Origin of the sequence: Mesorhizobium sp. M0028 (genome assembly GCF_040323855.1) — a bacterium.
Lineage (GTDB): Bacteria > Pseudomonadota > Alphaproteobacteria > Rhizobiales > Rhizobiaceae > Mesorhizobium.
This window is the reverse complement of record NZ_JAMYVG010000019.1, coordinates 55,412-110,112: the sequence shown is the minus strand read 5'-3', so window position 1 is coordinate 110,112 and position 54,701 is coordinate 55,412. Positions and strand designations below refer to the sequence as shown.

At 62.9% G+C, this 54,701-nt stretch carries 57 protein-coding genes (2 of these 57 running past the window's edge); 30 read left to right on the top strand and 27 right to left on the bottom strand.

The features are described 5' to 3' along the window. Both deoC and NKJ93_RS26405 read right to left on the bottom strand, forming a co-directional pair. Positions 1-807, bottom strand: partial view of a deoxyribose-phosphate aldolase gene (gene deoC / locus NKJ93_RS26410; protein ID WP_031194457.1) — the 5' portion only. Its footprint begins 243 nt before the window's first position; 807 of the gene's 1,050 nt are visible here — the first part of the coding sequence; it begins with the start codon at positions 805-807; its stop codon lies off the left edge, out of view. A gap of 163 nt (positions 808-970) precedes the next feature. After that, positions 971-1,798, bottom strand: coding sequence for a ferredoxin--NADP reductase (locus tag NKJ93_RS26405; RefSeq protein ID WP_352591988.1), 828 nt, complete (start codon positions 1,796-1,798; stop codon positions 971-973). 216 nt (positions 1,799-2,014) lie between these two features. Between NKJ93_RS26405 and NKJ93_RS26400 the strand changes: the two genes are divergently transcribed. Beyond that, on the top strand, positions 2,015-4,099 hold the full coding sequence (locus NKJ93_RS26400; RefSeq protein WP_352591985.1) for a hydantoinase/oxoprolinase family protein: 2,085 nt from the start codon (positions 2,015-2,017) through the stop codon (positions 4,097-4,099). A gap of 1 nt (position 4,100) precedes the next feature. Continuing rightward, complete coding sequence (locus NKJ93_RS26395) at positions 4,101-5,843, top strand: hydantoinase B/oxoprolinase family protein (protein ID WP_352495105.1); 1,743 nt, start codon at positions 4,101-4,103, stop codon at positions 5,841-5,843. 32 nt (positions 5,844-5,875) lie between these two features. Here NKJ93_RS26395 and NKJ93_RS26390 read toward each other — a convergent pair whose 3' ends face one another. The 4 genes from NKJ93_RS26390 to NKJ93_RS26375 all read right to left on the bottom strand — a co-directional run bounded on the left by NKJ93_RS26390 (position 5,876) and on the right by NKJ93_RS26375 (position 9,173). After that, positions 5,876-6,532, bottom strand: a complete 657-nt coding sequence (locus NKJ93_RS26390) for a methionine ABC transporter permease (protein WP_023720558.1) — start codon at positions 6,530-6,532, stop codon at positions 5,876-5,878. Continuing rightward, a complete protein-coding gene (locus NKJ93_RS26385; RefSeq protein WP_156948146.1) occupies positions 6,513-7,577 on the bottom strand; it encodes a methionine ABC transporter ATP-binding protein in 1,065 nt (354 codons plus the stop codon). The genes NKJ93_RS26390 and NKJ93_RS26385 overlap by 20 nt, the downstream gene beginning before the upstream one ends. A 134-nt stretch (positions 7,578-7,711) precedes the next feature. Further along, complete coding sequence (locus NKJ93_RS26380) at positions 7,712-8,560, bottom strand: MetQ/NlpA family lipoprotein (protein WP_352481419.1); 849 nt, start codon at positions 8,558-8,560, stop codon at positions 7,712-7,714. 313 nt (positions 8,561-8,873) lie between these two features. Further along, entirely contained in the window at positions 8,874-9,173 is a 300-nt protein-coding gene (locus NKJ93_RS26375; RefSeq protein ID WP_023720555.1) for a DUF1236 domain-containing protein, read from the bottom strand. A 96-nt stretch (positions 9,174-9,269) separates the two neighbouring features. Between NKJ93_RS26375 and NKJ93_RS26370 the strand changes: the two genes are divergently transcribed. Continuing rightward, a complete protein-coding gene (locus NKJ93_RS26370; protein ID WP_502896335.1) occupies positions 9,270-10,094 on the top strand; it encodes a DUF1236 domain-containing protein in 825 nt (274 codons plus the stop codon). A 95-nt stretch (positions 10,095-10,189) separates the two neighbouring features. Here the strand turns inward: NKJ93_RS26370 and NKJ93_RS26365 are convergent, their stop codons facing one another. After that, positions 10,190-10,432 (bottom strand): hypothetical protein, encoded by a 243-nt coding sequence (locus NKJ93_RS26365; protein ID WP_023720552.1) that lies wholly within the window; start codon positions 10,430-10,432, stop codon positions 10,190-10,192. Between the two features lie 237 nt (positions 10,433-10,669). Beyond that, positions 10,670-11,188 (bottom strand): DUF4142 domain-containing protein, encoded by a 519-nt coding sequence (locus tag NKJ93_RS26360; protein WP_245278645.1) that lies wholly within the window; start codon positions 11,186-11,188, stop codon positions 10,670-10,672. A gap of 281 nt (positions 11,189-11,469) precedes the next feature. Between NKJ93_RS26360 and NKJ93_RS26355 the strand changes: the two genes are divergently transcribed. Next, on the top strand, positions 11,470-11,700 hold the full coding sequence (locus tag NKJ93_RS26355) for a hypothetical protein (RefSeq protein WP_156948137.1): 231 nt from the start codon (positions 11,470-11,472) through the stop codon (positions 11,698-11,700). Between the two features lie 77 nt (positions 11,701-11,777). Here the strand turns inward: NKJ93_RS26355 and NKJ93_RS26350 are convergent, their stop codons facing one another. Beyond that, positions 11,778-12,089, bottom strand: coding sequence for a hypothetical protein (locus tag NKJ93_RS26350; RefSeq protein ID WP_023720549.1), 312 nt, complete (start codon positions 12,087-12,089; stop codon positions 11,778-11,780). A 275-nt stretch (positions 12,090-12,364) separates the two neighbouring features. On the opposite strand from NKJ93_RS26350, the gene NKJ93_RS26345 reads away from it, so the two are divergent. Further along, a complete protein-coding gene (locus NKJ93_RS26345) occupies positions 12,365-12,529 on the top strand; it encodes a DUF3309 family protein (protein ID WP_023720548.1) in 165 nt (54 codons plus the stop codon). A 148-nt stretch (positions 12,530-12,677) separates the two neighbouring features. On the opposite strand, the gene NKJ93_RS26340 is transcribed toward NKJ93_RS26345, so the two are convergent. Continuing rightward, positions 12,678-12,875 carry a hypothetical protein gene (locus NKJ93_RS26340; RefSeq protein ID WP_023720547.1) on the bottom strand — a complete coding sequence of 66 codons (198 nt, stop codon included), beginning with the start codon at positions 12,873-12,875 and terminating at the stop codon, positions 12,678-12,680. Between the two features lie 495 nt (positions 12,876-13,370). On the opposite strand from NKJ93_RS26340, the gene NKJ93_RS26335 reads away from it, so the two are divergent. Together NKJ93_RS26335 and NKJ93_RS26330 are read left to right on the top strand one after the other, a co-directional pair. Continuing rightward, on the top strand, positions 13,371-14,087 hold the full coding sequence (locus NKJ93_RS26335) for a Crp/Fnr family transcriptional regulator (RefSeq protein ID WP_352548102.1): 717 nt from the start codon (positions 13,371-13,373) through the stop codon (positions 14,085-14,087). A gap of 169 nt (positions 14,088-14,256) precedes the next feature. After that, a complete protein-coding gene (locus NKJ93_RS26330; RefSeq protein WP_023720545.1) occupies positions 14,257-14,784 on the top strand; it encodes a YciE/YciF ferroxidase family protein in 528 nt (175 codons plus the stop codon). A 141-nt stretch (positions 14,785-14,925) separates the two neighbouring features. Here the strand turns inward: NKJ93_RS26330 and NKJ93_RS26325 are convergent, their stop codons facing one another. Further along, positions 14,926-15,924 carry an ATP-dependent DNA ligase gene (locus NKJ93_RS26325; RefSeq protein ID WP_023720544.1) on the bottom strand — a complete coding sequence of 333 codons (999 nt, stop codon included), beginning with the start codon at positions 15,922-15,924 and terminating at the stop codon, positions 14,926-14,928. Positions 15,925-15,954: 30 nt separating this feature from the next. Further along, positions 15,955-16,122, bottom strand: a complete 168-nt coding sequence (locus NKJ93_RS26320) for a hypothetical protein (RefSeq protein ID WP_023720543.1) — start codon at positions 16,120-16,122, stop codon at positions 15,955-15,957. A 225-nt stretch (positions 16,123-16,347) separates the two neighbouring features. Between NKJ93_RS26320 and NKJ93_RS26315 the strand changes: the two genes are divergently transcribed. Together NKJ93_RS26315 and NKJ93_RS26310 are read left to right on the top strand one after the other, a co-directional pair. Beyond that, entirely contained in the window at positions 16,348-17,052 is a 705-nt protein-coding gene (locus tag NKJ93_RS26315; RefSeq protein WP_031194456.1) for an MgtC/SapB family protein, read from the top strand. 201 nt (positions 17,053-17,253) lie between these two features. Continuing rightward, positions 17,254-18,516 (top strand): DUF763 domain-containing protein, encoded by a 1,263-nt coding sequence (locus NKJ93_RS26310; protein ID WP_352481422.1) that lies wholly within the window; start codon positions 17,254-17,256, stop codon positions 18,514-18,516. 10 nt (positions 18,517-18,526) lie between these two features. On the opposite strand, the gene NKJ93_RS26305 is transcribed toward NKJ93_RS26310, so the two are convergent. Further along, the gene (locus tag NKJ93_RS26305) at positions 18,527-18,970 is read right to left on the bottom strand and encodes a PPC domain-containing DNA-binding protein (RefSeq protein ID WP_352481423.1); all 444 of its coding nucleotides are present in this window, start codon (positions 18,968-18,970) and stop codon (positions 18,527-18,529) included. Between the two features lie 176 nt (positions 18,971-19,146). On the opposite strand from NKJ93_RS26305, the gene NKJ93_RS26300 reads away from it, so the two are divergent. Genes NKJ93_RS26300 through NKJ93_RS26290 form a run of 3 tightly spaced genes read left to right on the top strand, consistent with a single transcriptional unit; the run spans position 19,147 to position 23,068 of the window. Beyond that, positions 19,147-19,761, top strand: coding sequence for a (2Fe-2S)-binding protein (locus NKJ93_RS26300; protein WP_352591982.1), 615 nt, complete (start codon positions 19,147-19,149; stop codon positions 19,759-19,761). Between the two features lies 1 nt (position 19,762). After that, complete coding sequence (locus NKJ93_RS26295; protein ID WP_352481425.1) at positions 19,763-20,785, top strand: FAD binding domain-containing protein; 1,023 nt, start codon at positions 19,763-19,765, stop codon at positions 20,783-20,785. Positions 20,786-20,788: 3 nt separating this feature from the next. Further along, positions 20,789-23,068, top strand: a complete 2,280-nt coding sequence (locus NKJ93_RS26290) for a xanthine dehydrogenase family protein molybdopterin-binding subunit (protein WP_352591979.1) — start codon at positions 20,789-20,791, stop codon at positions 23,066-23,068. Between the two features lie 47 nt (positions 23,069-23,115). Here the strand turns inward: NKJ93_RS26290 and NKJ93_RS26285 are convergent, their stop codons facing one another. The 3 genes from NKJ93_RS26285 to NKJ93_RS26275 form a co-directional block, all read right to left on the bottom strand. Then, positions 23,116-24,831, bottom strand: coding sequence for an HAD family hydrolase (locus tag NKJ93_RS26285; protein ID WP_023720538.1), 1,716 nt, complete (start codon positions 24,829-24,831; stop codon positions 23,116-23,118). A gap of 4 nt (positions 24,832-24,835) precedes the next feature. Then, entirely contained in the window at positions 24,836-25,807 is a 972-nt protein-coding gene (locus tag NKJ93_RS26280; protein ID WP_352481428.1) for an SDR family oxidoreductase, read from the bottom strand. Positions 25,808-25,869: 62 nt separating this feature from the next. Further along, complete coding sequence (locus NKJ93_RS26275) at positions 25,870-26,106, bottom strand: FAD-dependent monooxygenase family protein (RefSeq protein ID WP_352548013.1); 237 nt, start codon at positions 26,104-26,106, stop codon at positions 25,870-25,872. A gap of 247 nt (positions 26,107-26,353) precedes the next feature. On the opposite strand from NKJ93_RS26275, the gene NKJ93_RS26270 reads away from it, so the two are divergent. From NKJ93_RS26270 to NKJ93_RS26215, 12 genes are read left to right on the top strand one after another with little or no spacing between them, the layout of a single operon-like run. After that, a complete protein-coding gene (locus tag NKJ93_RS26270) occupies positions 26,354-27,010 on the top strand; it encodes a cytochrome c3 family protein (RefSeq protein ID WP_023720534.1) in 657 nt (218 codons plus the stop codon). Next, the gene (locus tag NKJ93_RS26265) at positions 26,994-29,960 is read left to right on the top strand and encodes a TAT-variant-translocated molybdopterin oxidoreductase (RefSeq protein ID WP_352591976.1); all 2,967 of its coding nucleotides are present in this window, start codon (positions 26,994-26,996) and stop codon (positions 29,958-29,960) included. The genes NKJ93_RS26270 and NKJ93_RS26265 overlap by 17 nt, the downstream gene beginning before the upstream one ends. After that, positions 29,953-31,320: an NrfD/PsrC family molybdoenzyme membrane anchor subunit gene (nrfD, locus tag NKJ93_RS26260; RefSeq protein WP_352591973.1), complete on the top strand. Its 1,368-nt coding sequence runs from the start codon at positions 29,953-29,955 to the stop codon at positions 31,318-31,320. Before NKJ93_RS26265 ends, nrfD begins: the two co-directional genes overlap by 8 nt. Beyond that, positions 31,317-31,844, top strand: a complete 528-nt coding sequence (locus NKJ93_RS26255) for a DUF3341 domain-containing protein (protein WP_352591970.1) — start codon at positions 31,317-31,319, stop codon at positions 31,842-31,844. Before nrfD ends, NKJ93_RS26255 begins: the two co-directional genes overlap by 4 nt. Before the next feature lie 2 nt (positions 31,845-31,846). Further along, positions 31,847-32,380, top strand: coding sequence for a c-type cytochrome (locus NKJ93_RS26250; protein WP_352481518.1), 534 nt, complete (start codon positions 31,847-31,849; stop codon positions 32,378-32,380). Further along, complete coding sequence (locus tag NKJ93_RS26245; protein ID WP_352548018.1) at positions 32,377-33,513, top strand: hypothetical protein; 1,137 nt, start codon at positions 32,377-32,379, stop codon at positions 33,511-33,513. Before NKJ93_RS26250 ends, NKJ93_RS26245 begins: the two co-directional genes overlap by 4 nt. Next, the gene (locus tag NKJ93_RS26240) at positions 33,506-33,958 is read left to right on the top strand and encodes a hypothetical protein (protein WP_023720528.1); all 453 of its coding nucleotides are present in this window, start codon (positions 33,506-33,508) and stop codon (positions 33,956-33,958) included. Before NKJ93_RS26245 ends, NKJ93_RS26240 begins: the two co-directional genes overlap by 8 nt. After that, on the top strand, positions 33,955-34,707 hold the full coding sequence (locus NKJ93_RS26235; RefSeq protein ID WP_352548020.1) for an SCO family protein: 753 nt from the start codon (positions 33,955-33,957) through the stop codon (positions 34,705-34,707). The genes NKJ93_RS26240 and NKJ93_RS26235 overlap by 4 nt, the downstream gene beginning before the upstream one ends. Continuing rightward, positions 34,704-35,675: a cytochrome c oxidase subunit II gene (gene coxB, locus NKJ93_RS26230; protein WP_352591967.1), complete on the top strand. Its 972-nt coding sequence runs from the start codon at positions 34,704-34,706 to the stop codon at positions 35,673-35,675. Before NKJ93_RS26235 ends, coxB begins: the two co-directional genes overlap by 4 nt. Further along, a complete protein-coding gene (gene ctaD, locus NKJ93_RS26225; RefSeq protein WP_023720525.1) occupies positions 35,672-37,309 on the top strand; it encodes a cytochrome c oxidase subunit I in 1,638 nt (545 codons plus the stop codon). The genes coxB and ctaD overlap by 4 nt, the downstream gene beginning before the upstream one ends. 8 nt (positions 37,310-37,317) lie before the next feature. Then, positions 37,318-37,944 carry a cytochrome c oxidase subunit 3 gene (locus NKJ93_RS26220; protein ID WP_352495088.1) on the top strand — a complete coding sequence of 209 codons (627 nt, stop codon included), beginning with the start codon at positions 37,318-37,320 and terminating at the stop codon, positions 37,942-37,944. After that, positions 37,941-38,195, top strand: a complete 255-nt coding sequence (locus NKJ93_RS26215; RefSeq protein ID WP_023720523.1) for a cytochrome C oxidase subunit IV family protein — start codon at positions 37,941-37,943, stop codon at positions 38,193-38,195. The genes NKJ93_RS26220 and NKJ93_RS26215 overlap by 4 nt, the downstream gene beginning before the upstream one ends. Before the next feature lie 20 nt (positions 38,196-38,215). Here the strand turns inward: NKJ93_RS26215 and NKJ93_RS26210 are convergent, their stop codons facing one another. From NKJ93_RS26210 to NKJ93_RS26200, 3 genes are all read right to left on the bottom strand, one after another. Continuing rightward, the gene (locus tag NKJ93_RS26210; protein ID WP_023720522.1) at positions 38,216-38,533 is read right to left on the bottom strand and encodes a DUF768 domain-containing protein; all 318 of its coding nucleotides are present in this window, start codon (positions 38,531-38,533) and stop codon (positions 38,216-38,218) included. A 472-nt stretch (positions 38,534-39,005) separates the two neighbouring features. Then, positions 39,006-40,406, bottom strand: a complete 1,401-nt coding sequence (locus tag NKJ93_RS26205) for a phospholipase D family protein (RefSeq protein WP_352495087.1) — start codon at positions 40,404-40,406, stop codon at positions 39,006-39,008. 64 nt (positions 40,407-40,470) lie between these two features. Continuing rightward, positions 40,471-41,286, bottom strand: a complete 816-nt coding sequence (locus NKJ93_RS26200; RefSeq protein WP_023720520.1) for an endonuclease/exonuclease/phosphatase family protein — start codon at positions 41,284-41,286, stop codon at positions 40,471-40,473. 181 nt (positions 41,287-41,467) lie between these two features. Between NKJ93_RS26200 and NKJ93_RS26195 the strand changes: the two genes are divergently transcribed. Then, positions 41,468-41,878 carry a DUF427 domain-containing protein gene (locus NKJ93_RS26195; RefSeq protein WP_023720519.1) on the top strand — a complete coding sequence of 137 codons (411 nt, stop codon included), beginning with the start codon at positions 41,468-41,470 and terminating at the stop codon, positions 41,876-41,878. Between the two features lie 31 nt (positions 41,879-41,909). On the opposite strand, the gene NKJ93_RS26190 is transcribed toward NKJ93_RS26195, so the two are convergent. From NKJ93_RS26190 to ku, 4 genes are all read right to left on the bottom strand, one after another. Further along, positions 41,910-42,326: an HD domain-containing protein gene (locus tag NKJ93_RS26190; RefSeq protein WP_023720518.1), complete on the bottom strand. Its 417-nt coding sequence runs from the start codon at positions 42,324-42,326 to the stop codon at positions 41,910-41,912. Positions 42,327-42,458: 132 nt separating this feature from the next. Further along, positions 42,459-42,830, bottom strand: a complete 372-nt coding sequence (locus NKJ93_RS26185; RefSeq protein WP_023720517.1) for an avidin/streptavidin family protein — start codon at positions 42,828-42,830, stop codon at positions 42,459-42,461. Positions 42,831-42,905: 75 nt separating this feature from the next. Beyond that, positions 42,906-44,306, bottom strand: coding sequence for a PAS domain-containing HWE histidine kinase family protein (locus NKJ93_RS26180; RefSeq protein ID WP_352495086.1), 1,401 nt, complete (start codon positions 44,304-44,306; stop codon positions 42,906-42,908). A gap of 93 nt (positions 44,307-44,399) precedes the next feature. Beyond that, complete coding sequence (gene ku / locus NKJ93_RS26175) at positions 44,400-45,233, bottom strand: non-homologous end joining protein Ku (protein WP_352481441.1); 834 nt, start codon at positions 45,231-45,233, stop codon at positions 44,400-44,402. Positions 45,234-45,370: 137 nt separating this feature from the next. Between ku and NKJ93_RS26170 the strand changes: the two genes are divergently transcribed. Continuing rightward, positions 45,371-45,835, top strand: coding sequence for an NUDIX hydrolase (locus tag NKJ93_RS26170; protein WP_023720514.1), 465 nt, complete (start codon positions 45,371-45,373; stop codon positions 45,833-45,835). Between the two features lie 55 nt (positions 45,836-45,890). Here the strand turns inward: NKJ93_RS26170 and NKJ93_RS26165 are convergent, their stop codons facing one another. Beyond that, on the bottom strand, positions 45,891-46,493 hold the full coding sequence (locus tag NKJ93_RS26165) for an alpha-ketoglutarate-dependent dioxygenase AlkB (protein WP_352495085.1): 603 nt from the start codon (positions 46,491-46,493) through the stop codon (positions 45,891-45,893). A gap of 129 nt (positions 46,494-46,622) precedes the next feature. On the opposite strand from NKJ93_RS26165, the gene NKJ93_RS26160 reads away from it, so the two are divergent. Continuing rightward, positions 46,623-46,838, top strand: a complete 216-nt coding sequence (locus NKJ93_RS26160; protein ID WP_023720512.1) for a KTSC domain-containing protein — start codon at positions 46,623-46,625, stop codon at positions 46,836-46,838. 133 nt (positions 46,839-46,971) lie between these two features. Continuing rightward, positions 46,972-48,054, top strand: a complete 1,083-nt coding sequence (locus NKJ93_RS26155; protein WP_023720511.1) for a sensor histidine kinase — start codon at positions 46,972-46,974, stop codon at positions 48,052-48,054. Between the two features lie 48 nt (positions 48,055-48,102). Here the strand turns inward: NKJ93_RS26155 and NKJ93_RS26150 are convergent, their stop codons facing one another. Both NKJ93_RS26150 and NKJ93_RS26145 read right to left on the bottom strand, forming a co-directional pair. Continuing rightward, a complete protein-coding gene (locus NKJ93_RS26150; RefSeq protein WP_023720510.1) occupies positions 48,103-49,284 on the bottom strand; it encodes an acetate/propionate family kinase in 1,182 nt (393 codons plus the stop codon). After that, entirely contained in the window at positions 49,284-51,695 is a 2,412-nt protein-coding gene (locus NKJ93_RS26145) for a phosphoketolase family protein (protein ID WP_352495084.1), read from the bottom strand. Before NKJ93_RS26145 ends, NKJ93_RS26150 begins: the two co-directional genes overlap by 1 nt. A gap of 299 nt (positions 51,696-51,994) precedes the next feature. Here NKJ93_RS26145 and NKJ93_RS26140 point away from each other — a divergent pair, with 299 nt between their 5' ends. Beyond that, positions 51,995-53,995, top strand: coding sequence for a protein-L-isoaspartate(D-aspartate) O-methyltransferase (locus tag NKJ93_RS26140; protein ID WP_352481446.1), 2,001 nt, complete (start codon positions 51,995-51,997; stop codon positions 53,993-53,995). Positions 53,996-54,044: 49 nt separating this feature from the next. Beyond that, positions 54,045-54,290, top strand: coding sequence for a hypothetical protein (locus NKJ93_RS26135; protein ID WP_023720508.1), 246 nt, complete (start codon positions 54,045-54,047; stop codon positions 54,288-54,290). A gap of 164 nt (positions 54,291-54,454) precedes the next feature. On the opposite strand, the gene NKJ93_RS26130 is transcribed toward NKJ93_RS26135, so the two are convergent. After that, positions 54,455-54,701: the end of a hypothetical protein gene (locus tag NKJ93_RS26130; RefSeq protein ID WP_352591964.1), read on the bottom strand. 281 nt of this gene lie beyond the right edge of the window; only the last 247 of its 528 coding nucleotides appear in the window; the start codon falls outside the window, past its right edge; its stop codon occupies positions 54,455-54,457.

The window sequence follows — 54,701 nt, the reverse complement described above, 5'->3', positions numbered from 1 at the left end:
GCGCACCATGGCAAGGCCAACCGGCAGTGTCGCGTTGACGCTTTCCTTGCCGGTCGAGGTCTTGATGAAGTCCGCACCCGCCATCATCGCCACCATCGAGGCGAGCATGACATTGCGCAGCGTGGCGAGGTCGCCTGTGCCGAGGATCACCTTCAGATGCGCCTCGCCGCAGGCGGCCCGCATCGAGACGATCTCGTTATAGAGCTCCTGCCATTTCGCCCCAAAAACCAAGCCGCGCGGGATGACGACGTCGATCTCGTCGGCGCCGTCGCGGACCGATGCTTCGATCTCCTGCAGACGCGTCGAAAGCGGGGCAAGGCCATGCGGGAAAGCCGTGGAAACGGCGGCGACACGGATGCCGCTGCCGCGCAGTGCTTCGACGGCAGTGGCGACGAAGGGATGATAGACGCAGACCGCCGCCGGACGGATGTTTTCACCGGCAATGCCGAGCCCCTCGGCAATGTCGCGGCGGAACGGGTTGACCGCCTTGGCACAGAGCCGGCGCACGCGCTCTTCCGTATCGTTCGAGTTCAGCGTCGTCAGGTCCATGCAGGCGACGGCGCGCAGCAGCCAGGCAGCCTGGTTATCGGCCTTGATCGAGCGTCTTTTGGTCAGGCTGGCGACGCGGCGTTCCAGCGCCGAGCGGTTGACGCTGCGCATCGATTCCATGAAGCCAAGATCGAGCCTCATGCCGGGATTGCGAGCAATAGCATGGGCCTGCGGCATCGGCGCATTGGCGGCGGCGCGCGCCGGCAGCGGCGTGATCTTGGACGTGCCGAGATCGGTTTCGCGGATTGTGCTGCTCATCTCCTGCCCCTTGTTCAGCGACTTATGCCGAAGATAGACCGTGAAGCAGCGCTTCACGAGTCCTTCAGGCGGTCATAGCGGAAAAAGACAGTCAAGGCAGCCGATTTTTGACCGTCCGGTCAAAATCAGGGTCTCAAAGCAGTGGACGCTGAACTGCCGCGTCTCAGCCGACGAAGGCGCGCTCGACTACGAAGCTTGCCGGATGATGCAGCGAGCCTTCCTGGAAGTCGAGGCTTTCGGCCAGTTCCTTCACGTCTTTCAGCATATGCATCGAGCCGCAGATCATGATGCGATCGGTCTCGGGATTGAGCTTGTCGATGCCGAGATCGGTGTAGAATTTGCCCGAGCCGATCAGCGCGGTGATGCGGCCCATGCGTTCGGACGTCTCACGCGTCGTCGAATTATAGAGCGTGACGCGGCCGCCGGTCAGTTCGCCGATCAGCGGGTCGTTCTCCAGCGCGGCCACCAGTTCCTGGCCGTAGATGAGCTCGGCATTGTCGCGGCAGGTGTGGGTCAGCACGACTTCACCGAACTTCTCATAGGTGTCGGGATCGCGCAGCAGGCTGGCGAAGGGCGCAATGCCGGTGCCGGTCGAGATCATGAACAGGCGCTTGGCCGGCGTCAGCGCGTCGACCACCAGCGTGCCGGTCGACTTCTGCCGCATGATGACGGTATCGCCGATCTGGATCTTCTGCAGCTCCGAGGTAAGCGGGCCGTCCGGCACCTTGATCGAGAAGAATTCCAGCTCGTCGTCCCAGGACGGGCTGGCGATCGAATAGGCGCGGAACACCGGCTTCTCGGCATTGGGCAGGCCGATCATGACGAACTCGCCGGAGCGGAAGCGCAGCGACTGCGGCCGGGTGATGCGGAACGAAAACAGCCGGTCGGTATAGTGCTTCACCGAGACCACGGTTTCGGCATAGACATTGGCCGGTATCGGGAACTGCAACGGCCGGGCGCCGACGGTGTTGAACGCGGATGTGGTGTTCATCAAACCTAACCTTCTGGGCCAGCTCAGCGCCGGGCCAAATTATCACCTGCGCGCCCGAACCGGTCAGGTTCCTGCGTGCCCTTGCACACTCCGAAGCGGTAAGCTCTTGTGTCCGGAATTTATTAGTATACAAACGATATTTGCGTCAAGACGTCGCCGTAAAACAGCTTTCCAAACTGAGGCATGTAAGCAGTTCGGGCATTTCGGGTTTCGACAATGGAACAGAATTTTTCGGCGCAAGCTCTGGATTCGAGGGGCAGCGTCGTCGCCGGTATCGATGTCGGTGGCACCTTTACCGATCTGCTTCTGATCGACGGCCGTGATGGTGGCCGGGTGCATATCGCCAAGACCCCGACCACGGTCGACAACCAGGCTTTCGGCGTCGTTGCAGCTCTTGGTGCCACCGGCTTTCGCGTGGACGGCATCGACCTCATCGTGCACGGCACGACGACCACAACCAACGCGGTGCTGGAGCGCCGGCTGGCCAAAACCGGCATGATCACCACGCGCGGCTTTCGTGACGTCATCGAGCTTGGCCGGCGGACACGGCCGCAAGCCTATGGCATGACAGGCGCCTTTGTGCCGATCATTCCGCGCAATCTGCGGCTCGAAGTGTCGGAGCGGGTCGAGGCCTCGGGCGCGGTGCGCATACCGCTCGACGAGGCCGAGATGCGGGCAGCGATTTCACAACTGATCGAAGCCGGCTGCGAATCGCTCGTCATCCATTTCCTGCATTCCTACGCCAACCCGGCGCATGAGCGGCGCGCGGCCGAGATCGGCGCCGAGCTTTGGCCGAACGGCTACATCACGACAGGCCATGCGCTGCTTTCGGAAGCGCGCGAATTCGAGCGCGGGGTGACCGCTTCGGTCAACGCCTCGGTGCAACCGATCCTCGAACGCTACGTCGAACGGCTGCGCAAGGAGCTGACGTCAAAAGGCTACGCCCGCGACTTCCTGATCATGAACGGCAATGGCGGCATGATATCGGCCCGCTTTGTCACACGTGAATCGGCCAAGACCGTTATGTCCGGCCCCGCCTCCGGCGTCATTGCCGCGGCCTATACCGGCAAGCGCGCCGGCTTCGAAAACCTGGTCACCTACGACATGGGCGGCACCTCGACCGACGTGGCGCTGATCCGCAAGGCCGAACCGGCGGTGTCGAACGAGATCGAGATCGAATATGCGATGCCGATCCACGTGCCGATGGTGGCGGTGCACACGGTCGGCGCCGGCGGCGGCTCGATCGCCCGCGTCGACGCGGCCGGCCTGATCCAGATCGGCCCGGAAAGCGCCGGCGCCAATCCCGGGCCGATCTGCTACGGCCGCGGCGGCTTGGAGCCGACCATCACCGACGCCAATCTGGTGCTCGGCCGGCTGGCGCCGAAAAAGCTGCTGGCGGTGGAAAACCCGGTCACCGTCGAACATGTCACGGGCATATTCGAGGACAGGATCGGGCGACCTACCGGCCTGTCCGGCATCGAGGCGGCGGGTGCGGTGCTGCGGCTGGGCAACATGAAGATGGCGGGCGCCATCCGCATGGTCTCGGTGTCGCGCGGTCACGACCCGCGCGATTTCGCGCTGTTCGCCTTCGGCGGCGCCGGGCCGCTGCATGCGACCGCCCTGGCGCGCGAGCTCGGCCTGCCGCGGGTGCTGGTGCCGGCGCGGCCGGGCATTACCAATGCGCTCGGCTGCGTCGTCGCCGATCTGCGCCATGACTTCGTCAACACGGTCAACCAGCCGGTGGCGGGGCTCGATGAAGCCCAGCTCCAAGCTATATTGGAACGGCACCGAAACGAAGGCGAAGAGTTGATCGGCAAGGAAGCGGTGAAGCCGGAGACGATCCGCGTCACGCATTCCGCCGACATGCAGTTCGTCGGCCAGACGCATATTATTAACGTGCCGCTGCCGTCGTTTGCGGTGACGCGCGAGGTCCTGCAGCAACTGTTCGAGAAGGCCTATTTCGCCCGCTTCAAGGTCGAGCTGCCGGAAATCCGCGCCAATCTGGTCAATCTCAACACCTCGGTGACCGGCGTGCGGCCGGCGATCGATCTGTCGCGGCTGATCGATCCGGCTGGCCGCGCCAAAACGCTCGAAGAGGCGCGGCGCGAGATCCGGCCGGTCTGGTATGGCGGGCGCTGGTACGACACGCCGGTCTACAGTAGGGAAAAGTTGCCGCTCGACGCCATCATCGAAGGCCCGGCGATCCTCGAACAGATGGATGCCACAACCGTGCTCGAGCCCGGCGACCGGGCGCGCTCGGATGCCGACGGCAACATCATCATCGACATTGGTGAGGCCTGAGATGCAAAAGCTCGACGCCATCACCCTTTCGGTCCTCCAGGCGGCGCTGCAGCAGGTCTGTGACGAGATGGACCTGACGTTTTCGCGCGCCGCTTTCTCGCCCGTCATCGCCGAGGCCAATGACCGCTCCGACGGCATCTATTCGGCAGTCGATGGTTCGCTGATCGCGCAAGGCAGCCAGGGCCTGCCGGTGTTCGTCGGCGTCATGCAGTATTCGACCAAAACGGTGATCGAGATGATCGCCGACGGACGCTGCCTGCCGCCCGAGCCGGGCGATATCTACATCGTCAACGATCCTTATCTCGGCGGCACCCATCTGATGGATGTGCGCTTCGCCATGCCGGTCTATCGCGACGGCAAGATATTCTGCTGGCTGTCGAACACCGGCCATTGGCCCGACATTGGCGGTTCGGTGCCGGGCGGCTTCTCCGCCTCGGCGACTGCGGTGGAGCAGGAAGGCTTGCGGCTGCCGCCGGTGAAATTGTTCAAGAAGGGCGTGCTCGACCCTGAGATCTACGCCATCATCTGCTCGAACATCAGGGTTGCCGACCAGCGCATCGGCGACATCCGCGCGCAAGCGGCAGCACTGCTGATCGGCCAGGACCGGCTCAACGGCATTTTGGATCGTTACGGAGACGAAACAGTCGTCGAAGCAATCGCCGAATTGCGCCGCCGGGCCGCTGAACAGATGCGTGCCAACATCGCGGCAATTCCCGATGGCATCTACCGGTCGCAGGCCTTCGTCGATTCCGATGGGGTGGTGAACGAGCCGCTGACCATTGCGCTTGCCGTCGAGAAAAAAGGCGACACGCTCCGCTTCGACTTCTCAGGCTCGTCAAAACCCTGCGCCGGGCCGATGAACAGCGTGCTGGCGACGACCTTGTCCTCGGTCTACCTCGCCATGCGCCACATTTTTCCGGACGTACCGATCAGCGCCGGCGCCTTCGAGCCGCTCATCGTCAAGCGGCCAGAAGGCACCTTCCTCGATGCCAAATATCCGCGGCCGGTATCGGGCTGCGCGGCCGAGGTTTCGCAGCGCATCGCCGAGGCGGTGTTCGCGGCCATGGTGCAGGCGCTGCCGGACAGGGTGACTGCGGCTCCCGCCGGCTCCAGCGGCAATTTCGCGCTCGGCGGCAACGATCCGCTCCGTGGCCGCGACTACGTCATGTACCAGATATCCGGCGGCGGCTATGGCGGCAATGCCGATCATGATGGCCTGACCAATGGCTGCTCGACCATCGGCATTTCCAAATCGCCGCCGGTCGAGATCATGGAACAGGCTTTCCCTGTGCTCTATCGCCACTATGCGTTGCGCGAAGGCTCGGGCGGCGCCGGCAAGCATCGCGGCGGTTTTGGCCTCGCCTATGAGGTCGAGATCCTGCGTGGCGACGCCCGCGCCTCCTTCGTCATGGACCATGGCCGTTTCGGCCCGCAAGGCGCGCTCGGCGGCAAGGACGGCGCGGTCAACACGGTGACCGTGTTCCGCGACGGTGAGGCCCATGTGCCGCCGCACCTCTCCAAGGAACAGGACATCGCGCTGAAGGCCGGCGACCGCGTGCGAGTTGGCACGCCGGGCGGCGGCGGCTACGGCAATCCCTGGCAGCGTGATCCGGAATTGGTCGCTCGGGATATCGCCCTAGGCTATTACACACCCGCAGAAGCCGGCGAAAAGTTCGGCGTCGCGCTGTCGGCGAACGGGTTGGCGATTGACCGGGCAGCGACCGAAAAGAAGCGCGCCGGCTGACGATGCTGGCCAGCATCTCCGCTGTGCCACGCTCAGTTCCGATGATCCAGCCTCGCGACCAGCCGGTCGCCGGCCCACTGGATGCCGCAGACCAGGACGATCAGGACGATGACCACGGCGATCATGACTGACGTTTCGAAGCGCTGGTAACCGTATCGGATGGCGAGGTCGCCCAGCCCGCCGGCGCCGATGGCGCCGGCCATGGCCGAGGCGCCGATAAGCGTCACCAGCGTCACCGTGAAGCCGGCGACGATGCCGGGCAGCGCTTCCGGCACCAGCACCTCGCGGATGATCGTCCAGCGGTTGCCGCCCATGGCGCGCGCCGCTTCGATCAGCCCGTGGTCGACCTCGCGCAGCGACACTTCGGCGATCCGGGCATAGTAGGGCGTGGCCGCGATCGACAGCGGCACGATGGCGGCCCATGTGCCGATCGAGGTGCCGACGATCAGCCGCGTCACCGGGATCAGCGCAACCAGCAGGATGATGAAAGGCACCGAGCGGAAACCGTTGATGACCGCGCCGAGCGCACGGTTCACCCACAGGTTTTCGGCGATGCCGCCGCGGTCGGTGGCGACCAGCGCCAGGCCGAGCGGCAGCCCGAAAACCAGCGAGATGAGGCCGGAGGCGGCCGTCATCAGGATCGTTTCCCAGATGGATCGAAGCAGGAGTTCAAACAGAATTGGCGACATGGCCAAGCACCTCCACCCGCGCATTGCGGGCTTTCAAGAACGCGATCACCTGTGCCAGGTGAGCTTCATTGCTACCGGCGACCGCGACGAACAGCGTCCCGACAGGCTGCTGCTGGACGTGATCGATGCCTCCATGAACGAGGCGGAACGAGCCGGGAACTGCCGAGGCAAGATCGGACAAAAGCGGGCTTCGCGCGGCCTCACCCGCCACGTCGATCCTGAGGATCGCCTCCACGCCGGCGTTCTGCGTTAGCCGGCTTGCGATCTCCGCCGGCAATTGCGGCCTGATGCCGCCGAGCAGGCTTTGTGTGATCGCCGACTTCGGATCGGCAAACACCGACCACACCGGCCCTTGCTCGACGATTCGTCCGGCGTCGATCACCGCGACCCGGTCGGCGATCGAACGGATCACCTCCATCTCATGGGTGATGAGCAGGATGGTCAGGCCGAGCTGCCGGTTGATGTCTCTGAGCAAGGCAAGGATGGAGCGCGTTGTCTCCGGGTCCAACGCCGAGGTCGCTTCGTCCGACAGCAGCAGCGCTGGGCGCGCCGCAAGCGCCCGGGCAATGCCGACGCGCTGTTTCTGTCCGCCCGACAGCGACGCCGGATAGGCTTTCGCCTTCTCCGACAGGCCGACGAGCTCGAGCAGCTCGGCAGCGCGCGCCAGGCGTTCGGCCCTGGGCCGGCCTTCGATCTTGAGCGGCAGCGCTACATTGTCTTCGACCGTCTTGGCGGACAGCAGGTTGAAATGCTGGAAAATCATGCCGATACGCCGGCGCAGCGGCTGCAATTCGCGCTCGCCGAGCCGGCTGATGTCGCGGCCTTCGATGAAGACCTGTCCTGTATCCGGCCGCTCCAGGCCGTTTAGGCAGCGTATCAGCGTCGACTTGCCGGCGCCGCTCCGGCCGATGATGCCGAGGATCTCGCCCTGGCGCACGCTGAGCGATACGCCGTCCAGCGCCGCTGTTGCGCCGAAGCGGCGCTTCAGCTCGATGAGGCGTACGACATCGTGCGGTCCCGCGGAACGGCTGCCGACGGGATGCATGACTTCGGTGACCGGGGCGAAATGCTGGTTCATGAAAGTTCCTGTATTGGTGTCCCGCAAAACGCGATCGCGGTCCGCGTTGGAGCGCGGACCGCTTTATCATGCCGGGCTTCAGCGCCAAGTCGAGCTCGGTGTCAATAGGCGCTGATGCCGGTTCCCTTGTAGACCCGGTCGAATTCGGCCTTCACCTTTTCGTTCTGGTAGGAGGCGACCAATGTCTTTACCCAGGGCTGGTTTTCATTGCCGGCCTTGACCGCGATGAAGTTGCGGTAGGGATTGTCGGCCACCGCCTCCTGGGCGATGCGGTTCTCCGGTGTGAGGCCGCTTTTAAGCGCCCAATCCGTGTTGACCACGGCCCCGTCGAGATCTTCCACCGAGCGCCCGACAATGCCAGCGTCGAGCTCCTTGACGACCAATTTCTTCGGGTTTTCGGCAATGTCGGTCGTCGTAGCCAGAATGCCGGTTCCTTCCCTGAGCTTGATCAGACCTTCGCTCTGCAGGACACGCAGCGCGCGCCCTTCATTGGACGGATCGTTCGGCACGCCGACGACGGCGCCTTCGGGCAAGTCGCCAATCTTCGCGTACTTCTTGGAATAGAGGCCGATCGGCCAGACCCCGGTATAGCCGACCGGGACGATGTGATAGCCCTGCGTCTTGATCTGGTTGTCGAGATAGGGCTTGTGCTGGAAGGCGTTGGCGTCGATTTCGCCACGCTCGAGTGCTTCATTCGGCTGGGTGTAGTCGTTGAACACCACGGTCTCGATCGTCAGCCCCCTCTCCGCCGCCTGGGCGGTCACGACCCGCCACACATCCTCGTCCTCGCCGCTCATGATGCCGACCTTGACCGCCGTCTTGTCTTCGGCGAACGACGGCGCAGCAAGGCCGACAATCGCAACCGCCGACGCGAAAAGTACAGCCAGACCGGCGCGCCGGTTTATAGTTGCTGAGAAGAATGGAAGCAAAGTGTTGATAGTCCCAGGCATGGTCAATCCCATCGGTTTTGAAATCATTGCGGCCAAGCGGAATGCGAAGCCTTGCGGGCATCATCGGAAATGCTGATCGCCAGATCAAAGAACGGTATTTCCCGCCAAATGAGGAGCCTGGAATATTCTGTCAAAGTTTCTGGCCTAGCGAGCACAGGACGCTGCCGCCTAGCGCGCTGACTCCGCTATGAGGCCCGCCGTGCGTCGGAACGGCGGGCCTTTCTGCGTCCGAATGCCCAGGCACGGGCACCAGTTTGGGATGTCGACAATGCAGGACGCGCCGCATGTCCCTTCAAAAAACGACGCGCATTGCTCACTGGATGACCTTCACGATCCTGCGTGTGCCCGGATCGACCAGGACGGTCTGGTTGTCGACGACGACATAGCGGTATTTGACGTCGGGAACCTCATGAAGCTCGACGGTATCGGGCACGGTCGAGCCGACATTGAGCTCCACGCCGGGAAGCTGGACGGACGCCAGAGGCTGCTTTTTCACATACTCGCGTACGATCGTCTCCTGCTGCGGTTCGATGACCACGTCCTGAGCGGCAGCGGCGCCAATACCCGCAAGCAGCAAGAACCCAGCCGCGGCTGCCGAAAGATGCATGCTCATGATTGTCTCCTTTCGTGGTGGGCCACCTCTGCGCTGCGCCGCGTCATGCTGTTCGCAGCGGGGTCGCTATAGGCGGGTAACGTCATCAGGTGGAGCTTGTTCCGCCGCTCGGATCGCTTGCCGTTTCGCTCCATTGGTTTGGAACAAAATTTTTTAGCCGCAGTTTTACGCGGTGAAGGGACGCATTTTCCAAGGAGATCTCTCATGAAAGGCGTTCTGATCACCAGCTTGCTAGCAATCAGCGTCAGCTGCGGAGCTGCACTTGCCCAGACGCAGCAGTCGACCGACGACCAGTCCGGCGCCAATTGCGCAGCCGGCGCTGCCAATTGCCAGAATGGCGCCAAGATGGACGAGCAGGCTCAGGGCAAGGCCGGCGCTGCGACTGATCAACAGGCGCAGGGCAAACCGAAGCTGAAGACCGACGAGCAAGCCCAAGGCAAGGCCGGCGCCACGACCGACCAGCAGGCCACGGGCAACACCAAGATGAAGACCGAGGAACAGGCCCAAGGCAAAACCGGAACCACCACTACCGAGCAGGCCCAAGGCAACACGAAAATGAAGACCGAGGAGCAGGCTCAGGGCAAGACTGGGACCACGACCACCGAGCAGACTCAGGGCAATGCTTCTACGCAGACGCAGGACCAGAGTTCGACCGCTTCCATCAGCAATGTGACCGTTGAACAGAAAACCCAGATCACTCAGGTCATCAAGGAGACCAACGTCCAACCCGTTTCCAGCGTCGATTTCGACATCTCTGTCGGCATCGAGGTTCCGCGGAAGAAGGTCCGGCTGCATCGTCTGCCGGCGCGCATCGTCAAGATCGTTCCGGCTTACGAAGGCTATGAGTATTTCGTGCTCGCCGATGGTCGGATCGTCATCGTCGACCCGAATACCTACAAGATCGTGATTATCCTGACCTAGTCGCGGCCAGACGGTTTGATTGAACCAAAGGGTCCGTCGCGCAGGTCGCGTGGCGGCCCTTTCCGCATCGCTCCGCGTCTGCTGCAAATCGCAGATCACGGTCCGTCCTCGGGGCGAGGAGTGAGCACGGTGTGATCGATGGTGTCGGGCAGGCATGGACTGGGCACGCAGCTTGTTCGGACTGACGCGGTGGTCATGCCCTCGATATCCGTAACTAGCACCATTCTCGCGTAGTGCCGCGGCCACAGCGGCTCTCCAAACAGGACGAAGACGCCGCCAATCATCAAGGCCAGCAACATGAGTGCCGTAACATTTGCAAATATCTCGCCGTAGCGCATGAAGGCAGCCTGTCCCGTTCGGAAAGCGATTTCAGCCTGTGACAGCGGCGACCAGGATGGCGCCGAAACCCAGCGCTAATGCCCTTGGCGCCTCGCGAATGCCGCCTTCCATTGGATACTCCCCGGAATAAGCCAGGTGAATAACGGCACTCTCGGTGCTTTGTTCCGGGCCGGACGACAGCCGCTTCATTCATGCCGGGGCGTTTCCGTTGGCAAGACCGCAGGCGGTCTTCGCCCTCATTGATGCGCAGCAGCGAGATCCTTCACGTGACGTTCGTGCATTTGCAGCACCGGCAGCGTCTTCTTGGCAAACTCCTTCATCGCCGGATCGTCGCCGGAATTTGAGTAAGCGGAAAACAGCGCCACCGCTTCCTTATGCGCCTGGGTCTGCATGTCGATATATTTCGATTGGAAGCTGTCCCCGCTGGCCTCCTTGAGTTGGTCGAGCAACGCCTGGTGCTTGGTGTCCAGCGGCGGGCCGGCCGGCGTGGTGGCCGAAGTTGTCTGACCTTTGCTGAGCGCCGCCTTGAAGTCCTCGCCGGCCTTGGTGTGGTCCGTGACCATTTGCGCCGCGAAGGCCTTCACATCGTCGGCCGTCGCCTGCTTCTGTGCAAGTCGGCTCGACTCGATTTCAAATGTATTGGCGATGGGCACCGTCTTCACGAACGTCGCCGTGTCAACCTTGCTCATGGTGTCGGTCGTCAGAGGTGTCAGCGTCGCCGATTGGGCAAAAGCAGCCAAAGGCGCGCCGGCCATCAGCGCTGCCGCAGTGATGGATAGAAGTGTTTTCATGGAAGTTCTCCGAGGCTGATGTCATCCCTCCGATGGCTCAACGCGGAAGCTGCGGCGAGGTTGCCTGGTCGCGGCGGCCAGAGCCGCTGCGACGCCAAACAATGGTTTGGAAAGGCAAAACAAAGGACGCCGGCCGCGTCGCGCAAAGTGCAACGCAAGCCGCGAGATCGTACGGAATCGTACAAGCTCTTTCGCTTTGCCGCAGTCTTGCTATCGTTGGCTGGGAGAGATGGGTGGAGGCTTCCGTGGGGCAGATCAGGTCGCCGCTAGGAATCGGTATTGATACCGACGCTGCCGTTCACACCATCATGGCCGACTACCATTCCGGCGACATTCTCTCGACCACCGTCGTCATAGCCGATTTGCGCAGACGCTTTCCTTGGTGCCGGCAAACCGACGAGGAGCTGGTTGGCTTCATCGTTCGGGCGCTGGACGGTCGGGAGATCGCCGTCAGCTTCGACCACCGCGGCCGTTAGGCGGCTGATTCATGGCAAACTGACGAGGCTGCGGAGCGCACGCTCCGCAGCCTCGTCAGGCTATGATCACAGGGCGTTTACTTGCCGCAGTGGTTATCGTTCACCGTCGGCGCCATCGTTCCCGGAGCCTTGCCGGTCGCATCGGGCAGAGCCCCCTGCGGGCCCGGCGGGCAATTCCGGTCGGCATTCGAATTCGTCGTTGAGAAATCGCGAATGCTGTTGGTGATGGTCGAATCCGTGCCGGTGTCAGGGCCGCCATTATCCGGGACTACGACCGTCCGCCCGCTGCCGTCGGCAGCGGCTCCGGAGGGGTCGCCGACGTTCTGGGCCATCGCTGACGTGGCCAGACCGATCGTAAGCGCCGAAGCTGCGAGAATTTTCGTGAGCATGATGCTTCTCCTTTTTACGAGGGTCGTCGCGTTGCGACTACGAAAACAACCGTTCGGGCGGGCGAAGGTTCCGACAAATTTCCTATGAATTCAGCATGTTCTCAGGTGTTCAAGGTGGCCGGCGCGCCATTGCACAGCCCGGCGTTTTCCTCGCTGCATGAGCGTGCGCCTTGCTGTCCCGCCGGAACAGGAATGCTCCTTGCGAGTTCATACCTTTGTACAATGCGAACGCGCTGATGCGAATGGCGGCAGCGCAAACAAGGAGAGCAGACATCATGGGCCTTGGAACCATTCTCATCATCATCTTGGTCCTTGCCTTGCTTGGCGGCTTCAGCGGCTTGGGCGGCGGACCGTTCTACGGCACCGGCTATTACGGTGGCGGTGGCCTCGGCCTGGTGCTGCTCATCGTCATCATCTTGGTCGTGCTTGGGCGCATTTAGCGTCACGCTCACGACAAAACGCCTGCCGCCGGGTAATAAGCGGCGGGCGTTTTGTCGTGAATAGACGAAAAGTCTCTAGGACTCTGGCTAAAAAGGCCGACCTGGCGTCGGACCCTTCGACACCGAGGACCCCGCCATAGCAGCAGCTTTAGTGTTGGCGATCGGCGGCCAGTGCTTCCTTTAGATCGGCGCTTAGCACGCCCTCGTTGAACAGCGACATGATACGGGCGGCCAACCGCTCGCGGACCGGACTGTCGTCCGCAACACCCAACTCGCGGCAGCAGTCGTCGAGCGCTTTTCTCAGCACGCTCAGTTCGGCTGGAGTTGCTGCACCATGCATCGACATGCCATCCTCCCTGAAAAGGGCGAAAGCGCGAAGCGTCTTTCAAGCATCCACTCGCCATGCCTGTGTGGATGACTCAAATTCAATTAGCGCCGCTTGCCTCCAAACTCAATGTACGGAAATTACCGAGCGGACAGATCGGGAACGACTGCCTTTCACCTGCATTATTGTAGTGATCCAAGCCACCCTCATTTGGATCACTGGGCGTAGCCCACGACGCCCGAATGGAGCCCGTTGCATCCCTCGCGACGGGCTCTTTCGCGCCCGACATTTTTGATTTATCGATTTCGTACCAAGCACCTTTGGTACGTTTTCAACTCTAACTTTCAGTCAGATGTTTTCGTAGGCAAGCGGCAGGAGAAACTGCCGTGCATCGAATTCATTTATTTAGTAGGCTCCATACCTTTCAGCGCTTATATAAGCCGTATCGTCAGCAGGTTATACCGGGCGCGGACGGCTGGGAGATCAAAAAGCTCTTGCCCTGTTTTGGGCCCAGCTATGTCCAATCAAAATCTATTCAAAAACAAGCTGTTGCGCCGGATGAGCGCCGGCGATTTTGCATTTCTCGAGCCGCACATCGAGCGCTGTTCGCTGGAGTTGCGGCAATCGCTCGAAGTATCCGGATCACCGATCGAGGCCATCTATTTCGTCGAGGACGGCATTGGTTCAGTGGTTGCGAAAATGCCGAATGGCAGCGATGCGGAAGTTGGCCTCATTGGCTTGGAAGGTATGACCGGCTCGGCCTTGGTGATGGGCGACGACCGCATGGTCCATGATTGCTATGTGCAGCTGGCGGGAGAAGCCGCCAGGATAGATGCCGAGCCATTCAAGGCAGCGCTGACGCAAAGCCCGACATTGCGGCTGTTTTTGTTGCGCTACGTGCAGTGTCTGCATATCCAGACCGGCTACACCGCGCTGGTCAACGCGCGATCGAAGCTTGAAGACCGGCTGGCGCGCTGGCTGCTCATGTGTGACGATCGGGTGGCCGGCGACCGGCTGACGATCACCCACGAATTCCTGTCGATCATGCTCGGCGTAAGACGTCCGGGCGTCACGGTCGCGCTCCAGCTGCTTGAGGGCCGAGGGCTCATCCGGTCCCGCCGCGGCGAAATCATTATCCGCGACCGCGATGGTCTCGTTTCGCTAGCGGATGGCGGCTACGGCCTGGCCGAGGCCGAATATATCCGCCTGGTCGGACATACCGGCGAGCGCTGAGTGCTTTTCTCGCCTGTTGCTACCGCAGGTCGAGGCCCCTTGCGATACGACACAAGTGCCGTCGGAAAAATTTTCAAAGCTCCTGAACCGTCAGGGAACTTGTTTCCCATCGGAGGGTTATCGGACGCCTCTACTTTGCGAGGCTGCCACCAACTCCCGGGAGACGACCATGCCGACTACGAAAAAGGCCGCGAAGGCGGCAAGCAAGGGCCTCGAGGACCTGTTCCTCGACGGGCTCAAAGACCTCTACTACGCCGAGAAGAAGATACTGAAAGCGTTGCCCAAAATGGCCAAGGGCGCGGAGTCGGAAGAAGTGACTGCCGCCTTCGAGAAACACCACATGGAAACCGAAGGACATGTCGATCGCCTGGAGGAGGTGTTCGAGAAATTCGGCAAGCCGGCCCGCGGCAAGACCTGTCCAGCGATTGACGGCATCATCGAAGAGGGCTCGGAAGTGCTCGAGGAGTATAACGGTGCTCCTGCGCTCGACGCCGGGCTTGTCGGCGCGGCGCAGGCCGTCGAGCATTACGAGATCGCTCGTTACGGCACTTTGATCGCATGGGCGGAAGAACTCGGCAAGAGCGACGTTGTCGAACTGCTCAGGGCAACACTCAAGGAAGAGGTCGCGACCGACGAAGCGCTTTCCAAGCTCGGCGAAAGCGGTGTCAACGAACGCGCAATGCAAGAAGCCGCTTGATTTTCAGACTGCATCCCGAGCCTCGGCAATGGATTGCCGAGGCTCGGCTAGTGCGGCGAACCAGTGAATTCTGCATCGGTTCCGTCGTAGGCGGCAGAACGGAACACCAAGAGCGCCTTGAAGCGTTGCCTCCGGCGGGACTTACTCCATCTGCTCGAACGTACATTGCCGGGGCTCCTTGTCCGGCCGCCAGCGCAACAGCTTCGTTCCGTGCCGGAACCGGTCGCCTGTCACATGGTCGAAACGAACCTCGACCACCAGTTCAGGCTTTATCGGTTCCCATTGTGCGCTGCGCTCCGTGCTCCAGCGGCTTGGCCCGCCCGGCGCCTCGCCGGTGAAACCCGGTTTGGCCCGCAGTTTTTCCAGCCGTCTGGTCAGCGCCGCCCTGTCGTCCTTGCCGATGGTCGAGGTGAATCCGACATGGTCCAACCTGCCTTCGTTATTGTAGAGGCCAAGCAGCAGGGATCCGACTTCGTTGCTGCCGGCGAGATAGCGAAAGCCGCCGACCACGCAATCCGCAGTGCGCAGCCGCTTGACCTTGACCATGGCGCGCTCGCCGGGCTGGTATGGCTCGGCGATCAGTTTTGCAACAACACCGTCGGTCGAGCCATGGCCGGCGCCTTGCAGCCAGCGCTCGGCGGTAGCGGCATCGTGCGTGCATTTGGACAGGCGCAGTTCGCGCCGTCCCGCCGACGCGACAAAGGCCTCGATCGCCCGTCTCCTGTCGGTGAGGGGTTGTTCGATGATAATCTTGCCGCCGGGTTCGGCCAGCATATCGAACAGGACCAGCATGGCAGGCGTCTCCAGGCTCAACTTGCGGATCCTGCTTTCGGCTGGATGAAGGCGCATTTGCAGGGCCTCGAACGAGGACGATCCGTCGACCTCGATGACGATCTCGCCGTCGGCAACAAACCGTCGCGACCTCACATCGCGCAGCACCGCGATCAGTTCGGGAAAATAGCGGCCAAGCGGCTTGCCCGATTTTGCACGCAGATCGACGGCATCGTCACCCTTGAACACGAGGCACCGAAACCCGTCCCATTTCGGTTCGTACTGCCAAAGCCCGTCGCCGCCAGGAATTGCGTCGGCGGCTTTGGCTTCCATCGGACGAAGGTCGAGCGGCAACGGAAATGCGGTCATGGCTGGTCCGCGCCGCCGCTGAGGCATTCGCTACCGCCGTCGGCCATTCCCCTGGGCCCTGCTTTGCCGCCTCGCCACCTTGCGGCCGGTCTGGTCGGGCGCAGGCGACAGCGGATCGACTTCGTCGGACCCGCCGATCTCCTTGGTAATGCGATAGGCCAGATAAGCGACGGCTCCGGCAACCAGCAAGCGGACCATGTTTGAAAATCCTTCGTTGGCGTGAACCCACCAACCCCGGGCCGAAGGTTTTGTTCCGTCGCTGCCCATAGCCGAGGTGAATCGTCGGCTGCGCAACCAAAACCTAAGCGCATCGTTTGTTGCTTATCGACGAAAAGAATTTGCGATGAAGACGCTGTTACCCTTGTTCGCTTTGACCCTGGCGCCAATCCAGGCCAGCAGCGCTTGGCCTGACGGGTGACCGCGATGCTCCTCGTTGTTCCGGTTTGGCAAGACATCGCGGCACGGCTGCTTCTGACCGCGCTCGCAGGCCTTTTGATAGGCCTCAACAGGGAGGCGCGCGGGCACGCGGCGGGGCTACGCACCACCGTGCTGGTGGGATTGGCCGCCGCCATCACAATGATCCAGGCCAGTATTCTGCTGGAGACCGTTGGCAAGCACCCGGATTCGTTTGCATCGATGGACGTCCTGCGCTTTCCGCTGGGCGTGTTGACCGGCGTCGGCTTTATCGGCGGTGGCGCCATTCTTCGCCGCGGCAATCTTGTCAGCGGGGTCACCACAGCGGCCACGTTGTGGGTGATGACGGCGATCGGATTGGCTTTCGGTGGTGGCCAATACGGCTTGGGCGCGGCCGGCACGGCGCTGACGCTGGCCACTTTGCTGGTCCTGAAATGGGTGGACCTTCGAATGTCGCGCGAACACCATGCCCAGTTGGCACTGACGTGGAAGGCCGCGGCTCGACAGGAGCTCGATGCGCTCATCGGGCCGCTTGGCTACCAGGCACGCCTCGTCGCAATAGAGAGGCGCCCAGATCTCAAGGACCCTGTGTTCTCGTTCGAGATCAGTTGGAGGCGGCCCGACACTGGCGCACCGCCAATGGATCTGCTGGCATCGGTGGGCGAGCATTGCGAGATCCAGAAGTTTGATCTCCTCAGCGAGCCTGCCCGGTAGAGCGGTTCATCGTTTCACGGAAACGCCGAACCGCTCTATCGCTTTGTTTCTGCGCAATTCCGGACGGAAAACCGTTTCACACTTTTCCTGGAACAGCTCTAGCGGCTCGCAACGATCGCGGCCTGAATCAGGCCATCGCTTCTTCGCGGCACTTTCGATACCTATCTGTCGAGGCAGGACTCAAGGAGCAAGCAAAAGAGCGTGGCACAGCGATCGGGAAGTGCTGACCTTCCACTTCACGGCGGGCGCGTGCCGAAATGGCTCGGCGACCGCATGACGCGGCTTGGCGCGGTCATGTGCGAGGCGATCATCCACCATTACGGCCGCGATGAATTGCTGCGCCGGCTGGCGCATCCGTTCTGGTTCCAGTCTTTTGGCGCCGTGATGGGGATGGACTGGCACTCCTCCGGCATCACCACCAGCGTCGTCGGTGCCTTGAAGCGCGGCCTGTCGCCGCTTTCCAGCGAGCTCGGCATTCACGTTTGCGGCGGCCGCGGCGCGCATTCGCGCAAGACCCCGCACGAGCTTGCCCTGATCGGCGAGCGTGTCGGCCTCGACGGGCAGGGCCTGGCGACTGCCAGCCGGCTTGTCGCCAAGGTGGACAGCGCCGCGGTCCAGGACGGTTTCGATCTCTATCTGCACGGCTTCATCGTCACCGATGACGGCAAGTGGGTGGTGGTGCAGCAAGGCATGAACGGCGACAGCAAGGTGGCGCGCCGCTATCACTGGCTGTCGGAGGGCCTGAAGAGCTTTGTCGACCAGCCGCATGCCGCCATCGAAGGCGCCAACCAGGGCGAGATCGTCAACCTGACCGACCGCCGCGCCGAAGCGTCGCGCCAGGGACAACTGGACCTTCTGCACGATCTTGGACCGGATCGCATCGTGAGGGAGCTTGCCGCTTTGGAGCGGGGTTCGGCGCCAGTGCCGGAGCCGGCACAGAAGCTGCTGCCGCATCTGGTGATGCCGGCGCACCACGATGTACGCGAAAGCGATGTCGTCATGCGCCGCCTGCACGGCAACATCGCGGCGGCGGCCGAGCGCGGCCCGGCGGATTTCGCCGGCCTTCTCCTGGTGCCCAATGTCGGCGCGCGCACGGTGCGGGCGCTGGCGCTGGTCGCCGAAGTCGTGCATGGCGCGCCATGCCGTTTTTCCGATCCAGGACGTTTCTCGCTGGCGCATGGCGGCAAGGACAGGCATCCGTTCCCTGTGCCGTTGAAGGTCTATGACGAGACGATCGGCGTGCTGAAGTCGGCTGTCCAGAAGGCCAGGCTCGGCCGTGAGGAAGAGGTCGGCGCCTTGCGGCGGCTGGACGACCAGTCGCGGCAAGTCGAGCGCTATGCCACCGGGCCGAGCCTGAAGGAAATCGTCGCCGGGGAGTTCGAGCAATCGCATCTGCTCGGCGGCCGCAGCGTCTTCGGTTGGGAAGTCGCCCCCGAAACGACCGCAGTTAAATCAACGAAGTGATCGGCTCGGATCAAGCCTCCAGGTCGATCAACGCGACACCGAGCTCGGGACGGTGCCTGCGGCGCAGATGTCCAGGCGTTTCCACCAGCGTGACCTCGAGCGTCGGGCGAACGATGGCGTCCAGCAGATGGCCGCCCCTTGTGCTGCCGTCGCTCAATCCGAGCACGGCATGGACGTGCAGGCTGGGCTTGCCGTCGTCGCCGATGGCAACATCGCCAATCGCGCTCAGCACCTCGCACTGTTCCCGGATGGGAATTTTCCGGTAGGTCCTTTCCCTAGGGTCGAACCAGCCGACAGTTGCCCTTTCGAAAGCGCCGAGCGCGCTCAGCGACGCGCTGCCAACGCCGTGGTCGGCCGCAAACGAGGTCAGCTGCGCAAACGCCTCTTCGCCGGGATCAAGCACAACGACGAACGTTCTTTGGCCGGCGCTTTCGGCAACAATCTGTGACTTCATGATCTCGCTCCAGACGCCATTTCGGTTCTGTCCGATCGGGGTTGAACGGCAAGCCGGCTCGAGAGTTCCCCGGCACGGTTCGGATGAACATAGGATCACAGCCACGTGAGGCGGAGGAACCTTGCCTTGCGTGACTGGTTCGGCCGGCTTGAGACCCAGCCAGCCGGGAGCCAGCCATGTCCGAAACCCCTCTTGCCAGCCTGAGCCGACGCAGTTTCATGACCGGATCCGTTTGGGCGGCTGCGGCAGGGCCGCTCATGGCCACGTCGGCAAAAGCCGCCGCCCCGCAACCTGCCGCTTCGGCCGAGCCGCGCGATCTGTCGGCGATTTCACTGCGCATCAACAAGCAGCCCTACAATCTCGCCCTCGACAATCGCACCAGCCTGCTCGACGCGCTGCGCGACCATGTCGGCCTGACGGGTACCAAGAAAGGCTGCGACCATGGCCAGTGCGGGGCCTGCACCGTTCTTGTCGACGGCAAGCGGGTGCTGTCGTGCCTGAGCTTCGCCGTGATGAACAAGGGCCATGAGATCACCACGGTGGAAGGGCTCGCTTCCGCCGACGGCAATCTGCATCCGATGCAGCAGGCCTTCATCGACAATGACGCCTTCCAATGCGGGTACTGCACGCCCGGCCAGATCATGTCCGCCATCGGTTGCATCAACGAAGGCCATGCCGGCTCCGAGGACGATATCCGCGAGTATATGAGCGGTAATCTCTGCCGCTGCGCTGCCTACCCCAACATAGTCGCGGCCATCGTGCAGGCCCGGGACGAAACAAGGAAAGCCTGAGATGCGCCCCTTCGTTTACGAGAGACCGGCCAGCGTGTCCGCGGCGGCCGCCATTGCTTCCCGTTTTGCCGCAGAGGGTGTTCCGCCGACCGAGGCCGCCGCGCAATTCATCGCCGGCGGCACCAATCTGGCCGACTACATGAAGCTTGGCGTGGCCCGGCCGGAACGGCTGGTCGATCTCAATGGTCTCGGTGACAGGGCCCTGCGGCAGATCGAGGTCGGCGACGACAGCATCCGCTTCGGCGCGCTGGTCCGCATGGGCGAGGCTGCTGACACAGGCGAGATCAAGCGCCTTTGCCCGATGCTTGCCGAAAGCCTGAAGTTCGCCGCCAGCGGCCAGATCCGCAACATGGCGAGCCTGGCCGGCAATGTGTTGCAGCGGACGCGGTGCGAGTATTTTCGCGAGACCTCCTGGCCATGCAACAAGCGCGAGCCGGGCTCCGGCTGCGCGGCCATGGAAGGCTTCAACCGGCAACATGCGGTCCTTGGCACCAGCAACGCCTGCATCGCCACCTACCACGGCGATTTCGCCCAAGCGCTGATCGCGCTCGGCGCGACGGTCGAGGTGGAGGCAAGGCGCGGTATGCGCAAGATAGCGTTTTCGAGGCTACATCGCCTGCCGGGAGATACGCCCAACGTTGAGACCGAACTGGCCTCCGACGAGGTGATCACGGCCATCGAGGTGCCGCTTGGCGCCTGGAGCCGCCGCTCACGCTACCTGAAGATCCGCGACCGCGAGTCCTATGCGTTCGCGCTGGCCTCGGCGGCCGTGGCTCTGGATATGGACGGCGACACCGTCAGCCAGGCGCGCATTGCGCTTGGCGGCGTGGCAACCGTGCCATGGCGGGCCAAGGCGGCCGAGGAAGCACTGAGCGGCAAGGCACTCGACGATGAGGCGGCCGAAGCTGCCGCCGAAGCCGCGTTCGCCGAGGCGAAACCGCGCGAACACAATGCGTTCAAGATACCGCTCGGCAAGCGCACGCTTGTGCGGGCACTGCTCGAAACGCGCGACATGAAGGTCTGACCCATGAACCAAGCTGCTCCCGCGCCGAAAGAGAACATGGGAAATCCCGTTCCGCGCATCGATGCCCGCCTGAAGGTCACCGGACAGGCCGGCTATTCGGCTGATCTTCCAACCGCCAATATGGCCTATGGCGCACTTGCTACCAGCAGCATCGCCAAGGGCAGCATCACCGCCGTCCGGCTCGAAAGGGCGCGTAAGGTGCCCGGCGTTCTCGATATCGTCAGCGTCGGCGACATGGACGGCATCGACAAGCCGAAATTCGGCAACACCGGTGCAAGTTCGATCGCGCCGCTGCATGACAAGGCCATTTTCCACGACGGCCAGATCATCGCGCTGGTGGTGGCTGAAACATTCGAGGCGGCCGAGGAAGCCGCGGCGCTGATCCGCGCCGACTACGCCGAAGAGACGCCCAGCGCCGGCTTCGATTCCAGGGGAACGGAGATGGAGCCGGCCGCCGGCAAGAGTCCGTTGTTCAAGGAGGACGTCAAAGCCGGCGACTTCGATGCTGCCTATGCCGCAGCCGCAGTGAAGATCGACGAGAAATATTCGACGCCGACCCAGCACCACAACCCGATCGAGCTGTTCTCGACGACGGCGGTCTGGCAGGGCGATCAGCTCACGGTCTATGAACCGAGCCAGAACGTCACCGGCTGGAAGGCCGAGCTCGCCCGGCAGTTGAAGATCGATCCGGCCAATGTGCGGATCGTCAGTCCCTATGTCGGCGGCGCCTTCGGCTCCAAGGGGCCGATGACGGCCCGCACGGCGATCGTTGCCGTTGCGGCCCGCCGCGTCGGCCGGCCGGTGCGCTGCGTCGTCAGCCGCATTCAGGCGTACGGCACGCAGACCTACAGGGCGGAGACCCGGCACCGCATCCGCATCGGCGCAAACCAGGACGGCCGCATCACCGCCTTTGCACACGAAGGCTGGGAAGTCACGTCGCGGCCCGATCCCTATGTCGTCGGTGGCACTTCGGCCACCGGACGCATGTACGATTACGGCTCGGTGCTGACCCACGTCTCGCTGGTGCATGCCGACCGCAATACGCCTGGCTACATGCGTTCGCCGCCGGAGACGCCCTATGTCTATGCGCTGGAAAATGCCATGGACGAGATGGCGGTGGCGCTCGGCATGGACCCGGTCGAGTTCCGCCGCGTCAACGAGCCGCAGAAGGAGCCGATCGGCGGCAAGCCCTTCTCCAGCCGCTCGCTCGTGAAATGCTACGACCAGGCCGCCGAGGCCTTCGGCTGGTCCAAGCGCGAGGCCGCGGTTGGCTCGATGCGTGACGGCGACTGGCTGGTCGGCATGGGCTGCGCCACCGCAATCTATCCGACGGCGGCTGCGCCATGCGCCGCCCGCGTCCGCCTGACCACTGACGGCGAGGTTCGCGTCCAATGCGGCTCGCATGAGATCGGCACCGGCGTGCGCACGGTGGCAGCGCAGATGGCAGCCGAACGGCTCGGGATAGAAATGGACAAGGTCAGCGTCGAAATGGGCGACAGCGCCTTGCCGCCGGCACCGGTGTCCGGCGGGTCGATTTCGACGGCAAGCGTGTGCTCGGCGGTGCTGAAGGCCTGCGATGCCGTCCGCGCAAAGCTCTTCGCCGCGGCCGTCGCCGAAGCCGGGCCGCTGGCCGGGTCCGGCAACGCCAAGCTTGAAATGAGCCAAGAGAAAATCGTCGCGGACAACGGCAAATCGGCCAAGCTGTCGGATGTTTTCAAGACGATGCAGATCGGTGCGATCGAGGAATATGCCGAATTCGCGCCAAAGGGATCGTCACCGGAGGCGCTGAAGAAGCTCTATGCCGGGCAATCGGAGTTCCACGGCGGCGACCAGGACAAGGATTCGGTGAAATACGCCTTTGGCGCGGAATTCGTCGAGGTGCGCATCAACAGCCATACGCGCGAGATCCGCGTCCCGCGCATCGTCGGCGCCTTTGCCGCCGGGCGCATCATGAACACCCGCACCGCTCGCAGCCAGCTGATGGGCGGCATGATCTGGGGCATCGGCCAAGCCTTGCACGAGGCGACGGAAATCGACAAGCGTCATGCGCGCTACGTCAATCGCGACCTGCAGGACTATCTCGTGCCGGTCAACGCCGACGTGAAGCAGCTGGAAGTGATACTGGTTCCGGAGATTGACCACGAGGTGAACCCGGCCGGCGTCAAGGGTTTGGGCGAACTCGGCAATGTCGGGACCGCCGCGGCGGTCGCGAGCGCGGTCTACCACGCCACCGGCAAGCGCATTCGCGACCTGCCGATCAGGATCGATCACCTGATCGTCTGACCTCTCCAACTCAGCCCGGCTTCGGACCGGCTAGGCGCAGTTTGCATCTATTCCTTCGGCGCGGTGGCGGGCGCGGTATAGCGGCGGCGCACTGCGTCCAGGACGTGGTTGCGGCTCTCCTGCGCCGAAAGTGTGTCGTCTTTCTCCGCTTCGGCGGTTTCGCGCGCCAGCTCCTTATCCCTGATCTGGTGGCGAAACCATTTGGAATAGTCGCCGGCGCGCAAATGATGTTCCCAGGTCTTATCGTCAATGCCCTCGGCGATCTGGGCGAAAATCATCAGATTATGGGCGCGCAGGTTCATCGCATGGTCGGGGCCGCGGAAATAGAAGCTGCCCTTCTCGTCGAGCTGGCCCTCGGCATATTTGCGGCTATGGCGCTTGAGCGACTGCCGCGGCTCGATCGGCTCGACCATGGCAGGTTTCTTGTGCGCCTGCGGCCGCCAGAACAGCACGTGCTCGTCTTTTGGAGAGCTCAGATCCTTGTCCTTTGGCGGTTCGGTGCCGGTCTCGCGACAGAACGTCTTGACGACCTTTTTCGCCTTGGGGCCGAGTGCGATGACGGCGGTGACCAGCCGCAATGCTTCGGTTGAGATCGCATCCGGATGAACGGTGATCAGGATCGTGCCCGGCAATTCCATCGCCAGAACCATTGGCGTGTCGTCGCGCCGCTTCGGCAAGAGGTGATGCGCCTCATCGATGATCAGCCAGTGTGGTCGCGCGGTGCGGAAGCGAACACCGCCAAGGCCCGGCAGCAGGTCGGCAAAGAAGTCCGGCCGCTCGTTGACGCGCAGCGCCAGGCCGTTGACGACCAGATTGTTGTCCGGCTTCTCCAGGAGATCGAGCAACTGCGTCTTCGTCGGCGCGTTCGAGCCGTCGCCCAGCCGGACGGCGCCCTCGAGGCCATCGTAGTCGCCTTCCGGATCGAAGATGCAGAACTGGAACTTTCTCTCGACAAAACGCTCCGTCAATGCGGTCGCCAAGGTCGATTTGCCGATGCCCGAGCTGCCGGCGATCAGCACCGTATCGGTTGGCGACAGATACACCTCCTTGCCATCGTCCGAGCCAAGCAGAATGCCATCGCGGCTTGGCACAAGCTCGCGATCGCGCTCGACCACCTTGGCGATCAGTTCCTCGACGCCTTTTCCGCGCGCGCCTCGTGTCACGAGATCCGCCGTATCCTTGACTGCCGGCAGTGCGTTGTCGACGGCGACGCTGAAGCCGCAGGCGCGCAGGAAGGCGTGGTCGTTTTCGGCGTCGCCGACACCGACGACGTTGTGCGGCGACAATCTGAGGTCCTGAAGCGCGGCTGTCAGCCCGGTCGCCTTGTTGATGCCGCTGGGCAGGATCATCACCGCGCCCTTGTTGAAGATGATTTCCAGCTCCAGCCCCAATTTCTTGATGACCTCGAGCGCGGTAACCTGATGCGGTTCCCAGGTGGCGACGATCGAGCGTCCGACCGAAAGCGGTTTGACACCGTGTTTCCTGAGTTTGGCGATGAACTCGGGGGCGGGCGGCGGAGATATCGTCCGCTCCTCCTCGCTGGCCGGCGTGTAGATCAGCGCCCCGTTTTCCGCGACCACCTTGTCGAAGATCGCGACTTCGGGAAAGACGCGTTTCAGGTCGGGCAGCTCGCGCCCGGTGACGAGAATGAGCTTGCGGCCGCTCTTCTTGAAGCGTTGAAGCGCCGCAAGTGTCTTTTCGGCGACAATCCCTTCATGCGCCAGCGTGCCGTCGTAGTCGGTGGCCAAGGCTATGAAATACATGTCGTCAGTAGCCGCCGACGATTGGCAATATCTCGCCGGTGATGTAGCTCGAGCAGTGCGGCGAGGCGAGGAACACATACGCTGGCGCGATCTCTTCCGGTTGTGCCGGTCGTTTCATCGGTGTGTCGGCGCCAAATTTCGAAACATCGCCGGCTTCCTTGTCCGAGGGGTTGAGCGGCGTCCAAACCGGGCCTGGTGCCACGGCGTTGACCCTTATGCCCTTGTCGACAAGGTTGCCCGAGAGCGCGCGGGTGAAGGCATGAATGCCGCCCTTGGTCATGGAGTAATCGACCAGTTGCTTCGATCCCTCGATGCCGGTCACTGAACCGGTGTTGATGATCGCCGAACCGGGTTTCATGTGCGGAACGGCCTCCTGCGCCATGTGGAAATAGCCGTAGAGGTTGGTCTTCAGCGTGGTGTCGAAATGCTCCTCGGTCAGCTCGCTGAAATCGCTGGAATGGACCTGGAAAGCGGCGTTGTTGACCAGCACGTCGATCCGCCCAAACTGCTGCACGATCTCAGCCACCGCGTTGTGGCAGTGGCCGCGTTCGCTGACATCGGCCTTGATCAGGATGCATCGCCGGCCTTCGGTTTCGACGGCCCTTTTGGTCTCTTCGGCGTCCTTGTCCTCCGACAGATAGACGATCGCCACATCGGCGCCTTCACGTGCATAGAGCACGGCCACCGCGCGGCCGATGCCTGAATCGCCGCCGGTAATGACGGCCACTTTGCCGTCGAGCTTTTTCGATCCGATATAAAATGGCGCATCGTAAAGCGGCGCCGGCTCGATCGCCCATTCATGCCCCGGCTTCGGCTGGTGCTGCTCGGGGAAGGGCGGCTCGGGATATTTGCGGGCACCGGCCTGCATGGCGCCTTTTGGCTTGCCCTTGGACTTGGACTTGTCCTTCTCGTCGATACGGCGCTGGATGTGCCGTTGCTTGGCGGCCTCGCCGGCGATTTCCGATTTCATCTGCATGGTCATCTCCCTGGCTTGAAACCCAACAACGCACGTCCGGCGAAAAGGTTTATGCGACCACTTCATTCCTTCAGCCCGGCGACCCGCTCCAGCAGTGGCCGTTGCAGCCGCGGTAGATGGCCGACGACGCTGAAGGCCGCGTTCCTGAAGCTTTGCATGATGCCATTGTCCGACCGGGCCATTGACAGGATGCGCTCGCTGAGGGTGATCCACCGTCGCCCTATCGGGTGGCGTTCGCTTGTGTAGCCGGCCAGCGTGCCTTCGACGAAACGCCTGGCGAATGATGCGGCGAGATTCATGCCGCGCGCGCCCAGCGGCGAATGGGATGGAGGTCGGGGATGGTCATGATGGTTGTCCGGGTGAAACGAAACGTGACCTCATCCGAACGCATGGAGTGTTCGATGGTTTCCGGTCAGCCGACCCGATGGGCCAGGGCGGGGTAACCATTCTGTGATCTCCGCTGCCCCGGCCGGAACTTACCCACGCAGCCGCAGTTAGGGGCTTTGGGGGGTGGATACGGTTGCTGGATGTGAAATCGGCGAGGGGATGCCGCAGGTCTTTTCAAGGAGCGCCAACGGCATTTCACGCTTCGCTCTGTGGGGCGCGTGTTTCATGGCCATCTTTGCGGCTCTCGGCGGTACCGCCATCCTGCGTTCGGACTTCGTCACCGGCGTTGGCCGGCCGTTGGCGCAACCAGTGCCGTTCAGCCACAGGCACCATGTCGGCGAGCTCGGCCTCGATTGCCGTTATTGCCATAGCGGCGTCGAGACTTCGTCATCGGCTGGTCTGCCGGCGACGGAGGTGTGCATGACCTGCCATTCGCAGCTCTTCACCAACGCGGACATGCTGGCGCCGGTACGGGCGAGCCTTGCCTCCGGGCAGCCATTGCAGTGGCAGCGGGTGAACAGTGTGCCCGACTTCGTCTATTTCAATCATTCGATCCATATCGCCAAAGGCGTCGCCTGCGAGACGTGCCATGGCGAGGTCGACGACATGCCGCTGATACGGCGGGCGCACGCGCTGTCGATGGAATGGTGCCTGGGATGCCATCGCGATCCCGAGCCCAATTTGCGTCCGCCGCAGGACGTGTTCCTGATGCACTGGAAGCCGCCGGCCGGCATCGCCGAAATCCGCCGGTCGCTCATCAGCCTTCTCGATATCCACCCCGAGACCATGACCGACTGTTATGTCTGCCACCGCTGACAAGCCGATTGCGGCTCCAGACATGGCCGGCCTGCGCGAACGGCTTTCGCCTGGTCCGGAGCTGTGGCGGAGCCTCGACGAACTCGCCGATACACCGGAATTCCGCCGCTTCGTCGATGCCGAATTTCCTTCGATCGCCGAGCGCATCCCGGCGCGGCTCGACCGGCGCACGCTGCTGAAGCTGATGGGTGCATCGCTGTCGCTGGCCGGGCTTGCCGCCTGCAGCCGGGCCGAAGACATCCTGCCTTATATCCGCCAGCCGGAAAACATCGTTCCCGGCCGGCCGCTTTATTACGCGACCACGCTGTCGAGCGACGGCTACGGCATCGGTGCGGTGGTCGAAAGCCATGAGGGCCGGCCGACCAAGGTGGAAGGCAATCCCGACCATCCGGCCTCGCGCGGCGCGACGGACGCTGTCATGCAGGCGGCGGTGCTGTCGCTGTTCGACCCCGATCGCTCGCGCATGCCGCTGAAGCATGGCGAACCCGCAGCCTATGACGACTTCCTTGCCGACATGGCCGAGCTCACCTCGCGGCTCGCTGGAGCTGGCACGGCGCTGCTGATCGAAGCAACGACCTCGCCCACCATGAAGGCGCAGCTCGAGGCGCTGCGCGCGCGCTATCCCAGGCTGAGGCTGTTCCGGCACGATCCCCTGGCGACGCCGTCCGGCACCGAAGCCACACAGATCCTGTTCGGCAGGGCGCTTGCACCGGTCTGCCGGTTTGATCGCGCCGACGTGATTTTCAGTCTCGACGCGGATTTCCTGGGCGAAGGCCCCGGTCGTCTCGCCTACGCCCGTGATTTCGCTGCAAGACGCCGCGTGCGCCGGGCGGACGATACGATGAGCCGGCTCTATGCGGTGGAGTCGACGCCGACGATCACCGGCGCTGCCGCCGATCATCGCCGGCCGGTGCGGCCGAGCGAGGTCGAAACCGTCGCAGCGGCGCTGAGCGCCGTGCTTGGCGGCGAAGCGGCGCCAAGCGCCTTGGCATTGGACCCGACCTGGCTGGCTGCCGCCGCGAACGACCTGAAGGCGGCCGGCCGCTCGGCGCTGATCGTGCCGGGCGCCCATCAAACGCCGTTCGTCCATGCCGCCGCTCTTGCCATGAATGCGCGGCTTGGTGCGCTTGGCAACACCGTGGAACTGATCGAGCCGCCCGACGCGATGCCCATCGAGGGCGACCTCGCGGCACTTTGCCAGGCGATCGCCGCGCGGGACATCGACACCGTTGTCATACTTGGCGCCAATCCTCTCCACACTGCGCCTGCGGGACTTGATGTCCACGACGTGTTTTCGCAGCTGAAGCTTCTTGTCCACTGGGGTCTCCACCGCGACGAAACCGCCTTCGTCGCACACTGGCATATCCCTGCTGCGCATGATCTCGAGAGCTGGAGTGACCTGCGCGCCCATGACGGAACCGCGTCGATCGTGCAGCCGCTGATCAGGCCGCTTTACCGGGGGCGGACCGTGCATGAACTCCTCGCCGTGCTTGGCGGTGAATTAGCTGTTTCTGCGCTGCAGCTCGTCCGCCGGACCTGGGCGCAGACACTGGACGATCCTGCGTGGCGAAAGGCGCTTCGCGACGGCTTTGTGTCCGGCAGTGCCAGCATTCCAGCCGATGTCGCGATGCCCCCGGATTTGCGCGGCCTGAAGCCGCGCATCGAAGCGGCAAAAGGCGTCGAAATCCGTTTCGTTGCCGATCCCTGGCTGCGCGATGGACGCAATGCCAATTCGTCCTGGCTGCAGGAGCTGCCGCGGCCGCTGAGCAAGATCGTCTGGGGCAACGCAGCCCTGATGTCGCCGGCGCCATCAGGACGGCTTCAGGTGGAAAACGGCCGGGTCGTCAACATCGCCTCGAACGGCATGGACATCGATGCGCCGGTCTGGATCATGCCTGGCCATCCCGACGACACCGTGACGCTTGCTCTGGGTTTCGGCCGGAAGCTCGGTTCGGTGGCAGCACTCGCTGACGGCCACGACGCGTACAGGCTGCGAAGCCCTGAGGCTCCCTGGATCGTCTATGGCGCCATGATCACGCCGCGCGACAGCAGCGCACGGGTCATCACCACACAACACCACCAGGCGATGGAGGGCAGGGCGATCGTTCGCCATGCCTCGCTCGATGCCTTTCGCAAAGATCCGCACTTCGTGCGCGACGGCGTGCCGCCGACGCCAAGCGAGTCGCTCTATCCTGACTGGCAATACAGCCAGGAAGCCTGGGCCATGTCGATCGATCAGTCGGCATGCATCGGCTGCATGGCCTGTGTTTCTGCCTGCCAGGCGGAAAACAACATCGCCACCGTCGGGCCGGACGAGTCGGCACTCGGCCATGAAATGCATTGGCTGCGGATCGACCGCTACTATTCCGGCCCGCTCGACGATCTCGACGTCTTTTTCCAGCCGGTGCCTTGCATGCATTGCGAGAAGGCGCCGTGCGAGGTCGTCTGTCCGGTCAACGCCACCACCCACACCCATGACGGGCTCAACGCGCAGGTCTATAACCGTTGCATTGGCACGCGCTACTGCTCGCAGAACTGCCCCTACAAGGTGCGGCGCTTCAACTTCCTGGACTTCCAGGAATTCGACAAGGATGCCGCGGGACCTGAACAGGCCGTGCACAATCCAGACGTCAGCGTCCGTTCGCGCGGCGTGATGGAGAAATGCACCTACTGCGTCCAGCGCATTTCCGAAAAGCGCATCAAGGCTCAGATCGAAAACCGCGCCATCGCCGACGGCGAGGTGGTGACCGCCTGCCAGCAGGCCTGCCCGACGCAGGCGATCGTCTTCGGCGATCTCAACAGCAAGGGCGCCAGGGTGGCGCAGGAAAAAGCGGCACCGCATCACTACGCCTTGCTCGAGGAGCTGAATACGCGACCGCGCACCACCTATCTCGGCAAGATCATAAATATCAATGGCCGTCTCTCGTCAGGCGGGAAAGCCGATGGCTGAGGCTTTTGCTGCAAAACCGGGCGCATTGCCCGTTCTGCATGGCAGGCACGACCTTCCGGAGATCAGCGGCCGTATCAGTGCGATCGTCCTCGACGGCAGGCTGCCGCGCTATTTCTGGGCAGCTTTTTTTTCCTGCTTCGTCTTCGTCCTCATCTTCCTCTATTCGATCACCTATCTGATCTCGGTCGGCGTTGGCGCCTACGGCATCAACGTCCCCGTCGTCTGGGGCACGATGATCGGCAATTTCGTCTGGTGGATCGGCATCGGCCATGCCGGCACGCTGATCTCGGCCGTGCTCCTGCTTCTGCGCCAGCCATGGCGCGCCTCGATCAATCGCTTTGCCGAGGCGATGACGCTGTTTGCCGTTGCAATGGCCGGGCTTTTCCCGATCCTGCATCTCGGCCGCCCGTGGTTCTTCTACTGGTTGCTGCCGCTGCCCAACACCCATATGCACTGGCCGCAATGGCGCAGCCCGCTGGTCTGGGATTTCGCGGCGATCGCCACTTATGCCAGCGTTTCGCTGATGTTCTGGTATATGGGCCTGCTGCCCGATCTCGCCGTCCTGCGCGACCGAGCGAAATCGCGCCCGGCGCAGCTGTTCTACGGCATACTGGCAATCGGCTGGCGCGGTTCGGCCTTTCATTGGGCGCGCTATCAGACGGTCTATTTCCTGATGGCGGCACTGGCCACGCCGCTGGTCGTCTCGGTGCATTCGATCGTCTCGCTCGACTTCACCTTCGCCATCACGCCGGGCTTCCACTCGACGATCTTTCCTCCCTATTTCGTTGCCGGAGCGCTGCTGTCCGGCTTCGCCATGGTGCTCACCATCGCCATCCCGCTGCGCTGGGCGTTTTCGGTCCAGGATCTGATCACGCTGCGGCACATGGACAATGCCGCCAAGCTGATGATCGCCGCCGGCATGATCGTCATCTATGGCTACGCGTCCGAGGCCTTCTTCGCCTGGTATTCGGGCGAGATCTTCGAGCGCACGATGATGTGGCAGCGCGCCTTCGGACCTTATGCGCCGCTGTTCTGGGCCATGCTCGCCTGCAACGGCGCAGTTTTGCAATTGCTCTGGTTCCGACGGGTGCGCCTCAACATGCCGGGGCTGTTCGCCATTGCACTCATCATCAACGTCGGCATGTGGATCGAGCGCTATGTCATCGTCGTCACCGGGCCAAGCCGCGATTACCTGCCGTCGTCCTGGGGCGAGCAGTCATTGAGGTGGCTCGACTTCGGCATCCTGTTCGGCTCGATCGGCACCTTCTTAGCACTGGTCTTCCTGTTCATCCGCATCCTCCCGGCCATCACCATCTTCGAGGTCGAGGAGCTGGCCGAGGAAAGGGGCAGCGCAGGATGAGACTTTACGGCGTCATCGCGGCTTTCGCCGATCCCGAAGCGCTGACCGAGGCGGTCCGCACCATGCGGGCGCGTGGCTATCGGCGCATGGACGCGTTCTCGCCATTCCATGTGCGTGGGTTGGCCGAGATGCTCGGCATGCGCAAGACGCGCTTGCCGTGGGCCATCCTTGGCGGCGCCGTCGCTGGCGCGGTGTTTGTCTACGGGCTGATCCTCTATTCGGTCGAGATCGACTATCCGCTCAATGTCGGCGGCCGGCCGCTGCATTCCTGGCCGGCCTTTCTCGTCATTGCCTTCGAGGCGGCGATACTTGGCGCCGCGCTGGCCGCATTCTTCGGCGGGCTGGCCGCCAATCGCCTGCCCGAATATTACCACCCGGTCTTCAATGCCACGAGCTTCACCTACGCGCCCGGCGGCAAGTTCTACCTGCTCGTCGAAGCCGCCGATCCGAAGTTCCGCAAGGGCGTGACCAAGGGCCAGCTGACCCGGCTTGGCGCCGAAACCGTCGAGGAGGTGGAGGCGTGAACATGCGCACGAGTCTGCTGGCGGCAGCCTTGCTGCTCGCCGGCTGCCGGCAGGACATGGAGGACCAGCCGCGCTACGATCCGCTCGAAAAGAGCAACCAGTTCGCCAACGGCATGTCGGCGCGGGCGCCGGCCGAGGACACGGTCGCACGCGATGCCGATCTTTCGCCGGTGCCGGACACGTTTCCCTATCCGGTCACCATGACGCTGCTGCGGCGAGGCCGGCAGCGCTTCGACATCTTCTGTTCGCCTTGCCACGGCCGCACCGGCGACGGCCACGGCATGGTCGTCGAGCGTGGCTTTCCAGCGCCGCCCACCTATCATCAGGACGCGCTGCGCAAGGCGAGTGACAGGCATTTCTATGAGGTCATCAGCTACGGCTATGGCGCCATGTTTTCCTACGCGGCGCGCGTCCCGCCTGCCGACCGCTGGGCGATCGTCGCCTATATCCGCGCCCTGCAATATTCGCGCGAGGCGCCAATTGCCGAACTGCCGGAAAGCCTCCGCGCCGAGCTCAATGCGGAGCCAGATCGATGATGCGGCTTGCCACCGAACGTTTGATCTTGCCGGCGCTTGCCGTGGCCGCCGCCGGACTTGTGCTTTGCGCCGCGGGATTGGCCTTCGATCTCAGAGCCATGTTGGCCGGCTGGCTGCCTGCGGCGCTGTTCCTGCTCGGCCTGCCGCTCGGTGCGCTGACCATCCTGATGGTGCATGGGCTGACCGGTGGCCGCTGGGGCGAGGCAATCCGCCAGCCGCTACGCGGCTTGGTCACGACGCTGCCGCTGGCGCTGCTTCTGCTGCTGCCGGTTCTGCCCAGGCTCGACCTGGTCTTTCCCTGGGCGAGTGCCGACGCGGCTGCATTGCCCGAGACGGTGCGCCTGAAACTCTCTTATCTGAACGTTCCGTTCTTTTTGTTGCGCTTTGCCGCCTGCGCTGCGATCTGGCTGGTGCTGGCGTGGCGCGTGCTCGACTGGACAACGACCGATAGCGGCCGCGGCAGCGCCGGCCGCGGCAAGGCCTATGCCGCTGGATTGATTGCGCATGGGCTGACGGTGACGATCTTTGCCATCGACTGGATGCTCTCGCTCGAGCCGGAGTTCTCCTCGACGATCTATGCGCTGCTGGAAGCATCCGCCGAAGTCGTCGGCGCTTACGCTCTGGCAATGACGGTGCTGTGTGCGAACCGCTCGATCGAGATCATGCCGGGCGGCGAGGAGGATGTCGCGCTGAGCGAGGATTTGGCCAACATGCTGTTCGGCTTCGTGCTGCTATGGGCCTACCTGTCGTTCATGCAATGGCTGGTGACCTGGGGCGGCGACCTGCCGAACGAGATCCGCTGGTACCTCATTCGCAGCAGCAATGGCTGGCAATATCTGCTCTGGCTGCTGATTGCGCTGCAATTCGCGATCCCCTTTGCCGGGTTGCTCAGCCGGGATCTAAAGCGCAGCCATGCCGGCCTTCTGTCGATCTGCGGCATCGTGCTGGCCGGCCATTATGTCGATGTCCTGTGGCGGATCAGACCGCCGCTTGCCGGTGGCGGTGTGACAGCGTTCTGGTGCGACCTTGCCGCGCTGGCGGGAGCCGGCGGCCTCTGGCTTGCGCTGCTGCTTTTCGTGCTTGGCCGGCCGGACGGTATCGGCTTCTGGCGCCGGGGGCCGGCGCATGGCTAGGGCGGCCCGCCATCCCGAAACGCGCGATATCTGGCCGGGCGCGCTGCTTGCCTTCGCGGCCGGCTTGCTGCTGTTCCTGGCGGCATCAGCCATTGTCCTCGGGCTCGTCTTCGACACCAGACCGTTGTGGCCGCTGCCGGGGCCATCGTCGGCCGGCAACCGAGCCAGTCCCGCCTTGCAGCGCTTTCCGGAAGACGACCTAGCCGCCTTCCGCAAGGCGGAGGAGCAGGCACTGAACAAAGTCGGCTGGGTCGACCGCACCGCCGGCATTGCCCGCATTCCGATCGAGGACGCCATGTGGGCGATCGTCAGCCACGGTTTGCCGAACTGGGGGCAGCCGCCGGCGGCCGCCGGCGCCGACTGCGGATTGGTCGAGGCCGAGATACCACGCGCGCCACAGGCCGCTCGCTGCCGGACCGCGCCAGGCCAGGGAGGCAGGCCGTGAAGGCTTGGCTAACCGCTTTTTCCCTCCTCGTGGCGCTGCCCGCCTCAGCCGTCGCACGCCCGGCCTTCGATCCCGAGATCGGCGCACAGCTCAGCCTCGACCGGGTGTTTCGTGATGCATCCGGCGTGCAGCGCACGATCGGCCAAACGCTTGCGGGCCGGCCGGCGCTGCTGATTTTCGGCTATGACAAATGTCCGAACCTTTGTGGTGTGACCCAACAGGCGGTCGCTTCGGATTTGAAAAAGACGTCGCTCGATCCCGAAACCTATCGCGCTTTGTTCGTCTCGATCGATGCCGCCGACACGGCCGGTGATGCGAGCGATGCGCAAACCACCGTCGCCGCTGTGGCCGACGCGAGGAACCTGTCGGCATGGCGGTTCCTGACCAGTGCCGACGGCGCCGGTGCCGCCCTTGCGGCGGAGGCTGGCATCAGCTTCGACACACGCGCCAGGATCGACCAGTTCGCCCATCCGATCGCCGTCATCGCGCTGACGCCGAAAGGCCGGATAGCGCAGGTGCTGCCGGCGCTGAGCTTCACGCCGCGCGATCTTAAGCTTGCCCTTGTCGAGGCATCTTCCGGCAAGCTCGGCTCGATCGCCGATCATGCCTTCCTGCTCTGCGCCGGCTTCGATACCTCTAAGGGGCAATATACGCCGGCGATTTGGGCTGCCTTGAAGCTCGCCAGCATCGTGATGGTGGTGGGGTTGGCGACGGCCATACTGCAGCTGGCGCGCAGGAGGCGGGCGTGAGCTTCGGTATCCGGTTTTTCCCGCCGGAAGCCTCGTCGATCGCAAGCAGCATCGATGCGTTGTTCTATACATTGCTGGCCTCCGCGGCCGCGCTCGGCCTGTTCCTGACCGTTCTCGTGGTCGGCTACGCCGTCAAATATCGCGTCGGCTCCGCCGCCGACCGTACCGGGGCGCGTGCCCGCAGCCTGCCGCTGGAGATGACATGGAGCATTGCCAGCCTGGTGATGGCCTTCATCTTCTTCGGCTGGGGCGCAGTCCTGTTTGTGCGGCGCGACCATCCGCCGCCGGACGCTATCGAAATCGCCGGCCTCGGCAAGCAATGGATGTGGGAGTTCCGCCATTCCGGCGGCCAGCGTGAGATCAACGAGCTGCACGTGCCGGTCGGCAAGGCGGTGGTGGTGTCGCTGGCATCGCAGGACGTCATCCACTCCTTCTATGTGCCGGCCTTTCGGGTGAAGCAGGATGCGGTGCCGGGACGCACCACCAACGTCTGGTTCATTGCCACCGAACCGGGCCGCTACCATCTCTTCTGCGCCGAATATTGCGGCACCCAGCATTCCGAAATGGGCGGCTGGGTAACGGTGCTGGCTCCGGAGCAATATGCGTCGTGGCTGGGCAGCCAAGATGAAGGCGAAAGCCTCGCCGCGAGCGGCGGGAAACTGTTCCGCGCGCTCGGCTGCTCCGGCTGTCATGGCAATTCCAGTAAGGTGCGGGCGCCCGGCCTCGATGGGATTTTCGGCCGGCCGGTGGCGCTGGCGAACCGGCAGACGGTCATCGCCGACGAACGCTATCTGCGCGATTCGATCCTTGTCCCGAACAAGGAAATCGCCGCCGGCTACCAGCCGGTGATGCCGAGCTTCGACGGTCTGGTCGATGAAGCCGAGTTGCAGATGCTGATGGCCTATCTCAAGTCGCTTTCGTTCCAATTTCCCTCGTTCCCGGCGGCAAACAGCGAGGCGCCGCAATGAATCGCGATTTGGCGCCGGCAAACTATCTCAGTGAGGGTGCCTGGCCGCGCGCCTGGCTGCTGACAACCGACCACAAACGGGTAGCGTGGCTCTATCTCGTCTCGCTGACGGCCTTCTTCTTCCTCGGCGGTGCGTTTGCCGTGCTGATGCGCATCGAGCTTGCGACGCCGGCCGGCGACCTGGTCTCCGACGATGTCTACAACCGGCTGTTTTCGCTGCACGGCATCATCATGGTATGGTTCTTTCTGGTGCCGTCGATCCCGGCGACGCTCGGCAATTTCCTGTTGCCGCTGATGATCGGCGCGCGCGATCTTGCCTTTCCCCGCCTCAACCTGGCCAGCTGGTATGTCTTCATGTTCGGCAGCCTGTTCGCGCTCGCCTCGGTGCTTTTGGGCGGCGTCGACACCGGCTGGACCTTCTACACGCCGCTGTCGACGCTCTATGCCAACGGCTTTGTCTCGACCGCGGCATTTGGCGTTTTCATCGTCGGCTTTTCGACAATCATGACCGGCATCAATTTCATCGTCACCGTCCACACCTTGCGGGCGCCCGGCCTCACCTGGTTCCGGCTGCCGATCTTCGTCTGGACGCTGTACGCCACCAGCCTGGTGATGGTGCTGGCAACGCCGGTGCTTGCAGCATCGCTGATCCTCATCGTGCTGGAGCGCGTCTTCGGCATCGGCATCTTCAATCCCGACCTCGGCGGCGATCCGCTGTTGTTCCAGCATCTGTTCTGGTTCTACTCGCACCCCGCCGTCTACATCATGATCCTGCCGGGCATGGGGGTGGTCTCGGAAGTGCTGCCGTGCTTCAGCCGCCGGCCACTGTTCGGCTACAAGGCCGTCGCCCTGGCTTCAATGGCGATCGCCGTCTTCGGCTTTCTCGTCTGGGGCCACCACATGTTCGTCAGCGGGCAGTCGGCCTATGCCGGCGTGGTGTTTTCGTTCCTGTCCTTCTGCGTCGCGATCCCATCGGCGATAAAGGTGTTCAACTGGAGCCTGACGCTGCGCAAGGGCGAAATCAGCTTCGAGACGCCGATGCTTTATGCCCTGTTCTTCCTGGCGCTATTCACTTTTGGCGGGCTGGCCGGCCTTTTCCTTGCCGCCCTCGCCGTCGACGTCCACGTTCACGACACCTATTTCGTCGTCGCCCATTTCCACTACATCATGGTCGGCGGCATGGTGACCGCCTACATGGCCGGGCTGCATTTCTGGTGGCCGAAGCTCACCGGCCGCATGTATTCGGAGATTTGGGGCCGTATAGCCGCGGCTGTGACCTTCATCGGCTTCAACCTGACTTTTTTTCCGCAATATGTGCTCGGCTTTTTGGGCATGCCGCGGCGCTACCATACCTATCCGCCGGAATTCGCTTTCTGGCACATCCTGTCGTCGGCAGGCGCCGTGGTGCTGGCGATCGGCTATCTGATGCCGCTGCTCTATTTGGCGTGGTCGCTGTTTCGAGGCGCGCGGGCGCCGGATAATCCATGGCAAGCCACCGGGCTCGAATGGCAAACAAGCTCGCCGCCTCCGGCGCATAATTTCGATCGCATGCCGACCGTCACCAGGCCAGCCTACGATTATCCGATGAAAGGCCTGACCGAGAAACGGTCGGACCCGGTGGAGGATCTGGTTTGAAGTCACCGATGACAAGCATCGCCTTCGACCGGCCGGCTCGCGAAACGGCAGCCGCCAGCTTTGCCATGTGGGTGTTCATCGGCTCCGAGGCGATGCTGTTCGGCGCCATCCTGCTCGTCTTCATGTTTGCCCGGTTGAGTTATGGCGACGCCTTCGCCGGCGCGGCGAAGCATCTGTCGCTGCCACTGGGCACGGCCAATACCGTCGTCCTGATCACCAGCAGTTTCGCCATGGCGCTCGCCCATATGTACACGGCCGCGCGGCGATGGCGCGCCGCCGGCCGGGCATTGGCTGCGACGGCGCTGCTCGGCGTCGTCTTCCTGGCGATCAAGGCGACGGAGTACGCCAGGGAATTCGGCGAAGGGCTGGCGCCGGTGCTCGGCGCGCCTTTCATCTATAAGGGCCCGGATCCTGTCCATGCCGAATTCTTCTTCGGCCTCTATTTCGCGATGACCTCACTGCATGCCTTGCATCTGATTTGCGGCGTAATCGTCATCGGCGGCATCCTCGCTCTGTGGCCGCGCACGATCGAGGCCAGCCGGTTCCGCCGCGTGCAGGCAATCGGCCTCTATTGGCATTTCGTCGATATCGTCTGGGTCTTCCTGTTCCCCGTCCTCTATCTGATCAACAGATGAGCGAGTTCCGCAAACTCACGCTTGCCTATGTCGGGCTTCTGGCCTTGCTGGCCCTGACTGTCGGCTCGTCCTTCCTGGCGCTTGGCGCCTTCAATTCGGCACTCAACCTGACGATCGCCGCGGCCAAGGCTGCCGTCATCGCCATCCTGTTCATGCATCTGGCCAGCGCCGGCGTCCTGCCGTGTCTTGCGGTCGCTGCTGCCGGGCTTTGGCTGATGATCCTGTTCGGGCTGACGCTGATCGGACAATAGGCCGAAGCGGCGCACCTCGTTCATACCCTTACAGCGGCTCCGGAACGGCTTTGCACGGACGGCTTTTGCTCGGCCGCCGGCATGGAAGCCCTTTGGCCATCGCCATTCAGATGCCGGGCCTCGTCCTCGGCTGCGTCTTCAAGCTTGGCGACGAGCAGATCCTTGAGGTCGCCAACCTCTTCCTCGATGTCTTCGATGGGTACGCCGGCGTCGGCCGCCTCTTCCTCGCATTCCCTGGCGAGGATTTCCGCCTCTCTTTCAAGCCTGATCGGAGGCGGCGGCACATGAACGTTTTCGTGAATCCAGTCCTGCAAGAATTCTATCGCACTATCACTCATGGGGCTCACCTGTAGCGGCAAACTGTAGTGCCATTAACGTACGTGCTGCAAAATGGATGCTTGGCAACGCCGGATTTCGAATAGCGATACTTGACAATAGCGTGATCGCCAAGGAGCTAGAGCTTTGCAGCCAGGGAAATCATTTGGCGTCGCAGAAATGCGGCTAACCAGACAGTTGGAGCGGGATGTAATTTGAAGGCATCCCGCCCTAAGACGCGTTGCGCCGTCGCGCTGGTGTTGCGCGATTCGGGTCGCCGGACGGCCGAACATCGTCATCTGCGGCAGATCGTGTCGGCCGCTCAGCGACACGGTCGGCGCGCATTTTGCGTTTATGCGCCATCCAGAATGGCAAGAGCTCGGCAAGAAAACTGTATATCGTGGTCTTCATCGGCATGCTCCGGACAACGGTTACAACTCGTCATCCCGGAGTTCCGTTCCAGCAAAGAGTTCCGTTCCGGCAAATCCGTCGCCTCTACAATTGCGATTCGATAGGCAGGCATCCAACCAGCGCTGCAACGATGCGCCGATAGAGACTGGCCTCGGGTTCATGCGAGTATTGCCGCATCTCGCCATCCGCCATGCCGAGCCACCGCAAGGCGCCTTTGTCCAAGACCAGCTGGTAGCTCGTCTGCGCCGACTTTTCGCGCTCGAACCGCCGGCGCAACTCCATCACCAGATTGGTATCATGGAAAAGCACGCCCATTTCCGCATTCAACGACACCGAACGCGGATCGAAATTGAAGGAACCGACAAACCCCAACGTGTCGTCGACCGTGAAGGCCTTGGTGTGGAGGCTGGCTCCCTTTGAGCCGAAAACGGAGATGTTGGCCTGGCGGTCGAATGGCTGCAATTCGAAAAGCTGGATACCCTTTTTAAGCAGCTTGCGGCGGTATTTGGCATAGGCGCCGTGCACGGCGGCGACGTCCGTCGCGGCGAGCGAGTTGGTCAGGATTGCAACCTCGGCGCCACGGTCCACCAGCTTCGACAGGATGGCCAACCCGGTGCGGCTGGGGATGAAATAGGGCGAGACAATTTCGAGGCGCTGCCTGGTCGCCGCGATAGCGGGAAGCAGCTCCTTTGTCAGCCAGTTCCTGCGCCTCTTGCCGCGCACCTTTTCCGGCGGATCGGAAATGACGCGAACGCCTTTCGTCCAGCAGACGTCGCTGTGCGCTACAATGAACTCCGTGATCGTGCGCCAGGCACGCAGGCTGTTCAAAAGCTGGCCGTCCGCGGTCGCATCGAGATTGTCGAGGAAATCGGCGCGCGAGCCCGCCGTAGCCGGATTGAGCAGTTGGATCGGCTTTGCCGCCTCGCAATTCCAGAACGCCTCGAAGATCTGCATCGTCTGCCCTACGGCAGGACCGAGAAGCAACAGGTCGAGATCACGAAAATTCGTCTCCGCAGCGTCGAAATAGGCATCGCCGATGTTTCTTCCTCCGACGATGGCCAGGCTCTCGTCGGCGATCCAGGCCTTGTTGTGCATGCGGCGGGTCATCGCAAACAGCCGGGCGACCATCTCCAGCGAGCGAAAGATGCTGCCGTTCCTCATGCCGCTGGGGTTGAATAGCCTCAGCTCGATGTTCTTGTAGCTGTTGAGCGCCAGGTAAGCGGCGTCGCTGTTGCGCGGATTGATATCGTCCAGCAGCAGGCGGACGCGGACACCGCGCTCCGCCGCCTTGACGACCTCCTGCATAAGCAGCCGGCCGCTATGGTCGTCGTGCCAGAGATAGTACATCAGGTCGAGGCTGCTGGTAGCACTGCGCGCGGCAAGGATTCGCGCGGCAAACGCGTCATAATTGTCGGCGATCAGCAGCAGTCCGCTATTACCGGCCGCGATCTTGTCCTGGGCAAACCGCGAAATGGCTGTATCCATGAAATGCACCGGCGAACGTCAGCGAAGCAAACGATCTGAAAATCTGACTAACAACCCTTCAGGTTCATTCTGGTTGCAGTCGCGGCTGCCTTATCGCGTCCAGGTTCAGGCGGGCCTTGATGGGCAGATGGTCGGAGGCGCGCTGCGCCAGCGGCGTCTTGTGCACCTCGATGCTGGAAATGAGGTGCGGCGGCCTGGCCAGGATGCGGTCGAGCGCAAACAGCGGAAAGCGCGACGGAAAGCTCGGCAGAACCGCATCGATCGGACCGAAATGCGGCAGCAGGGCCAGCAGCGAAGACCTGTTGCGGACGCGCCACTCGTTGAGATCGCCGAGCAAGATTGTCGGCCGCAGAACCGGGTGCGTGGCTTCGACAAGCGCGTTGGCTTGCTGCGAGCGCGAGCGCCGCAGCAAGCCGAAATGCGCGGCTATGATCCTGAGCGAGACGCCCTTCAGCTCCAGGTCCGCGATAACCGCGCCGCGCGGCTCGAGGCCGGGCAGCCGGATCTGGTTCACGCTTTCGACCACGCCGCGTCGCGCCAGGATCAGATTTCCATGCCAGCCATGGCTGCGGCGGTTTTCCGGGACATGTGTGGGGACGAGATCGCTGTCGCGCTCGAGTGCTGCGAGATCCAGCAATCCCTGCCTGCTTCCGGTCCTTTCGTCGGCCTCCTGCAAAGCAATGATATCGGCATCGAGCTCCTTGACCACGGCCGCGACCCGCTCCGGATCGAACCTGCCGTCGGTGCCGACGCATTTATGCACATTGTAGGATGCGACCGTGGTGCATGAAATTTCACTGCCGGGTGCCGTAAACCGCGGCACTTCCCTTCGCAGCGCAGCGCCAAGCGACCTTGGGAGGGTAGGCGATCGATCCAGCATGTGGTCCATTTGCGGTTGAGTCGGCGAGTGGCGGCCATTGCGATTATGGCGCGTGCGGAGGTCTGAAACAACGACGACCTTGTAAAACCGTTCCACCACCGGCCTCGGCGCGCCCGCGGTCTGGAACTCAGACGGGCAACAACACGTTTCGGGAAGGCAGCGCAGTCAACGGAGAAGTCGAATGCAGTCCTTAGCCGCAGATTCCGCCCCCCGCCCAGGCCCGCTCAGGATTGTCCCGTTCGATGGAACTGTGACCGTTCGGTTCTCCGATGCCATTATCGCGTCGAGCGAGCGGGCAAAGCTGCTCTATGAAGACGGCCATGATCCGGTTTTCTACATCCCCTTCGAGGACATCTATTTCGACCTGTTGGAGAAGACGAACACAACGAGCCACGGCGCGCTGAAGGGCACGGCAAGCTATTGGCGTGTTCATGCGGTCGGTTCGTCGGCAGAAGACTTCATGTGGGCCTACGAGACGCCCGACACCCCGGCATTGGCGATCGCCCGCCATGGTGCGTTCGATCCCGACCGGGCGCGGATCGAGGCCGATCCCGCGGAAGACAAGCGGCACACGCCGCACGTCACCGAGTAGACCCACATCGGCGATAGCCGCCAGCTTTCCGTCAGCTCGGGAACTCTTCCTTGAGGATGCGCAGGCCGTCTTCGTATTTCGCCGTCGAGGCACCGATCTGCCGTGCCTGCCATAGATTGTCGGCGAGATCGGCGCGCTTGACCGGCAATGCCAGCGGGTTAGCCGCGGCCCTGCGAACGAAGGCGGCATCGTCCTCGTTCGGCCGCCGCGTCATGGCATCGACGGCAGATACGATGGACGGTCCAAACCCGGCCGCCTCAAGCCGGTCGCGGTTCCAGCCGTCGCCTTTTTCGATGACGTCGTGAAGATAGGCGATGGCTTTCTGGTCGAGCGTTTCGACGGCATCGACGACCCGGCGGCAATGTTCGATATAAGGCCTTCCAGTCTTGTCCGCCTGTGCGGCATGGGCCTGTTCGGCGATTTTTGCCGCGCGATACAGCACGCTCATCGGATCGACCCCGTAACGAACAGCGCATTCCTGGCGCACCAACGCGCCATAGTCAGCGCGAGTTCCGATGCACAACGGGACGCCCTGCTCCCTCACTTGCGTGCTGAATGCCGCCGCAGCAGGCGCGACACGTCAGGAGACGCGTTCAAAACTGTCGAGGCTGGTTCCAAAGGCGCGCCAGGCGGGGAGTTTCCTGGCTCGGGCCGGCGCCCCTTCCTTTTCCGCCGACAAAGCGGCATCGGCAACAGTGTGCCACAGCATCTCCAGCTTCCCGTTCCTGAGTATGCCGGTATAGCTCACCGCTGCGGCTCCGACCCGCCCTTCGGCCGCGCAGGTGAATCCGATGACGTCTCCATGGCAGGCACCGAACAGCGGCACCGTCATGCCGAAGAAGGCGCTGTCCTCCAGCGCCGTCCTGAAGGTTCCGCTGATCCGTCCGCCTTCTTCGCCGGTTATTTCGACCACCGACCCGTACTGGTTCCGCCAGGTGCCCAGCCAACTCATCGTTGCTCCTCCTGATTGCCTCCACAGGGATTGCGTTGCCACACGGCCGCCAAGCCGCGGCCGGTGTAGCGGCCTTCAATCAGCCGCGATGCCAGTCATCGACATCTGCACGAAGTGCAGCGGCGCCTCCAGCGTCCAGGTGATGCCGCTCCTGTCGAATTCCAGGCGTCCGGTGCCGCTGAGCGCCTGCGGCGTGACGCGTTTGAGCACAACCGTTCCGAAACCGCGTCGCGTGTTTTCATCCACCAATGGCCCGTCCAGTTCCCGCCAGACAAGGCGGAAGCCGTCGCTGCCATCGGCGGCTGGCATCACGGTCCATTCGACCTCGACCCGTCCGTCATGGCGCGACAGCGCTCCGTGCTTTACCGAATTGGTGGCCAGCTCGTGAAAGGCAATGCCGAGATATTGCACGGCGTTCGGCTGCAGCATGATCATCGGCCCGCTCATCGACAGACGGGCCTGTGTCGCGAAGGCCTTGGTCTGGGCATGGATCAATTCGCCGATAGTCGCGCCGCGCCATTCGGCATCGACCAGCAGATCGTGCGATTCCGAAAGCGCCATGATGCGTTCCCGGACCTGTGAAAGGAAAGCCTCTGGCGTCCCCGCCAGCTTGCTGGTCTCGCGGATCATCGAGACGATCACCGAGTACTGGTTTTTGACGCGGTGGTTGACTTCGCGCATGAGTGTGCGGATGCGCCGTTCGCTCTCCTTATGCGGGCTGATGTCGCGCGCGATCTTGGAGGCGCCGATGATACGCCCGATGCCGTCGCGTATCGGCGAGATGGTGAGCGAAACCGGTACCAGGGTGCCGTCCTTGCGCTGCCGGATAGTCTCGTATGAGGGAATCCGTTCGCCGGCGCGAATGCGGCTGATAATCATGGCTTCCTCATCCAGGTGGTCGGGCGGGATGAGGATCGTCACCGGGCGGCCGATCGCCTCGGCGGGCGTGTAGCCGAACAGGCGTTGTGCGGCGTCGTTCCAGCTGGTGATAATGCCGTTCAGGTCTTTCGACACGATCGCGTCCATCGAGGATTCGACGATGGCAGCGAGCCTTATGCCGACGTCGTCAGCCAGCGCCTGCGTGCGGAGGTCGAGCAAGGTGTTGATGGCGCCGACGACCTCGCCGGTCGCATCGCGAAGCAGGGCCGGGTGCGCGCTGAACGGGATGAACTGGCCGTCCGGCCGCTCGACGATCGCCCGGCCCCCACGAACGTCCCGCTCTTCCAGCAAGGCAACGGCCATCGGACATTCGTCGTGCGCCATCGGTCCCCCGTCGAGGTGGCGAAGCTTCCATGAACCGCACCAGCGGTCCTGGCCGATAACCGGACGATATCCCCAAAGATCGGCAGCGGCTTCGTTGAAGAAGGTGATGTAGCCTTGTCTGTCGGTGGTGTAGACGGCCACAGGCAACGCCTGCATCAGATCGGCGGAGGAAACTTGCGGGATTCCGCCAGTCTTTAGTTCAACGACGTCCACCAGTCCCCCGCTCCGCTTGGCTTGCCGACGGATTGCTTCGTCATCTAAATGCGCGCGAGCGTTTTCGGTTCCGTTCGGGCTGCTTTCGGACATTCAGGCTGATTTGCGTTTCGCGGCCGTTCCCGGACCTTTGCTCGGAGCCTTGCCGCCTTCTTGCGCCAGGCTCTTGCGCAGAACATCGGCGAGATTGACGACGTTCGTCCTCGGCTCGGGTGCCGGCTTGGGCGGTTTCTTGCCCTTGCGCTTGGCTTCGATCATCGCAACCAGCGCCTGTTCATAAGTATCTTCGAACTTCGACGGGTCGAATTTGGCCGGCTTCTTGTCGATCAGCAATTGCGCGATTTCCTGCATCTCCGGATCGACCTTGCGATCCTTCAGCCCTTCGAACACCGCGTCCGCCGCGACCACTTCATTGTGGTTGCGTAATTCAGTCATCACCATGCCCTTGCCCAGCGGCTGGATCAGCACCTCTCGGCCACGCTGGTACAGTACGACGCAGGAGCGGGCTGCTACCTTTTTCCTGGCCATGGCGTCCCGGATCACCGCGAAAGCCTCCGTGGAGGGCGCGTCGGCCGGAACGAGATAGTAGGGTTTTTCGAGGTAGCGTGCGTCGATTTCGGCGGTGGGCACGAACTCGCCGATCTCGAGCGTATGCTGCGATACCATCTTCAGTTTCTTGATTTCGTCCGGCTCAATGCGGATGAACTCGCCCTTTTCGACCTCGTAGCCCTTTACCTGCTCGGCCGCCTCGACCGTGTCGCCGGTCTCCTCGTCTATATAGGCGCTCTTGACCGGAAGACCGTCCTTGCGGTTCAGGATCCTGAAATGCACTTTCTCGGCCTCGCTGACGGCGCCGATGATCTTGACGCCACAGGAAACAGATCCGACTTTCATAAAGCCCTTCCAGGCAGCTCGTGGCGTCGCCATGTCGATCACTCAGTCGATCACTCATTTGCCGAACGGACGGAACGGCTGCGAGCGGAAATCGTTCCGCCGTGGCAGGCTATTCCATAGGCCCGCCCGGACGAGAACGTTCGTTTCATTTTCGTCAGGGGAATAGCGCAATGGCCAAACGCAGCGCAGGGTTGCTGATCTTTCGCCGAAGCGAAGGACATTTCCAGGTCTTGCTGGTGCATCCGGGCGGCCCATTCTGGGCGAAGAAGGACGACGGCGCATGGTCGATCCCGAAGGGCTTGATCGACGAGAACGAGGACGAGCTAGCGGCGGCAAAACGCGAGGCCGAAGAGGAACTCGGCGTCGCCATCGATGGAGGTTTCGAACACCTTGGCAGCTACCGGCAGCCGGGCGGCAAGCTCGTCATCGCATGGTGCGTCGAGGCGGATTTCGACAGCGACGCCATCAGCAGCAACACCTTCGTCATGGAATGGCCGCCAAGGTCCGGCTCGATGAAGGAATTCGCCGAAGTCGACAGAGCGGGCTGGTTCTCCCTGCCTGAAGCCAACCATAAGATCCTGAAAGGCCAGCGCGCCATGTTGGCGGACTTTGCCAGTCGGCATGGCGACGGATGAATTTGTTTCAGCCCAGTTCTTAAGGGCAGTGCTTGGGCTTCCTCACCGCTCTGCTTTAAGCGCGTTGCGGCCGCAGCGTGCGCAACGTGATCGAATAGCGGTGCTCGGCAACCGGCGGGATGCTGTGCTCCCATTCACTGCGCGCGGCGCCCGTCATCAGATAGGCCGATCTTGGCTCGACGGTGACCGTCTTGCGGTTCCATCGCGTGCCGTTTTTCCGGCGCAGGCGAAAGCTGCACGCGGCCAGCAGGGAAACGCCGGCGACCGCCTCGAAGTGAGGCTTGTCGCGGTGCCAGCCGATACCGGCGCCCGGCCGGTACTCGTTGATCAGCACCTGCACGAAGGTCTCGGCGGGCAGGCGGGCAAAGGCTGCAACCTTTTCCCTGAGCGGCAGCAGAAAGCCGGGTATCGGCGGTGCCTCGACGACTGCGCGCCGGTCGTAGTCGTAGCGCAGCCCGAAGCCGACTATCCGCCGGTTTGCCAGATGGCCATGAAAGTCGAAAGCCTGAAATGGCTGGCTTGCGAGCTGGCTTGCCAACGCTGCTTCTTCGTCCGGCGTGATCAGTTCGGGCCGGTAGCGGAATCCTTCCGGCAGGTCGGCGGCGGCGGCAAAGAGATCGCCCTGGCGGGCTGCAGCCGATGTCTTGGGCGATGGCATCAACCGTATTTGGTGAAGCCAGCCCGTAGCGGCAAGGCTGCTTCGGCAGCAAGGAACCTCGCTCTCCGTGCAGGGTTATTCCCACGACGGCATGGAATTGAGCACTGCCGAGCATTGGACCTGTCGAGGATGCCTTCAACTGCGATCAGAAACATCGATTACCAGCCGGCGACGAGGGTACTCTCCGTATGGTTCGTCCCGAGCGGAAGCCGCTATGATTACGAGGACGTGCCGCCGCAAGTCCACGCCGCGTTCCGCAAAGCCTCGGCGAAGGGCCGGTTCTTCAACGAGCATATTCGCGACCGGTACAAATACCATCTGGTCGAGCAGAGCCATTCGAGCTGAGCCTTCAGCCGCTTCTCAACCACGATCTCGGCTTTCCGCCATGCCTCGCCGCGCGGTGGCAACGAGCGGACTTCGCAGTTGGCGAGCGACCTGATATTGACCATGGTCCTACCCGAAACATCGAAAGCCTGGAATGTCCGCCGAAGCCGAAAAAACCGAGCAGCTCCAGCAATTGCTCGACAACCTCGACCTGGCGGGCGCCCTGGACAGTGACAGTTATAAAAGGTTCCTCGACCAGCTGCCGATTGCGATCGCAATTTCCGATTTGGGCGGCGATGAACGTGTTGTTTACGTCAATTCCGAGTTCCAGAAACTGTCAGGCGTTTCCGTCGCAGAGCTGGAGCGCCGCAACTGGGCTGCGCTGAGCGGACAAGGCTTGGGCGAATACAAGGACCGGCCGCTGGCCCGGGCCATCGTCGAGGATATCGATCGCGCGGGGACTTTCAGGATGCAACGTGCCGGCACAGAGCCGGTCATGGTCGACGTTTATTCGAACCTGATCGAGGACGAGCGCGGGCGACGGTCCTTTCGACTGGTCGCCCTTGTCGATGTCACCGCGCACAAGGCAAGCGACAGCGAGGCCTTCGAACAACGCATCCGTGAAAAGGACATGCTGCTGCGCGAATTGCAGCATCGGATGAAAAACAATCTCCAGATGATCACGGCTCTCATCAGGTTGGAGGCCCGCAGCGCGGCGTCACCCGATCAGAAACGCTTCGAGCGTCTCGCCGGCCGCGTCGATGCACTCGCAATTCTTTATCAGGCGCTGTCGGCCGACGAACAGAAGGCCGAAGTTGACCTCGGCGTCTATCTCAGCCAGATCGCTTCCGCAGTGATGACGTCGCACGCCGTGCAAGGCATCCGGCTGGATATGAAGGTCGACACCTATCCCGTGTCCATCAACGTGGCGATGCCAACCGGCCTGGTGGTCAACGAGCTTTTGACGAACGCGCTGAAACACGCCTTTCTGGGTCGCGAAGGCGGGACAATCACGCTGCGCAGTGTTGTCGACGGCGACGGCTTTCGCATCGTTGTCGCCGATGACGGCATCGGCCTGCCCGAAGGCGAGACCTGGCCGAAACCCGGCAAGCTCGGAGCGTTGATCGCGCAATCGCTGACCGAGAACGCCAAAGCCCGGTTCGAGGTGGACTCGACCCCCGGCAAAGGAACGCGAGTGACCATCGTCTTCAACAGATCGGCCGCGCTCGCTTCGTAGCCGCACGAGCAGGGCTGCCGCAAGCGGGGTCATTCGAGGCCATCCGCATCAGCCGGGCCCCTCCATTACCTTGCGCGTGTGGCGGGCGATGACACCTTCTTCGTCGGTCGCCACGACGCGGACTTCGACCTTGCTCTCCGCCTGGCTCATCAGCGCGGCATGGGAGCTGTTGGCTGCCTCGTCGATCGCCACGCCGAGCCAGCCAAGCCTGTCGCAAATCGCTTTGCGGGCCGGAGCCGAGTGCTCGCCGATGCCGCCGGTGAACACCAGGCATTCGAACCCGCCCAGCGTGTTGGCGAGGGCGGCAATCTCCCTGGCGGCGCGGAAGGCGAAAAGCTCCACCGCTTCGCGCGCCCGGCGGTCGTCGCTGGCTTCCAGCGTGCGCATGTCGCCGGAAATGCCGGACACGCCGAGCAGGCCGGATTCCTCGTAGAGCATGTCTTGCAGCGCCTCTCCCGAAATCCCTCTTTCCAATAGCAGGTACAAAAGCACGCCCGGATCGATGGCGCCGCAGCGTGTGCCCATGACCAGGCCGTCAAGCGCCGAAAAGCCCATCGTCGTATCGACGCTTCGCCCGTCGCGCATGGCGCACAGGCTCGCCCCGTTGCCGAGATGGGCGACGATGGTTCTTTTCGCCGCCAGATCGGGCGATATCTGCTTGAGCCGGCCGGCGACATATTCGTAGGAAAGCCCGTGAAAGCCGTAGCGGTGGATGCCGTCTGCCTCATAGTGGCGCGGCAGCGCGAAACGGCTGACCAGAGGCTCGATGGTCCGATGGAAGGCCGTGTCGAAGCATCCGACCTGCGGCAGGTCGGGTCGCAACGCGGCAAGCGCCCGGATCGGCGCGAGGCTGCGCGGCTGGTGCAGTGGCGCAAGCGGCGTCAGCCTGTCGAGAGCCTCGATAATTGTCGGCATCAGGCGGACAGGTTCGACGAACTCGCGTCCGCCATGGACGATGCGATGTCCGGCGGCGATCAGTTTCCTTCCGCCAAGTTCGTTCTCGATCCATTGCAGCATCTGGCCGATGCCCATGTCGCGTGATGCGTCTGCGGCAAGTGGCCGATCGCACTGCAGCTCCCCATCGGCGGCTTTCGCGGTCAGCCTTGGCGCATCGCCCAGATCCAGTGAACCGCGCGAGGCAAGATCCAGCTCGGCGGACGCTGCAAGATCGTAAAGTCGGAACTTGATGCTCGACGAGCCGGCATTCAACGCAAGGATCGATCGTCGCATCAATCGCCGGCCCTCGTCGCGCTGTCCTGTGGCCAGGACCATTTCTGGATCTCGGGCATGTCCTCGCCATGTTCGCGGACATAGGCCGTGTGCTCAGCCAATTTCCCATGCAGCGCCGCGGCAAGATCCTTCGCCCGCTCGGCCAGCCCCGGCACGCGCGCGATCGCGGCGAGCGCCAGATGATAGCGGTCGAGCTGGTTGAGCACCACCATATCGAACGGCGTCGTCGTCGTGCCTTCCTCGCGAAAGCCATGCACATGCATGTTGTCGTGGTTGGCGCGCCGGTAGGTCAGGCGGTGAATGAGATAGGGGTAGCCGTGATAGGCGAAGATGACCGGCTTGGCTTTGGTGAACAGCGCGTCGAATCTGTCGTCGGCAAAGCCATGCGGATGCTCGGAATTCGACTGCAAAATCATCAGGTCGACGACATTGACGACGCGGATCTGCAGGTCCGGAATGCCTGAGCGCAGGATGTCGGCTGCGGCAAGCGTCTCCAGCGTCGGCACGTCGCCGGCGCAAGCGAGAACCACATCCGGATCTTCGCCCTTGGCAACCGTCCCGGCCCATTCCCAGATGCCGGCACCGGCCTTGCAGTGCGCTTCCGCGTCTTCGGCGGACAGCCATTGCGGCGCCGGCTGCTTGCCGGCGACGATGACGTTGATGCGGTTGAAGGTTTTCAGGCAATGGTCGGTGATCCACAGCAGCGTGTTGGCGTCGGGCGGGAAATAGAGCCTGACCGTGTCGGCCTTCTTGTTGGCGACGAAATCGGCAAAGCCCGGGTCCTGATGGCTGAAACCATTGTGATCCTGCCGCCAGACATGCGAGGTCAGCAGGTAGTTGAGCGAGGCGACCGGCTTGCGCCAGGCAAGTTCGCCGGAGGTCTTCAGCCATTTGGCGTGCTGGTTGACCATGGAATCGACAATGTGGACGAACGCCTCGTAGCACGAGAACAGGCCATGGCGGCCGGTCAGCAGATAGCCCTCCAGCCAGCCTTGGCAAAGATGTTCACTGAGCACTTCCATGACGCGGCCGTCACGGGAAAGATGGACGTCGTAGGGCTCGATCCGCTCCATCCAGACGCGGTCCGTAACCTCGAACACGTCGTCGAGGCGGTTGGAGGATGTCTCGTCCGGTCCCATCAGCCGGAAATTCCTGGCCTCGGCGTTCAAGCGGACCACGTCGCGAAGATAGCTTCCGACCGTGCGCGTCGCCTCTCCCACAGTGCCGCCCGGACGCGGTACGTCGAGCGCCAGGCCTTTCCAGTCGGGAAGCACGAGGTCCTGTTTCAGCAGGCCGCCATTGGCGTAGGGGATTGCGCCCATGCGTCGTGACCCCGTAGGTGCCAGCGCCGCGAGCTCCGCCAGGAGATGGCCGCCTTTATCGAACAGTTTTTCCGGCTCGTAACTGCGCATCCAGTCTTCGAGGATCTGGCGGTGCGCCGCATCGCCGCGTGCGTTCGATACCGGTACCTGGTGCGAACGCCAGAAATCCTCGACCTTCTTACCGTCGACCTCTTTCGGCCCAGTCCAGCCCTTTGGGCTGCGCAGCACGATCATCGGCCACAGCGGCCGCTCTCCCTTCCAGCCCGCGGCTCGTGCAGGCTCCTGGATGGAGTGGATCCGGTCGAGCACGGTATCGAGCGTGCGGGCCATCTCCCGATGCATCGCAGCAGGTTCATGACCTTCGACGAAGAAGGTTTCGTAGCCATAGCCGAGGAACAGGCTGCGCAACGCCTCGTCTTCCATGCGGCCGAGGATCGTCGGGCTGGCGATCTTGTAGCCATTGAGATGCAGGATCGGCAGGACGGCGCCGTCGGATGCCGGGTTCAGGAACTTGTTGGAATGCCAGGCCGCGGCGAGCGGACCGGTCTCGGCTTCGCCGTCGCCGACGACGCAGGCGACCACAAGGTTCGGATTGTCGAAGGCGGCGCCGAAGGCATGGACCAGTGCATAACCGAGCTCTCCGCCTTCGTGGATCGAGCCGGGCGTCTCCGGAGCCGCGTGGCTCGGCACTCCGCCGGGAAACGAGAACTGCCGGAACAGCTTTCGCAAGCCGTCTTCGTCCTTGCCGACCTCGGGATAGATCTCGCTGTAGGTCCCCTCGAGCCAGGTGTTCGCGACCATTGCCGGGCCGCCGTGACCCGGACCGCAGATGAACAGAACATCGAGACCACGTTCACGGATGATCCGGTTCAGATGCACATAGATGAAATTGAGGCCGGGTGTCGTGCCCCAATGGCCGAGCAGCCGCGGCTTGATGTGCTCGGGCAGCAAAGGCTCGCGCAAGAGCGGATTGTCGAGCAGATAGATCTGGCCAACCGAAATGTAGTTCGCGGCGCGCCAGTAGCGGTCCATCACATCGATCTGGTCAAGGCCGGTTGTTTGCGCAGTGGTGCGGGCCTCGTCGTTCATAGAAATGCCTCCGGAATACCCTCGTCCGTCGTTATCTGGGGTGGCGTCGCGCCGGAGAAAGGATTTGCCTCGAAATAAGTTTGGGCGGCCGCCAGCGCCGCTTGCCGATCCTGCAACCTGGCGAGCCCGACAAAAGCGGGTCGGTCTTTGGGGAACCTCGGGGCTTGCCAACGGTTAGGAAGGTGCACCGCATTGTATGAATCCAGGCGGACTGCCGAGGCCCTGGGACATGGACCGGCCAAAGTGCCGTTTGAGCAGCTTGGGCGATTGTGGCGGAGGCCCATAGGAGGAGCAGAAAAATGCTCGATCTCTCCCATGCCCGCAACCAAATGGTCGACATTCACTTAAGCCGCCGTGGCATTCGCGACCGCAATGTCCTTCAGGCGATGCGCGAGGTGCCGCGCGAGGCTTTCGTCGAGCCTGGTTTTGAAGAATTTGCCTATGAGGACGGGCCGCTGCCGATCGCCGAAGGTCAGACGATATCGCAGCCCTACATCGTTGCGTTGATGATCGAAATGGCGGAGATCGGAGCCGGTGACCACGTCCTCGAGGTTGGCACCGGCTCGGGCTATGCGGCTGCCGTAATGAGCCGGATCGTCGAACGCGTCTACACGATCGAGCGCCACGCCGCGTTGGCTGAAACGGCAAGGCAGCGGTTTAAAAAGCTTGGCTACGACAATATCGAAGTCCGCACCGGCGACGGCACCAAGGGCTGGCCCGAGGCGGCACCCTTCGATGCGATCCTGGTTGCGGCCGCCGGGCCCGGCGCACCGCTCGCCCTGCAAGAACAGCTCGACGTCGCCGGCCGGCTTATCATCCCGGTCGGCGACGAATTCGACTCGCAGCGCCTGCTCAAAGTCACCCGGACTGGCGCAGCAACTTACACCGAGGAGGATTTCGGCGGCGTGCGGTTTGTTCCACTGATCGGCGAGCAAGGCTGGGGCGAGCCAGGCAGCGACAGCCAAATAGCGGCCGATCTTCCGCACCGGCATCAGCGCAGAAGCAGCCTGCCGCAGATGATAGCGACCGCCGCCGAACCGCTTCCGGATTTCGACGATCCCGCCTTCGGTGCGCTGTTCGACCGGTTTGCCGACCGCCGCGTCGTCTTGCTCGGCGAAGCCAGCCACGGCACGTCGGAGTTCTACCGCGCGCGCGCCGCGATCACTCGCAGGCTGATCGAGAAGCATGGCTTCACCATCGTCGCGGTCGAGGCCGACTGGCCCGATGCCGCGGCGATCGACCGCTACGTCCGTCACCGGCCACCGCGGCCGGGCGCCGATCCGCCGTTCCAGCGCTTTCCCACCTGGATGTGGCGCAACACCGACGTCGCGGCGTTCGTCGACTGGATGCGAGAGCATAATGAGCGGATCAGGATATCCTCCCGGCGGGCCGGGTTCTATGGCCTCGACATCTACAATATGGGCGGGTCGATCGCGGCGGTCTTGCAATATCTCGACCGGATCGATCCGCAGGCGGCAAGGATCGCACGCGAGCGCTATGGCTGCCTGACGCCGTGGCAGAACGACCCGGCCACCTATGGCCGTGTCGCACTCACCTCCGGCTACCAGAAATGCGAGAAGGCCGTGCTCGAGCAATGCCGGGAACTGCTTTCCAGAGAGCTCGACTATGCGCAGCAGGACGGCATCGATTTCCTCGACGCCACCCAAAACGCCCGCCTGGTCGCCTCCGCCGAACGCTATTACCGCACCATGTATTACGGCGGCGCGCAGTCCTGGAACCTGCGCGACACCCACATGTTCGAAACACTGGAGCACCTGCTGCAGGCCCGCGGCCCGGCCGCCAAGGCGGTGGTGTGGGCACATAATTCCCATATCGGCGATGCCCGCTATACCGAGATGGGGATCGTCAGAGACGAAGTGAACATCGGCCAGCTCTGCCGCCAGCGTTTTGGCGACGAGGTTGCCTTGATTGGGCTCAGCACGCATTCCGGGACGGTGGCCGCCGCCACCGACTGGGACGGCGACATGGAAGTGAAACCGGTTCGTCCTTCCCACAACGACAGCTATGAGCGGCTTTGCCATGACAGCGGCGTCTCGCCTTTCCTGCTCGATTTCGAGCGCGACGACACGCTGCGCCAACGGCTTCTGGAGCGCCGGCTGGAACGCTTTATCGGCGTTATCTACCGGCCGGAGACCGAGTTGCACAGCCACTATGCGGATGCCTCGCTCGCCCGCCAGTTCGATGCTTTCGTCTGGTTCGATGAAACCAGTGCCGTGACGCCGCTTGGGCCGGAACATGCGGGGACAGGCCTTCCCGAGACCTATCCTTTCGGGCTGTAGCGAATTTGGACCCTGGGGGAAGCGGAAAATCGAAAGAAGGACGTCACCAATGGCCGGAAAGAAGACTCATGAGCAGCAATTGCGCATCATCGAAGAGCGCGAGAACACGAAAAACGCTGGCAAGGATTTCGACGCGGAAGCGGATTTGAAAAAGACCAGGCAAGAGCGCGAGGCGTTCCGGCGCGGTGCCGAGCTCAGATCGGACCCCAAGGACATTGCCGATCCCGACGACCGCAACATCATCCGCGGCGAGCACCAGGAAAGCGCCCACAACAAGCATCGCGCCGACCGCTGAAACGGCGGGATCGCTTAACGTTAAGACAGTATGGCGCCGGTTCCCGTTCCCCGATCTGACGGATGCAGCGTTCGTGGCCGCAAATTGGCGGACGAGGGCGCCGTCTTGATCCCCTCGGCGCTATTCAGCAAAAAATGTCGCGGCGACAGCAATTGAGACGAGGCTCAGCATCGCCAGGCCTGCCCTGGCGACATGCGAAGTCTCCCAGACGTTGCGCAAATCTCTCCAGTCGCCGGTCTGCTTTCGAGAAAACATTGAAAAAAACGTCGCGGCTGATTGCGGCATGGCAACGTCTTGCACCCAGAAATTATTGACGGGATGCGTGACCAACCAATAGGTCGCATGTTCCGCCAGCAGGAAGACAAGCGCCGCAAGGTCCACCAGAATCGAGCGCTTGGATAAGGCGTCAGG

Bases quoted from the DNA above. Each gene is read 5' to 3' on its own strand.
- NKJ93_RS26215 (WP_023720523.1), top strand. From the start codon at position 37,941: ATGAGCGAGTTCCGCAAACTCACGCTTGCCTATGTCGGGCTTCTGGCC.
- NKJ93_RS26345 (WP_023720548.1), top strand. From the start codon at position 12,365: ATGGGCCTTGGAACCATTCTCATCATCATCTTGGTCCTTGCCTTGCTT.
- NKJ93_RS26320 (WP_023720543.1), bottom strand. From the start codon at position 16,122: ATGGTCCGCTTGCTGGTTGCCGGAGCCGTCGCTTATCTGGCCTATCGC.
- NKJ93_RS26325 (WP_023720544.1), bottom strand. From the start codon at position 15,924: ATGACCGCATTTCCGTTGCCGCTCGACCTTCGTCCGATGGAAGCCAAA.
- NKJ93_RS26245 (WP_352548018.1), top strand. From the start codon at position 32,377: ATGATGCGGCTTGCCACCGAACGTTTGATCTTGCCGGCGCTTGCCGTG.
- NKJ93_RS26350 (WP_023720549.1), bottom strand. From the start codon at position 12,089: ATGCTCACGAAAATTCTCGCAGCTTCGGCGCTTACGATCGGTCTGGCC.
- NKJ93_RS26390 (WP_023720558.1), bottom strand. From the start codon at position 6,532: ATGTCGCCAATTCTGTTTGAACTCCTGCTTCGATCCATCTGGGAAACG.
- NKJ93_RS26340 (WP_023720547.1), bottom strand. From the start codon at position 12,875: ATGTCGATGCATGGTGCAGCAACTCCAGCCGAACTGAGCGTGCTGAGA.
- ctaD (WP_023720525.1), top strand. From the start codon at position 35,672: ATGAATCGCGATTTGGCGCCGGCAAACTATCTCAGTGAGGGTGCCTGG.
- NKJ93_RS26295 (WP_352481425.1), top strand. From the start codon at position 19,763: ATGCGCCCCTTCGTTTACGAGAGACCGGCCAGCGTGTCCGCGGCGGCC.
- nrfD (WP_352591973.1), top strand. From the start codon at position 29,953: ATGGCTGAGGCTTTTGCTGCAAAACCGGGCGCATTGCCCGTTCTGCAT.
- NKJ93_RS26335 (WP_352548102.1), top strand. From the start codon at position 13,371: ATGTCCAATCAAAATCTATTCAAAAACAAGCTGTTGCGCCGGATGAGC.
- NKJ93_RS26190 (WP_023720518.1), bottom strand. From the start codon at position 42,326: ATGAGCGTGCTGTATCGCGCGGCAAAAATCGCCGAACAGGCCCATGCC.
- NKJ93_RS26395 (WP_352495105.1), top strand. From the start codon at position 4,101: ATGCAAAAGCTCGACGCCATCACCCTTTCGGTCCTCCAGGCGGCGCTG.
- NKJ93_RS26265 (WP_352591976.1), top strand. From the start codon at position 26,994: ATGTCTGCCACCGCTGACAAGCCGATTGCGGCTCCAGACATGGCCGGC.
- NKJ93_RS26405 (WP_352591988.1), bottom strand. From the start codon at position 1,798: ATGAACACCACATCCGCGTTCAACACCGTCGGCGCCCGGCCGTTGCAG.
- NKJ93_RS26360 (WP_245278645.1), bottom strand. From the start codon at position 11,188: ATGGCCGGCGCGCCTTTGGCTGCTTTTGCCCAATCGGCGACGCTGACA.
- NKJ93_RS26200 (WP_023720520.1), bottom strand. From the start codon at position 41,286: ATGCTGGATCGATCGCCTACCCTCCCAAGGTCGCTTGGCGCTGCGCTG.
- NKJ93_RS26290 (WP_352591979.1), top strand. From the start codon at position 20,789: ATGAACCAAGCTGCTCCCGCGCCGAAAGAGAACATGGGAAATCCCGTT.
- NKJ93_RS26185 (WP_023720517.1), bottom strand. From the start codon at position 42,830: ATGAGTTGGCTGGGCACCTGGCGGAACCAGTACGGGTCGGTGGTCGAA.
- NKJ93_RS26220 (WP_352495088.1), top strand. From the start codon at position 37,318: ATGACAAGCATCGCCTTCGACCGGCCGGCTCGCGAAACGGCAGCCGCC.
- NKJ93_RS26400 (WP_352591985.1), top strand. From the start codon at position 2,015: ATGGAACAGAATTTTTCGGCGCAAGCTCTGGATTCGAGGGGCAGCGTC.
- NKJ93_RS26135 (WP_023720508.1), top strand. From the start codon at position 54,045: ATGGCCGGAAAGAAGACTCATGAGCAGCAATTGCGCATCATCGAAGAG.
- NKJ93_RS26145 (WP_352495084.1), bottom strand. From the start codon at position 51,695: ATGAACGACGAGGCCCGCACCACTGCGCAAACAACCGGCCTTGACCAG.
- ku (WP_352481441.1), bottom strand. From the start codon at position 45,233: ATGGCGACGCCACGAGCTGCCTGGAAGGGCTTTATGAAAGTCGGATCT.
- NKJ93_RS26270 (WP_023720534.1), top strand. From the start codon at position 26,354: ATGCCGCAGGTCTTTTCAAGGAGCGCCAACGGCATTTCACGCTTCGCT.
- NKJ93_RS26165 (WP_352495085.1), bottom strand. From the start codon at position 46,493: ATGCCATCGCCCAAGACATCGGCTGCAGCCCGCCAGGGCGATCTCTTT.
- NKJ93_RS26170 (WP_023720514.1), top strand. From the start codon at position 45,371: ATGGCCAAACGCAGCGCAGGGTTGCTGATCTTTCGCCGAAGCGAAGGA.
- NKJ93_RS26160 (WP_023720512.1), top strand. From the start codon at position 46,623: ATGCCTTCAACTGCGATCAGAAACATCGATTACCAGCCGGCGACGAGG.
- NKJ93_RS26275 (WP_352548013.1), bottom strand. From the start codon at position 26,106: ATGAATCTCGCCGCATCATTCGCCAGGCGTTTCGTCGAAGGCACGCTG.
- NKJ93_RS26315 (WP_031194456.1), top strand. From the start codon at position 16,348: ATGCTCCTCGTTGTTCCGGTTTGGCAAGACATCGCGGCACGGCTGCTT.
- NKJ93_RS26330 (WP_023720545.1), top strand. From the start codon at position 14,257: ATGCCGACTACGAAAAAGGCCGCGAAGGCGGCAAGCAAGGGCCTCGAG.
- NKJ93_RS26280 (WP_352481428.1), bottom strand. From the start codon at position 25,807: ATGCAGATGAAATCGGAAATCGCCGGCGAGGCCGCCAAGCAACGGCAC.
- NKJ93_RS26155 (WP_023720511.1), top strand. From the start codon at position 46,972: ATGTCCGCCGAAGCCGAAAAAACCGAGCAGCTCCAGCAATTGCTCGAC.
- NKJ93_RS26210 (WP_023720522.1), bottom strand. From the start codon at position 38,533: ATGAGTGATAGTGCGATAGAATTCTTGCAGGACTGGATTCACGAAAAC.
- NKJ93_RS26150 (WP_023720510.1), bottom strand. From the start codon at position 49,284: ATGCGACGATCGATCCTTGCGTTGAATGCCGGCTCGTCGAGCATCAAG.
- NKJ93_RS26205 (WP_352495087.1), bottom strand. From the start codon at position 40,406: ATGGATACAGCCATTTCGCGGTTTGCCCAGGACAAGATCGCGGCCGGT.
- NKJ93_RS26385 (WP_156948146.1), bottom strand. From the start codon at position 7,577: ATGCATCCCGTCGGCAGCCGTTCCGCGGGACCGCACGATGTCGTACGC.
- NKJ93_RS26285 (WP_023720538.1), bottom strand. From the start codon at position 24,831: ATGTATTTCATAGCCTTGGCCACCGACTACGACGGCACGCTGGCGCAT.
- NKJ93_RS26140 (WP_352481446.1), top strand. From the start codon at position 51,995: ATGCTCGATCTCTCCCATGCCCGCAACCAAATGGTCGACATTCACTTA.
- NKJ93_RS26250 (WP_352481518.1), top strand. From the start codon at position 31,847: ATGCGCACGAGTCTGCTGGCGGCAGCCTTGCTGCTCGCCGGCTGCCGG.
- NKJ93_RS26240 (WP_023720528.1), top strand. From the start codon at position 33,506: ATGGCTAGGGCGGCCCGCCATCCCGAAACGCGCGATATCTGGCCGGGC.
- NKJ93_RS26380 (WP_352481419.1), bottom strand. From the start codon at position 8,560: ATGCCTGGGACTATCAACACTTTGCTTCCATTCTTCTCAGCAACTATA.
- NKJ93_RS26255 (WP_352591970.1), top strand. From the start codon at position 31,317: ATGAGACTTTACGGCGTCATCGCGGCTTTCGCCGATCCCGAAGCGCTG.
- NKJ93_RS26195 (WP_023720519.1), top strand. From the start codon at position 41,468: ATGCAGTCCTTAGCCGCAGATTCCGCCCCCCGCCCAGGCCCGCTCAGG.
- NKJ93_RS26375 (WP_023720555.1), bottom strand. From the start codon at position 9,173: ATGAGCATGCATCTTTCGGCAGCCGCGGCTGGGTTCTTGCTGCTTGCG.
- NKJ93_RS26305 (WP_352481423.1), bottom strand. From the start codon at position 18,970: ATGAAGTCACAGATTGTTGCCGAAAGCGCCGGCCAAAGAACGTTCGTC.
- NKJ93_RS26300 (WP_352591982.1), top strand. From the start codon at position 19,147: ATGTCCGAAACCCCTCTTGCCAGCCTGAGCCGACGCAGTTTCATGACC.
- NKJ93_RS26365 (WP_023720552.1), bottom strand. From the start codon at position 10,432: ATGCGCTACGGCGAGATATTTGCAAATGTTACGGCACTCATGTTGCTG.